The organism is Flavobacterium sp. UBA2787 (genome assembly GCA_002352205.1).
Taxonomy (GTDB): Bacteria; Bacteroidota; Bacteroidia; order Flavobacteriales; family Flavobacteriaceae; genus Flavobacterium.
In genome coordinates, this window is sequence record DEHZ01000017.1 from 1 (window position 1) to 57,671 (window position 57,671).

Annotated in this window: 58 protein-coding genes and 1 tRNA gene (1 of these 59 running past the window's edge); 38 read left to right on the plus strand and 21 right to left on the minus strand. The window is 31.4% G+C overall.

The features are described from left to right. Positions 1 to 305: 305 nt before the first annotated feature. The 25 genes from B4N66_RS15940 (at position 306) to B4N66_RS16060 (ending at position 27,203) form a co-directional block, all read left to right on the plus strand. Positions 306 to 1,172 (plus strand): ABC transporter permease, encoded by an 867-nt coding sequence (locus B4N66_RS15940; protein WP_291096184.1) that lies wholly within the window; start codon positions 306 to 308, stop codon positions 1,170 to 1,172. Between the two features lie 19 nt (positions 1,173 to 1,191). After that, entirely contained in the window at positions 1,192 to 2,493 is a 1,302-nt protein-coding gene (locus B4N66_RS15945; RefSeq protein WP_291096185.1) for an ABC transporter ATP-binding protein, read from the plus strand. Next, positions 2,483 to 3,241 carry a cytidylyltransferase domain-containing protein gene (locus B4N66_RS15950; protein ID WP_291096186.1) on the plus strand — a complete coding sequence of 253 codons (759 nt, stop codon included), beginning with the start codon at positions 2,483 to 2,485 and terminating at the stop codon, positions 3,239 to 3,241. The genes B4N66_RS15945 and B4N66_RS15950 overlap by 11 nt, the downstream gene beginning before the upstream one ends. After that, on the plus strand, positions 3,238 to 4,272 hold the full coding sequence (locus B4N66_RS15955) for an N-acetylneuraminate synthase family protein (RefSeq protein ID WP_291096188.1): 1,035 nt from the start codon (positions 3,238 to 3,240) through the stop codon (positions 4,270 to 4,272). Before B4N66_RS15950 ends, B4N66_RS15955 begins: the two co-directional genes overlap by 4 nt. Before the next feature lies 1 nt (position 4,273). Next, a complete protein-coding gene (locus tag B4N66_RS15960) occupies positions 4,274 to 5,023 on the plus strand; it encodes a crotonobetainyl-CoA--carnitine CoA-transferase (protein WP_291096190.1) in 750 nt (249 codons plus the stop codon). Beyond that, positions 5,020 to 5,517 carry a KdsC family phosphatase gene (locus tag B4N66_RS15965; RefSeq protein ID WP_291096192.1) on the plus strand — a complete coding sequence of 166 codons (498 nt, stop codon included), beginning with the start codon at positions 5,020 to 5,022 and terminating at the stop codon, positions 5,515 to 5,517. The genes B4N66_RS15960 and B4N66_RS15965 overlap by 4 nt, the downstream gene beginning before the upstream one ends. Continuing rightward, positions 5,514 to 6,962, plus strand: a complete 1,449-nt coding sequence (locus B4N66_RS15970; RefSeq protein WP_291096194.1) for a hypothetical protein — start codon at positions 5,514 to 5,516, stop codon at positions 6,960 to 6,962. Before B4N66_RS15965 ends, B4N66_RS15970 begins: the two co-directional genes overlap by 4 nt. Before the next feature lie 2 nt (positions 6,963 to 6,964). Continuing rightward, positions 6,965 to 7,750: a CatB-related O-acetyltransferase gene (locus B4N66_RS15975; protein WP_291096196.1), complete on the plus strand. Its 786-nt coding sequence runs from the start codon at positions 6,965 to 6,967 to the stop codon at positions 7,748 to 7,750. After that, the gene (locus tag B4N66_RS15980) at positions 7,743 to 8,717 is read left to right on the plus strand and encodes a glycosyltransferase family 2 protein (protein ID WP_291096198.1); all 975 of its coding nucleotides are present in this window, start codon (positions 7,743 to 7,745) and stop codon (positions 8,715 to 8,717) included. The genes B4N66_RS15975 and B4N66_RS15980 overlap by 8 nt, the downstream gene beginning before the upstream one ends. After that, positions 8,710 to 9,651 carry a glycosyltransferase family 2 protein gene (locus B4N66_RS15985; RefSeq protein WP_291096200.1) on the plus strand — a complete coding sequence of 314 codons (942 nt, stop codon included), beginning with the start codon at positions 8,710 to 8,712 and terminating at the stop codon, positions 9,649 to 9,651. The genes B4N66_RS15980 and B4N66_RS15985 overlap by 8 nt, the downstream gene beginning before the upstream one ends. 515 nt (positions 9,652 to 10,166) lie before the next feature. Next, positions 10,167 to 11,000, plus strand: a complete 834-nt coding sequence (locus B4N66_RS15990) for a glycosyltransferase family 4 protein (RefSeq protein WP_291096202.1) — start codon at positions 10,167 to 10,169, stop codon at positions 10,998 to 11,000. 134 nt (positions 11,001 to 11,134) lie between these two features. Continuing rightward, positions 11,135 to 11,719, plus strand: coding sequence for a serine acetyltransferase (locus B4N66_RS15995; protein WP_291096204.1), 585 nt, complete (start codon positions 11,135 to 11,137; stop codon positions 11,717 to 11,719). 24 nt (positions 11,720 to 11,743) lie between these two features. Beyond that, positions 11,744 to 12,694, plus strand: a complete 951-nt coding sequence (locus B4N66_RS16000; RefSeq protein ID WP_291096205.1) for a glycosyltransferase family 2 protein — start codon at positions 11,744 to 11,746, stop codon at positions 12,692 to 12,694. Further along, positions 12,676 to 13,776, plus strand: a complete 1,101-nt coding sequence (locus B4N66_RS16005; RefSeq protein WP_291096207.1) for a glycosyltransferase — start codon at positions 12,676 to 12,678, stop codon at positions 13,774 to 13,776. The genes B4N66_RS16000 and B4N66_RS16005 overlap by 19 nt, the downstream gene beginning before the upstream one ends. Before the next feature lie 3 nt (positions 13,777 to 13,779). Then, a complete protein-coding gene (locus tag B4N66_RS16010) occupies positions 13,780 to 15,156 on the plus strand; it encodes an asparagine synthase C-terminal domain-containing protein (protein ID WP_291096209.1) in 1,377 nt (458 codons plus the stop codon). A gap of 221 nt (positions 15,157 to 15,377) precedes the next feature. After that, positions 15,378 to 16,358: a glycosyltransferase gene (locus B4N66_RS16015; RefSeq protein ID WP_291096211.1), complete on the plus strand. Its 981-nt coding sequence runs from the start codon at positions 15,378 to 15,380 to the stop codon at positions 16,356 to 16,358. 34 nt (positions 16,359 to 16,392) lie between these two features. After that, the gene (locus B4N66_RS16020; RefSeq protein WP_291096213.1) at positions 16,393 to 17,712 is read left to right on the plus strand and encodes a glycosyltransferase family 2 protein; all 1,320 of its coding nucleotides are present in this window, start codon (positions 16,393 to 16,395) and stop codon (positions 17,710 to 17,712) included. 164 nt (positions 17,713 to 17,876) lie between these two features. Then, positions 17,877 to 18,671 (plus strand): FkbM family methyltransferase, encoded by a 795-nt coding sequence (locus B4N66_RS16025; protein ID WP_291096215.1) that lies wholly within the window; start codon positions 17,877 to 17,879, stop codon positions 18,669 to 18,671. An 11-nt stretch (positions 18,672 to 18,682) separates the two neighbouring features. Then, a complete protein-coding gene (locus B4N66_RS16030) occupies positions 18,683 to 19,720 on the plus strand; it encodes a glycosyltransferase family 4 protein (protein WP_291096217.1) in 1,038 nt (345 codons plus the stop codon). Then, a complete protein-coding gene (locus B4N66_RS16035) occupies positions 19,702 to 20,832 on the plus strand; it encodes a glycosyltransferase family 4 protein (protein ID WP_291096218.1) in 1,131 nt (376 codons plus the stop codon). Before B4N66_RS16030 ends, B4N66_RS16035 begins: the two co-directional genes overlap by 19 nt. A gap of 15 nt (positions 20,833 to 20,847) precedes the next feature. After that, positions 20,848 to 22,206, plus strand: a complete 1,359-nt coding sequence (locus B4N66_RS16040; RefSeq protein ID WP_291096219.1) for an O-antigen ligase family protein — start codon at positions 20,848 to 20,850, stop codon at positions 22,204 to 22,206. Between the two features lie 144 nt (positions 22,207 to 22,350). Further along, positions 22,351 to 23,310, plus strand: coding sequence for a glycosyltransferase family 2 protein (locus tag B4N66_RS16045; protein WP_291096221.1), 960 nt, complete (start codon positions 22,351 to 22,353; stop codon positions 23,308 to 23,310). Beyond that, entirely contained in the window at positions 23,303 to 24,712 is a 1,410-nt protein-coding gene (locus B4N66_RS16050; RefSeq protein WP_291096223.1) for a DUF6056 family protein, read from the plus strand. Before B4N66_RS16045 ends, B4N66_RS16050 begins: the two co-directional genes overlap by 8 nt. Further along, complete coding sequence (locus B4N66_RS16055) at positions 24,693 to 25,751, plus strand: glycosyltransferase family 4 protein (RefSeq protein ID WP_291096225.1); 1,059 nt, start codon at positions 24,693 to 24,695, stop codon at positions 25,749 to 25,751. Before B4N66_RS16050 ends, B4N66_RS16055 begins: the two co-directional genes overlap by 20 nt. 57 nt (positions 25,752 to 25,808) lie before the next feature. After that, entirely contained in the window at positions 25,809 to 27,203 is a 1,395-nt protein-coding gene (locus tag B4N66_RS16060) for an exopolysaccharide biosynthesis polyprenyl glycosylphosphotransferase (RefSeq protein WP_291096227.1), read from the plus strand. Here the strand turns inward: B4N66_RS16060 and B4N66_RS16065 are convergent, their stop codons facing one another. Together B4N66_RS16065 and B4N66_RS16070 are read right to left on the minus strand one after the other, a co-directional pair. Next, on the minus strand, positions 27,204 to 28,316 hold the full coding sequence (locus B4N66_RS16065) for a DUF4105 domain-containing protein (RefSeq protein WP_291096229.1): 1,113 nt from the start codon (positions 28,314 to 28,316) through the stop codon (positions 27,204 to 27,206). 5 nt (positions 28,317 to 28,321) lie between these two features. Then, positions 28,322 to 29,305, minus strand: a complete 984-nt coding sequence (locus B4N66_RS16070) for a PorV/PorQ family protein (RefSeq protein ID WP_291096326.1) — start codon at positions 29,303 to 29,305, stop codon at positions 28,322 to 28,324. Positions 29,306 to 29,570: 265 nt separating this feature from the next. Here B4N66_RS16070 and B4N66_RS16075 point away from each other — a divergent pair, with 265 nt between their 5' ends. After that, on the plus strand, positions 29,571 to 30,302 hold the full coding sequence (locus tag B4N66_RS16075) for a CDP-alcohol phosphatidyltransferase family protein (protein WP_291096231.1): 732 nt from the start codon (positions 29,571 to 29,573) through the stop codon (positions 30,300 to 30,302). 21 nt (positions 30,303 to 30,323) lie between these two features. Then, a complete protein-coding gene (locus B4N66_RS16080; RefSeq protein ID WP_291096233.1) occupies positions 30,324 to 31,181 on the plus strand; it encodes a glycoside hydrolase family 25 protein in 858 nt (285 codons plus the stop codon). Positions 31,182 to 31,184: 3 nt separating this feature from the next. On the opposite strand, the gene lptB is transcribed toward B4N66_RS16080, so the two are convergent. The 4 genes from lptB to B4N66_RS16100 all read right to left on the minus strand — a co-directional run bounded on the left by lptB (position 31,185) and on the right by B4N66_RS16100 (position 34,172). Further along, on the minus strand, positions 31,185 to 31,925 hold the full coding sequence (gene lptB, locus B4N66_RS16085; RefSeq protein ID WP_291096234.1) for an LPS export ABC transporter ATP-binding protein: 741 nt from the start codon (positions 31,923 to 31,925) through the stop codon (positions 31,185 to 31,187). Between the two features lie 103 nt (positions 31,926 to 32,028). Further along, positions 32,029 to 32,376: a carboxymuconolactone decarboxylase family protein gene (locus tag B4N66_RS16090; RefSeq protein ID WP_291096236.1), complete on the minus strand. Its 348-nt coding sequence runs from the start codon at positions 32,374 to 32,376 to the stop codon at positions 32,029 to 32,031. A gap of 6 nt (positions 32,377 to 32,382) precedes the next feature. Next, on the minus strand, positions 32,383 to 33,207 hold the full coding sequence (gene tatC / locus B4N66_RS16095) for a twin-arginine translocase subunit TatC (protein WP_291096238.1): 825 nt from the start codon (positions 33,205 to 33,207) through the stop codon (positions 32,383 to 32,385). Beyond that, complete coding sequence (locus tag B4N66_RS16100; RefSeq protein WP_291096240.1) at positions 33,207 to 34,172, minus strand: KpsF/GutQ family sugar-phosphate isomerase; 966 nt, start codon at positions 34,170 to 34,172, stop codon at positions 33,207 to 33,209. The genes tatC and B4N66_RS16100 overlap by 1 nt, the downstream gene beginning before the upstream one ends. A gap of 86 nt (positions 34,173 to 34,258) precedes the next feature. Here B4N66_RS16100 and recQ point away from each other — a divergent pair, with 86 nt between their 5' ends. Beyond that, on the plus strand, positions 34,259 to 36,454 hold the full coding sequence (gene recQ / locus B4N66_RS16105; protein ID WP_291096242.1) for a DNA helicase RecQ: 2,196 nt from the start codon (positions 34,259 to 34,261) through the stop codon (positions 36,452 to 36,454). Between the two features lie 47 nt (positions 36,455 to 36,501). After that, positions 36,502 to 37,839, plus strand: coding sequence for an amidohydrolase family protein (locus B4N66_RS16110; protein ID WP_291096244.1), 1,338 nt, complete (start codon positions 36,502 to 36,504; stop codon positions 37,837 to 37,839). Positions 37,840 to 37,865: 26 nt separating this feature from the next. Here B4N66_RS16110 and B4N66_RS16115 read toward each other — a convergent pair whose 3' ends face one another. Continuing rightward, positions 37,866 to 38,105: a hypothetical protein gene (locus tag B4N66_RS16115; protein WP_291096246.1), complete on the minus strand. Its 240-nt coding sequence runs from the start codon at positions 38,103 to 38,105 to the stop codon at positions 37,866 to 37,868. Positions 38,106 to 38,133: 28 nt separating this feature from the next. On the opposite strand from B4N66_RS16115, the gene B4N66_RS16120 reads away from it, so the two are divergent. The 8 genes from B4N66_RS16120 (at position 38,134) to B4N66_RS16155 (ending at position 43,957) form a co-directional block, all read left to right on the plus strand. Further along, positions 38,134 to 39,186: a DUF2891 domain-containing protein gene (locus tag B4N66_RS16120; protein WP_291096248.1), complete on the plus strand. Its 1,053-nt coding sequence runs from the start codon at positions 38,134 to 38,136 to the stop codon at positions 39,184 to 39,186. A gap of 34 nt (positions 39,187 to 39,220) precedes the next feature. Further along, positions 39,221 to 40,783: an NAD(P)/FAD-dependent oxidoreductase gene (locus B4N66_RS16125; protein ID WP_291096249.1), complete on the plus strand. Its 1,563-nt coding sequence runs from the start codon at positions 39,221 to 39,223 to the stop codon at positions 40,781 to 40,783. Positions 40,784 to 40,875: 92 nt separating this feature from the next. After that, complete coding sequence (idi, locus tag B4N66_RS16130; RefSeq protein ID WP_291096251.1) at positions 40,876 to 41,403, plus strand: isopentenyl-diphosphate Delta-isomerase; 528 nt, start codon at positions 40,876 to 40,878, stop codon at positions 41,401 to 41,403. Between the two features lie 30 nt (positions 41,404 to 41,433). Next, entirely contained in the window at positions 41,434 to 41,844 is a 411-nt protein-coding gene (locus tag B4N66_RS16135) for a 6-pyruvoyl trahydropterin synthase family protein (protein ID WP_291096252.1), read from the plus strand. A 1-nt stretch (position 41,845) separates the two neighbouring features. After that, positions 41,846 to 42,301, plus strand: a complete 456-nt coding sequence (locus B4N66_RS16140) for a peroxiredoxin (RefSeq protein WP_291096253.1) — start codon at positions 41,846 to 41,848, stop codon at positions 42,299 to 42,301. Positions 42,302 to 42,362: 61 nt separating this feature from the next. Further along, positions 42,363 to 43,325 carry a type I phosphomannose isomerase catalytic subunit gene (locus B4N66_RS16145; protein WP_291096254.1) on the plus strand — a complete coding sequence of 321 codons (963 nt, stop codon included), beginning with the start codon at positions 42,363 to 42,365 and terminating at the stop codon, positions 43,323 to 43,325. Positions 43,326 to 43,537: 212 nt separating this feature from the next. Continuing rightward, positions 43,538 to 43,804, plus strand: coding sequence for a hypothetical protein (locus B4N66_RS16150; RefSeq protein WP_291096256.1), 267 nt, complete (start codon positions 43,538 to 43,540; stop codon positions 43,802 to 43,804). 79 nt (positions 43,805 to 43,883) lie between these two features. Further along, positions 43,884 to 43,957, plus strand: a tRNA-Thr gene (locus B4N66_RS16155). A 186-nt stretch (positions 43,958 to 44,143) separates the two neighbouring features. Here B4N66_RS16155 and B4N66_RS16160 read toward each other — a convergent pair. The 13 genes from B4N66_RS16160 to B4N66_RS16220 form a co-directional block, all read right to left on the minus strand. Next, positions 44,144 to 44,788 carry a hypothetical protein gene (locus B4N66_RS16160; RefSeq protein WP_291096258.1) on the minus strand — a complete coding sequence of 215 codons (645 nt, stop codon included), beginning with the start codon at positions 44,786 to 44,788 and terminating at the stop codon, positions 44,144 to 44,146. Between the two features lie 178 nt (positions 44,789 to 44,966). Next, entirely contained in the window at positions 44,967 to 45,977 is a 1,011-nt protein-coding gene (locus tag B4N66_RS16165; RefSeq protein ID WP_291096259.1) for a hypothetical protein, read from the minus strand. 540 nt (positions 45,978 to 46,517) lie between these two features. Then, the gene (locus tag B4N66_RS16170) at positions 46,518 to 47,240 is read right to left on the minus strand and encodes a DUF4369 domain-containing protein (protein WP_291096261.1); all 723 of its coding nucleotides are present in this window, start codon (positions 47,238 to 47,240) and stop codon (positions 46,518 to 46,520) included. A 30-nt stretch (positions 47,241 to 47,270) separates the two neighbouring features. After that, entirely contained in the window at positions 47,271 to 48,575 is a 1,305-nt protein-coding gene (locus tag B4N66_RS16175; protein WP_291096263.1) for a DUF819 domain-containing protein, read from the minus strand. A gap of 256 nt (positions 48,576 to 48,831) precedes the next feature. Continuing rightward, a complete protein-coding gene (locus B4N66_RS16180) occupies positions 48,832 to 50,691 on the minus strand; it encodes a peptidase M61 (RefSeq protein ID WP_291096265.1) in 1,860 nt (619 codons plus the stop codon). A gap of 105 nt (positions 50,692 to 50,796) precedes the next feature. After that, entirely contained in the window at positions 50,797 to 52,191 is a 1,395-nt protein-coding gene (locus B4N66_RS16185) for an alpha/beta hydrolase family protein (RefSeq protein WP_291096267.1), read from the minus strand. Positions 52,192 to 52,263: 72 nt separating this feature from the next. Next, positions 52,264 to 52,548 (minus strand): TIGR03643 family protein, encoded by a 285-nt coding sequence (locus tag B4N66_RS16190; RefSeq protein WP_291096269.1) that lies wholly within the window; start codon positions 52,546 to 52,548, stop codon positions 52,264 to 52,266. A 71-nt stretch (positions 52,549 to 52,619) separates the two neighbouring features. Beyond that, on the minus strand, positions 52,620 to 52,895 hold the full coding sequence (locus B4N66_RS16195; protein ID WP_291096271.1) for a TIGR03643 family protein: 276 nt from the start codon (positions 52,893 to 52,895) through the stop codon (positions 52,620 to 52,622). Between the two features lie 104 nt (positions 52,896 to 52,999). Then, positions 53,000 to 53,824: a sterol desaturase family protein gene (locus B4N66_RS16200; protein WP_291096273.1), complete on the minus strand. Its 825-nt coding sequence runs from the start codon at positions 53,822 to 53,824 to the stop codon at positions 53,000 to 53,002. 37 nt (positions 53,825 to 53,861) lie between these two features. Beyond that, complete coding sequence (locus B4N66_RS16205; protein WP_291096275.1) at positions 53,862 to 54,464, minus strand: alpha-ketoglutarate-dependent dioxygenase AlkB family protein; 603 nt, start codon at positions 54,462 to 54,464, stop codon at positions 53,862 to 53,864. 66 nt (positions 54,465 to 54,530) lie between these two features. After that, complete coding sequence (aqpZ, locus tag B4N66_RS16210; protein WP_324523145.1) at positions 54,531 to 55,241, minus strand: aquaporin Z; 711 nt, start codon at positions 55,239 to 55,241, stop codon at positions 54,531 to 54,533. Positions 55,242 to 55,256: 15 nt separating this feature from the next. After that, on the minus strand, positions 55,257 to 55,613 hold the full coding sequence (locus B4N66_RS16215; protein ID WP_291096278.1) for a DoxX family protein: 357 nt from the start codon (positions 55,611 to 55,613) through the stop codon (positions 55,257 to 55,259). 88 nt (positions 55,614 to 55,701) lie between these two features. Then, on the minus strand, positions 55,702 to 56,592 hold the full coding sequence (locus B4N66_RS16220) for an EamA family transporter (RefSeq protein ID WP_291096280.1): 891 nt from the start codon (positions 56,590 to 56,592) through the stop codon (positions 55,702 to 55,704). Positions 56,593 to 56,870: 278 nt separating this feature from the next. Here B4N66_RS16220 and B4N66_RS16225 point away from each other — a divergent pair, with 278 nt between their 5' ends. After that, entirely contained in the window at positions 56,871 to 57,464 is a 594-nt protein-coding gene (locus B4N66_RS16225; RefSeq protein WP_291096282.1) for a murein L,D-transpeptidase catalytic domain-containing protein, read from the plus strand. A gap of 2 nt (positions 57,465 to 57,466) precedes the next feature. Here the strand turns inward: B4N66_RS16225 and B4N66_RS16230 are convergent, their stop codons facing one another. Further along, on the minus strand, positions 57,467 to 57,671 hold the final stretch of the coding sequence (locus B4N66_RS16230) for a LysR family transcriptional regulator (protein ID WP_291096283.1). The gene runs 710 nt beyond the window's last position; 205 of the gene's 915 nt are visible here — the last part of the coding sequence; its start codon lies beyond the right edge, outside the window — the gene reads right to left on this strand; the stop codon is at positions 57,467 to 57,469.

Here is a 57,671-nt window from a genome sequence, read left to right on the forward strand (position 1 = left end):
AAATGAAGTCAATGCAGCAGATGTAACTAACTATCAATTTGGTGATCGTTATCCATCAGGAGTTTACAACGTGATTGTAACACAAGGTGAAGAAACGAGAACTGTGAGAGTGGTTAAAAAGTAAAGCAAAGTTACTAAGGAACTGAGGTTCTAAGGTGCTGAGTTTATTAAATAGAGAAACCTCCGAGAAATCGGAGGTTTTTTTTTATTTTTCATACTATCTATGATAATTTATTCATAAACGAACTATTTTCAACAAATAAACTCGTAAAAAAACAATACATTTGAAAAAATTTTTTTTGAAGATGAATAATACAAAAAACGAAGAATGGTTATTTGAAATTTCTCCAAAAAAATCAGCTTTTAAAATAAATTTTAAAGAGTTGTGGCACTACAGAGACCTTTTAATGTTATTTGTAAAAAGAGATATTGTTACTTTCTATAAACAAACAGTTTTAGGTCCCATTTGGTTTATTATTCAACCTTTACTTACTTCTGTTATACAGTTTGTAATTTTTAGTAAAATTGCAGACATTCCTTCCGATGGAGTGCCTTATTTTTTATTCGTGCTTGCCGGTAATATTTTGTGGTTTTATTTTTCAGATTGCTTAAAGGCTGTTTCTGAAACGTTTACAGCTAATCAGAATATTTTTGGAAAAGTTTATTTTCCCAGAATTATAATGCCTTTAAAAGTTATTGTTTCAAATTTGGTAAAATTTAGTATTCAATTTATTTTCTTTATTATTGTTTTGATTTATTACATTTTTCAAGGTTATGACATAAATCCATCTTCTTTAATGCTAATTACACCAGTTTTACTCTTTATGACAGCTATTTTAGCTATGGGAATAGGTATGCTAATATCTTCTTTAACTGTTAAATACAGAGATTTAAATTTTGTAGTTACATTTGGAATTTCTCTTTTTATGTATATAACTCCAATCGTTTATCCAACCACTTTGGTTTTAGAAAAAATTAATCCAAAATACCATGTATTGGTTTATTTAAACCCTTTAACAGGTATTCTAGATTTTTTTAAATATGCTTTTCTGGGCTCAGGTTCAATTGATTTAACCTATCTTTTATACTCTTTAGTTTTTGGCTTGGTTGTTCTTCTTTTGGGGATTTTGGTCTTTAATAGAACAGAGAAGAGTTTTATTGATGTAATTTAATTTTTGAGAATAAATTTAAATGAGTGATATAATTTTAAAAGTTGAAAATCTTTCAAAACAGTACCGGTTAGGAAAAATAGGAACCGGAACGTTAAGCCATGATTTGAATAGATGGTGGCATACCGTTAGAGGAAAAGAGGATCCTTATTTAAAAGTAGGAGAAGTTAACGATAGAAGTTCCAAAGGAAATAATCAATATGTTTGGGCATTAAAAGATATTAATTTTGAAGTTCAAAAGGGTGAAGTTTTAGGAATTATCGGAAAGAACGGAGCCGGAAAATCAACGTTATTAAAAATTTTGTCACGCGTTACTTCTCCAACCGTGGGAAGTGTTAAAACAAAAGGTAGAATAGCCAGTTTGTTGGAAGTAGGAACAGGTTTTCATCCCGAAATGACCGGAAGAGAAAATATATTTCTCAATGGAGCTATTCTTGGAATGACAAAAAAAGAAATAGCTTCCAAATTAGATGAAATTATTGAGTTTTCAGGTTGTGAACGATACATAGATACCCCTGTTAAAAGATATAGTAGCGGAATGACTGTTCGTTTAGCTTTTGCTGTAGCTGCACACTTAGAGCCTGAAATATTAGTTGTTGATGAGGTTTTAGCAGTTGGTGATGCCGAATTTCAAAAAAAAGCCATCGGAAAAATGCAAGATATTTCTAAAACAGATGGTCGAACCGTTTTGTTTGTCAGTCATAACATGGCAGCCGTTAAAAGTTTATGTACAAAAGGAATCGTTCTCGAGCATGGCGGAATAACGTTTAATGGAACAAGTGATGATGCCATTAATTATTATTTGGAAAACTCGTATAAAAAAAGTGAAATTAGATTAAGCGATAGGATAGACAGAAAAGGAAATAGAAAATTAATAATTAAAGATATTTATGCAAAAAATAAAGATGGAGTAATTGTTGGTGAAATGCATAGCGGAGAGTATTACAAAATCATTTTTGAGTTTGAAAAGGAAAAAGAGATAGATCCAAAACAATTTACAATCGTTCTCCAATTTAAAAATGAAAATGATGAACTTGTTACCACAATTGCAACAGATGAATTAGGCACAAAGTTTTCAGAGGTTAAAGATAATGGTTTCATAGAAGTTGAAATACCACGTTTACAATTCAGGGAAGGAAGGTATTCTCTTCAGTATATGATTAGCGAAAAACTATCGTTTAACACTCCACATCAAACAATCGATTATTTACAAGATGCTTTCACCTTAAATGTTATTCGAGGTGATTATTGGAATTCAGGAGTTCTTAACAGACCTAAGGGATTTATTCAGGAAGCAACTATTTCAATAGCAAATGAAAAATAATAATTTAGCTTTTTTCATCCAAGCCAGAATGAAATCGTCCAGACTTCCCGGAAAAGTTTTATTAAATTTTGATGAACAAGATTCTATTTTATCAATAATTGTTTCAAAATTAAAATTAAATTTCCCCCAAATTCCAATTGTGCTATGCACATCAAATGTAGAAGAAGACGATTTGATTGAAGCGTTTTGTAGCCAAAATCAAATTCAGTGCTTTCGCGGAAGTGAAACAAATGTGTTAAATAGGTTCATAAAAGCGGCTCAAAATTATGAGTCAGAAACTATTGTTAGAATTTGTGCAGATAATCCTTTTCTTGATGTGATTTTTTTAAAAGAATTAATCCATTTTTATGAAAATAACCCAAACGCAGATTATTGGAGTTTTAAAAATAGTGAAGGAACGCCGGTTATTAAAACACACTTTGGACTATTTGCAGAAATAACAACAATTGAGGCTTTAAAAAATGTTGAAGCAACAACAAGTGATAATTTATATTTAGAACACGTTACAAATTTTATCTACACCAATTCTAACTTTAAATGCCTATTTAAAACCTTACCAAATTATTTAATAAATAGAGAAGATTTACGATTTACTATAGATGATAAAGAAGATTTTATAAATTTACAAAAAGTATATTCAATTTATAAACAAAACTCTTTTTCAATTGAAGAGACAATTCAGTTTTTAGATAGTAACAATGACTATCTGGAGAAAATGAAAATTAATATAAAAAAGTATTCCAAATGACCTATATTATTGGTGAAATAGGACAAAATCATAATGGCTCTGTTGATTTGGCAAAATTAATCATCGAACTAATTTCAAGAGAAATTAAAGACGATGTGTTTGGCAATATTCTAAAAGGTATGGACGCTGTGAAACTTACCAAAAGAGATTTAAAACAAGAATTGTCACAATCTCAAATGGATAAAATATATGATTCTCCTCATTCATTTGGAAAAACCTATGGTGAACATCGCCAAGTATTGGAACTTACGGACGAAGAACATTTTGAAGTGTATAAGTATGCAAAATCAAAAGGTTTAGATTTTGTAGAAACCCTCTGTGCAATTGGTTGTTTATCTATTTTAAATTATTTTAGTCCTGATAAATTAAAAGTTGCCAGTCGAGATTTAACAAATTTACCTTTGTTAGCAGCTTTAGCAGAAACAAAAATCCCAATAATTGTTTCAACCGGAATGGCAGGAAAAAAAGAGTTAGATGACGCCATTGAAACAATCACAAGGTATCATTCAAACATATCTATTCTACATTGTGTTTCTCAATATCCCACAGAGCCAAAAAACGTTAATCTTAATACAATAACTTATCTTTTAAAAAATTATAAAGACTTTGTGATAGGTTATTCAGATCATACAATCGGAATTTCAACACCGGTGGCAGCAGTTGCTATGGGTGCCAAAGTCATCGAAAAGCACATTACACTCGACAGAAGAATGAAAGGCACGGATCAAGCTGGTTCGTTAGGCCCTGATGGCGTGCATAGAATGGTACGTGATATTAGAATTTTAGATCAATCTATGGGAGTAGAAGATATTTTTATTGTGAAAGATACCGAAACAGCAAAAATAAAATTAGAACGTTCTATCGCAACTAAGCGAAACATGCAAGTTGGTGAAATTATCACAGAAAACGACATACATATGCTTTCTCCGGGTGATGGATTTAAATGGTCGGAAAAAAATGAAATTTTAGGAAGAAAATTGATTAGTTCAGTTTTGGAAAACGAAGTTATTTACAAACATTATTTAGATTAAAATGGGAATAGAAATCAAAACAATTGCCTCTACTAATGAATTAGATAAGCGAAACAATTTTCTTGAGTTATATAAAAATGCTCCTATTCCGGATAATGAAAAATTATCTAATACAGGCTTGTTTGTTAAGCGTCAAGATTTAACAAAGCAATTGTTTTTAAATGATTTGTACACCAAAATAGTAAACACGCACGGAGTGATTATGGAATTTGGAGTGAGATGGGGACAAAATCTCGTTACTTTAAATAATTTAAGAGGAATACACGAACCCTATAACTACAGTAGAAAAATTATAGGTTTTGACACTTTTCAAGGCTTTGCAGAGGTGGATAAAAAAGATGGTGATCACAGTATTATAAAAAAAGGAGCTTTTTCTGTCACAGAAAATTATGAAGAATACCTAGCTGCTGTTTTAGAATATCATGAAAGCGAATGCCCTTTAGCACATATTAAAAAAAACACGCTTGTTAAAGGAAATGCACCGGTTGTTCTACAGAAATACTTAGATGAACATCCGGAAACAATTATTGCTTTTGCTTATTTTGATTTTGATGTGTATGAACCAACTAAAAAATGCTTAGAAATTATTAAGCCTTATTTAACAAAAGGAGCAATTATTGGTTTTGATGAATTAAATGACCCACAATTTCCCGGTGAAACAGTTGCATTAAGAGAAGTTTTTGGAACAGAAAACATTTCGATTCAACGAAGTAAATATAGTGGAATTCAATCTTTTATGATTTATCAATGAAATTACCAAAACTAATACTAACAGATATTGATGGCGTTTGGACGGATGGTGGAATGTTCTACGACCAAACAGGAAATGAATGGAAAAAATTCAATACTTCTGATAGTGCAGGCGTTTTGTTTTGTAAAAAATTGAATATTCCTGTTGGAATTATAACCGGAGAAACAACAGAAATTGTTAAGCGAAGAGCAGAAAAACTTAAAATAGATTACCTTTTTCAAGGGATAACAAACAAACTTCCGGTGGCCCTATCGCTTTGTGAAAAATTGAATATTTCCTTAGATGAAGTTGCCTACATTGGTGATGATATAGGTGACATTGCATTATTAAAAGCTGTTGGAATAAGTGCTGCCCCAAACAATGCACCAACCTACATAAAAGAAAGCGTAAATTTTATTACTCAAAAAAATGGGGGAGACGGAGCTTTTAGAGAATTTGTAGAAACAATTATCGGACAAGAAAGACTAAAGAATATTTTGCAAGACTTTGAATGAAAAACAGAGAGGATATAAAAAACTACATACTGAGCATTGAACAACAATTTCCTGTTGATTCATGGAAAGTGAATCATCTTGCAATTTGGCCAATTCTCAGAATAAAGTTGTTTTTCTATTTAATTAATGTTGTTGAAGCAGGAAATAAAGTTCAAATTAAAAAAGATAAAAAGTTATCAATTCTTCAAAAACTTAAAGCAGAACTAAAAAAAATTGATTCGGTTGTTCACTATTTTTTTTGGTTGAGAAAACTACCTTCAAAAAAATATTTATTTGTTGGAGCAGACGCTCATCGTGTGAATTTTAGATCAAAGCGATTTAATCGTTATTTTGACATATTAATTGATAAATATCGAATTGAAAAAGATTCACTATATTTTGAATATGGTCCCGATACCAAAAATCAATTTAACTTAGACTTAATTTATACTTTCAATAAAGCTTTGAAAGGATATCTATTATTGAAAAAAAGCTCTCCAATTAAAACAAAATTTTCAGGAAATCAATTTGATGATTTTTTGAATTTTCTAGGTCAAGAGAAGTTTAATCAGAATTTTTTAAGAAAATACGATAATTTTTTTTTGGAAAAATGGGCGTCTGAAATTTTTTTACATAAGATAAATTTTTTCACAAAGGTTTTAAAAAAAATGAAACCTACTCAAATAATGATTTTATGCTATTACTTGGAAGACAATTTTGCATTAATTGTTGCTGCAAATCAATTAGGAATAAAGACGATAGAAATGCAACACGGTCCACAAACAGACATTCATCTAAGCTATGGAAGTTGGAGTAAAATCCCATCGGAGGGCTATTTAATGATGCCAAACACTTTTTGGAGTTGGGATGAAAATAGTGAAGGTGTATTGAATAAATGGATTAAAAATAATAACAACTATTCTGTAATAAATATTGGAAATCCTTGGGTTAATTATTGGAAAACAGTTAATTCTGCATATGAATTTAAGAACTATGTTTTCTACACCCTTCAACCCAATCCAATAACTATTGAACAATTATTTCCTCAGCCAATTTTAGATTTTATAAAAAGTGAGCCTTATCAATGGTTCATACGATTGCATCCAAGGCAAATGCATGATCTCGAAAATATTAAAAAATATTTAAAAAACAACAATGTACTACATTTAGTAAACATTGAGCAAGCAACCAATGATCCTTTGCCACAATTGCTAATCAATTCGGTAGTTCATATTACGCATTCTTCGGGGTCAGCGTTGGAAGCTTCTTTTTTAAATGTTTTTACTGTTTTAATTAACGAAATTGGTCTTTTGTCTTTTCCCGAATTAATTTCTAATCAAAAGGCTGTATATTTGAATGTTAATGATTCAAATTTTAAACAAGAATTTGAAAAAATTATACAAAACCATGAAATCTTACCAAAAGAGCAAAAAATAGTTTCATACCAAGAAAATTTATTTACATAAGAATGAGCTTCTTTAATCAAATTTTATTAAAAATTAAATCCCGTTTAGATAAATTAAACGCAATAAGTCTGGGTATTGAAATTCCAAATAAAGCAATCATTGTAAGTTCAACTTTAAAAGGAAATATTAGACTTTCAGATAATATATCGATAGGATCAAGTAGTTTAAAAGGTGAAATTTATGTGGGAAACTCAACTGAAATTTCAAATAGTATTCTAAAAGGTGAAATTGAAATTGGAGAAAATAATAAAATTCAGGGAGCCACACTTTTAGGGAAAATAAAAACCGGCAATTACACATCATTATGGGGACCCAATTTAGATATTCATTCTAATCAAGAAGCAGGTGTTGAAATTGGAAATTTTTGCTCCATTGCTCGCAACGTAAGTTTTCAATCGTTTAATCATAATTTCAAAAAACCTACCAGTTATTTTATTGGACAGAATTTATTTAAAGAAAAATGGGAAAATGAAAAGATTTACAAAGGAGATATTGTATTAAAAAATGATGTTTGGATAGGTGCTCATTCTGTTATTTTAGGAGGGGTTACAATTGAAAATGGAGCGGTGGTTGCAGCCAATAGTGTTGTTACAAAAGATGTTCCGGCCTTTGCAATTGTAGCAGGAAGTCCGGCAAAAATTATAGGTTACCGATTTGAACCTCATGTTATCAATCAATTTCAAGTAATAGCTTGGTGGAATTGGTCAACCGAGATGATTAAAAAAAATAAATCCTTTTTTGAAATGGAAGTAACTGAAACATCATTAAATCATATTATTTATGACTAATGGTTTGGTTTCCATCATAATACCAACTTATAACAGAGCTCATTTGATAGAAGCTACGCTTAAAAGTATATTGCTTCAAACATATCAAAATTGGGAGTGTATTGTGGTAGATGATGTCTCTATCGATGAAACAGAATCAATTGTACATTCCTATTCAAACAAAGATAATCGAATTAAATTTTTTAAAAGACCCCAAAGCCTACAAAAAGGAGCTAATTCTTGTAGAAATTATGGGTTTCAAATGAGTTCCGGCGAATACATCAATTGGTTTGATAGTGATGATGTAATTCTGGAAAATTTCATCGAAAATAAAGTAAATGCTCTCACTCCAGACATTCATTTTATAATTGGGAATGGGTATTTTTGGTACCCTGAAACAAATACAAAAAGAGTTTTAAACCTTGCAGATACAGATAATTTATATGTGGATTTTGTCATGTGGAAACTCCAGATTATCACTAATTCAGTGTTATTTAAAAGAAATTTTTTAAAGGATAAAGAATTATTTAATCCGAATATGAAAAGAGGTCAAGAGGCAGAATTCTTTAGCCGACTTTTTTTTGAATGTACTTCAAATCAATTTAAGATTATTCAGAGTGCTGATTTTTTATACAGACAACATGATGAATCAAAATCAACAAAAAACAAGGTATATAATAAAGGATATAAAGAATCATCATTCTACTATCTTTTTGAAAACTTTAAAAGAAGTGAGCAAATTCAATCGGCGGAATTACTTAATTTTCTTTACAATAAATTAATAAAATTATTTTTTTCAAGCAACGAACACTTTCATGATGAGGTATCGAAATCAATTTTAAATCAATTTTTACCTAGATTGTTAAAGTACAATAGGATAAAGGCTTCTGAAATAATTATCTTAGGAAGGGTAATGTTGATGATGAAAAAATCACCTTATTTTTTAAGAAACAGATGGTTGAAATTTAAATTCAATTGGAATGAATAATTTGGTTTCTATCATAATTCCAACATACAACCGAGCAGATTTAATTATTAAAACGCTCGAAAGTATACGAAATCAAACTTATCAACATTTTGAGTGTTTAATTATTGATGATGGTTCTAATGATAGCACAGAACAAATTGTTCAACTATTTATTGATTCAGATAATCGTTTTGAATTTTTTAAAAGACCTTCAGACACTAAGAAAGGACCAAATACCTGTCGAAATTATGGGTTTGTAAAAGCCAAAGGCAATTTTATTTATTTTTTTGATAGTGATGATTTTTTAAAACCACATGCTTTAGAAACTTACATCAAAGGATTTCAAACGGATACCGATGGAGTTCTTGCCCAAGTTGAACGAGTAGATCGCGAAACCGGAATTTTACAAGACATCAATACAATTGAGTCAAACAATTTAATTGAAGATTATTTTACCTATAAAATTTGCTACTTTGTGTGTGGAATTCTTTGGCGAAAATCTTTTTTAGATACTCAAAATGAACTTTTTGATGAATCAATCGGTAATCATGATGAGTGGGATTTTAATCTGCGAATGATTTATGCTCAACCCAAAATAATTAAAATTAAACAAGCATTAGTTATTTATTATCAACACAATCATTCATTTAAAAATGAAGTAAGAAAAGGTAATGATATAGAGATAAACTCTGCTTTTAAAGCAAGGTTGAAGCATTTATATTTACTAATAAAATTAAATCCAAACAATAAAATAAAATATACTAATCACCTTGCCGATTTTTACATAAAAACAGTTAGAAATAAAATACTTTTTGGACAGTCTAATTGGTTTTCTTATTACAAATCTTCGGTTTACTTTAAATTAAAGACTTTTTCATTTATTTCAATAATTAAATTATCTATCGGAATAGTTTTATTAAAATTTTTTGGTAAGGGATATTCTTTTTTTAAATAATTTGAAACCGTTTTTTATAAAACAGTTGCTTTAGTATTAGCCTATTAACATAAAAAAACTATTTTTACACTCTATCCAATATTGAATAGTTTGAATAAATGAGTTTAAATCGCAAGATTTTAGTTGTTGTAACTGTTTTTCCATCTGTTACGGAAACCTTTATATTAAATCAAATTACAGATTTGATTGATAGGGGAAATGATGTAACTGTTTTTACATACAATAAATCGAAGGATACTATTATTCATCAACTTTTTTTAGATTATAACTTAGAAAAAAAAACCATTACACACTTTAAAAATCAAAAAAGTAAATGGCTAATTTGTAAAGAAGGGTTTAAATTTTTTAGAAAGTTTAGAAAAGATTTTGATTTTAAAAAGATAGTCTTTTTGCTAAACCCAATTTATTTTAAGACTAACTTAAAAAAACTAAAAATATACTACGACCTACCGGTTTTATTATTCAAAGAAAGTTTTGACATTGTTCATTGTCATTTTGGTTTCAACGGAAAAAAAGTGGCTGATGCCTATGAAATGGGAATTTGTAACTATCCAAAAGCTATCTTATCTTTTCATGGATCTGATTTAACACCATCAAAAGTTCAAATTTATAAAGATGCTTACAAAACTATTTTTAAGCATTTTAATGGTTATACTGTAAATTCAATTTATCTTCAAGATATATTATTGAATGTGAATCCTAAATTAAAAAACTATTTTATAATTCCAGAGGGTCTAAAGAAGCAAAATTTAGAACCACATTTAGTTACAGAAAAAGATTCTTCAACTTTTAATATAGTGTTTTGCGGAAGATTAATTAATTGGAAAGGTCCGGATAGAGCAATAAAAATGGTAAAGCAAATTATCGATTTAGGATATTCAAATCTTCGCCTACACATAATTGGAAATGGTGAAATGATGGATGAGTTACTATTTTTAGTTAATCAACTTAACATTAGCAACCATGTTATTTTCCATGGTTCTTTGTCTCAGGATAACGTGTTCAAAATTATGGCGGCTTCATCAGTTTTTTTATTACCTGGAATTGCCGAAAAAGAAACAATGCGTTCTGAAGCACAAGGGTTAGTTTTGCAAGAAGCTCAATTTTTTAAAATGCCTGTTATTGCTTCAAATGTTGGCGGAATAAAGTATGGAATAATTAAGGATGAAACTAGTTTTTTGATTGAGAGTGAAAACGAAGATGAATTTATAGAGAAATTAATTTTGCTTTATAAAAATCCTGATTTAAGATTAAAAATGGGAGAAAATGGACATGCATTTGTTTTAAAGGAATTTGAAAGTAAAATAATTGGTGACAAATTAATTTTTGTATATCAGAATTGTAGCTAATATTATTTATAAGATTCAATATTCAAAATTTCTTAATTAAAAATTATGTCTTTTTGATTAAAATATGATGTTGATTTTTTTTGAAACAGTATCTTTGAATTTTATTTTGACAAATATTATATAAATCTTTAGAAATGTTTTTTACTAGATTAAAATTATTGAGTAGAGTTTTTATTTCTAAGGCATTTTTACCTTATTTGTATAGTAAGTATGTGAAAAATAATTTGGTTATAATTGAAGATATAAATCAAAATTTTAGCATTCGTTCTCAAAAAAGCAATTTGTCTCTGAAAAAAAAATTTTTTCACCTACTCATTTACTATCCTGAATTTGCTTTTGTTTTTTTTTGGAGAATTAAAAGTCATTTATTCATTTGGAAAATTTTATATTTAAAAAATTTCAGTAGTAAAATTTTTTCGAGTTCCGATATTCAAGGAGGGTTAGTTTGTTATCATCCCTATGCAAGCGTTATTAACGCCAAAAGAATTGGGAAAAATTTTATTTTCAGAAATGGATTAACCATTGGAAACAAGAATAATGATAATACACAACTGCCAACAATAGGAAACAACGTTGAAGTTGGAGCCAATGCCGTGATAATTGGTAATATTGAGATTGGAAATAATGTGATAATTGGGGCGGGTTCTGTTGTAGTAAAAAGTGTTCCGTCCAACTGTGTAGTTGCAGGAAATCCGGCAAGAATAATAAAAGAGTTATAGTAAATAGAATGAGTAAAAAATAAAATGAAAAAAGTAAGTATAATTTCTCCGGTTTACAATGGAGCCAATTTTTTGCCATCATTCATCAAAAATTTGTTAGAATATACTTTTCAAGATTTTGAAATTATTTTTGTTGACAATAATTCTTCGGATAATTCGGTACAAATTTTACAAACTGAATTACCCAAAACTAACTTAGATTACAAAATTTTATTCGAACCAACTCAAGGCTCTGGTTATACAAGAAATACAGGGCTTAAAAATGCGACGGGCAAATACGTACTTTTTATTGATTGTGACGATCATATACACCATCAAAAATTAGAGGAGGACGTAAGAATCATTGAACAATTTGATGTAGATTATGTGCTTTGTAGAACACAAAGAACTTATACAGATGGAAGAACGATGCTTCAACCCTTAGTTGGTTTAAAGGAGGGAATAATCGAACCTCCAAAAGCGGGTATTATTTGGATTTCAAATTTATTTTATTTACAAGGACCAGGTGCTATTTTGTCAAAACGTGAAGTCATTGACTTTTTAGGTGGTTTTCACACCTCAAAAACAGGACAGGATGCATTTTTATTTATCAAATTAGGACTTCATTCCAGAGGCTATTATTATAATAAAGTTTACAATTTTTATTTAAGACACGAAAACTCGACAATTTCTACTAGAAATAAAGAAAAAAATGGACCATTATTATCCTATTTTAATCTTAGAAAAAACCTTTACTCTGATGCTCTTGTAAAAAAGAATAATCAAGCAATGGCTATTTTAACAAGACAGTTGAATGTGGATATTTTAAAATTACATAATTCAGGACATAAACTTATAGAATTAACTAATGATGAACGAATAGAAGATTTAAAGATTGATTTTTTTATTCTTAATAAAGTAAGTTTGTATATTAATAGATTTATTCCTCATATAAAATATAACCCATTTTTTTATGTATGGAGAAGAGTAAAATAAAAATACTATTCACAATACCCAATTTTGATACTGCCGGAAGCGGAAAAGTACTCTATGATTTGGCAAAGCACTTAGATAAAAGTAAATTTGAAGTTCATATCGCTTGTTCACACACTAGAGGTGCTTTTTTTAATGAAATTGAAAAACTTAATTTACCAATTCATATTATTGAAACCACTTGTCAATTAAAACCTTATTTTAAAATTTTTGGAAGGATTAAACCTTATAAAAATTTTATTAAAGAGCATAATTTTGATTTGGTTCATTCCTGGCATTGGAGTAGTGACTGGACTGAAGTTATTGCATCTCGATTAGGAGGAGCTAAGTTTATTTACACAAAAAAAGCAATGAGTTGGGGAAATATTCATTGGAAAATAAGAAGTTATTTTTCCAATTTTATAATAACAATTAACCATGAAATGGTTCAGTTTTTTCCTTACAAAAAAAATCAAAAATTAATTCCTTTGGGACTTGATGTAGACTATTATAACCCGGATTTGTTTCCAACAAAAGCAGATGATAATGTTTTTAAGATTATTACTGTCGCAAATTTAGTCCCTGTAAAAGGGATTGAAATTATTATTAAAGCAGTAGATAATTTGAAAAACAAATCATTAACCTTAACTGTTTTGGGTGATGATCGAGATCCTTATGCAGACTATCTTCGTAAAATGGTTGTCGAAATGGGTTTAGAAAATCAAATTCAGTTTTTAGGAAAAAAAACAGATGTTAGACCCTTTTTAGCTGATTCGGATTTATACATCATTCCCACATTAAATGATTCACGTAAAGAAGGAATGCCAATGGCATTGGTAGAGGCTATGAGTATGGCAATTCCTGTTATCGGGTCAAATATCTCTGGAATAAACTATGTGTTAAAAGATTTTCCAGAGCTACTATTTGAAGCGGGGAATTATCATGATTTGAGTCTAAAAATAAATGATTTGTATAAAAAAAACAGTATCGAATTAGGTAAAGTGGGGAAAGAATTAAGAGAGTATACAATTAAAAATTTTACTATCGAGAAATGCATTCATGAACATGAAGTTTTGTACTTAAAATTAATTACAAAAAAAATATAACTTATGGAGGTAAGAACAGACATAATTCCATCTAAACCAATATTTATTGGTGAAAAGGAGACTATTGATTATAAAGCAATCTGTGTTTTTGCCGCTACTGGTTTTTTTTTAGATCAAGATACTTATTTTAGCAATCAGAAGGTTTTGAAACCGAGTTTCAACTACAAATTACAGGAAAATAAAATAGTGTCAGAACATCAGTATTTTAAATGGCATTATACTCCGGTAGATAGGCCATTTGAACAAATTGTCAATGAATTTGCTGCTTTATTCGAAAAGATTATTAATGAGCAAGTAGGTGACAGAAAAGTTATTTTACCTCTTTCCGGTGGATTAGACAGCAGAACACAAGCAGCAGCTTTACATTATTTAAAAAAAGATGTTCAAAGTTATAGTTATGAATTTCAAAATGGATTGAATGAAACTTATTTTGCTCAAAAAATAGCTAGAGCATGTGGTTTTCCATTTGAAAAGTGGATTATACCAAAAGGTTATTTGTGGAATAATATAGAAAAAATTGCAATTATTAATCAGTGCTATACTGAGTTTACTCATCCTCGTCAATTAGCTGTTTTTGATAAATTTTCAAAAATGGGTGATGTATTTTGTTTGGGGCATTGGGGTGATGTGCTTTTTGATGATATGAAAGTGGACGATAATCTTCCATTTGATTCACAAGTTGAGTTAATGTTTAAAAAAGTTCTGAAAAAAGGAGGTTTTATTCTTGGTAAAAAACTTTGGGAATCATGGAGTATAGAGGGTGATTTTGAAACTTATTTGAGATATAGAATTAAAAGCTTGTTACAAGAAATAAATATTCCCGAGAATGCAAATGCTCAAATCAGAGCCTTTAAAAGCTTGTATTGGGCACCAAGGTGGACAAGTGTAAATCTTTCTATTTTTGAATCTGCAAAACCTGTAACATTGCCTTATTTTGACAATAGAATGTGTGAATTTATTTGTTCTGTTCCTGAAAAGTATTTAGCAGGAAGACAAATTCAAATTGCTTATCTTAAAATGAGAAATCCATCTTTGGCAAAGATAGCTTGGCAAGATCATAGACCATTTAATTTATATAATTATCATTGGAATAAATCTCCTTGGAATTTACCTTATCGACTTTATAAAAAAATTGATAAAGAAATTATCACCAAAAATAAGATAGTAAATAATTATGAAAACCAATTTAAAGGAGATGAAAATGAAAAGAATTTGAAGTTTTGGCTTTTCAATAATCCTGAATTTCAAAGCTTTATCAATCCTGTTCTAGTTCAGGAAATATTTGAAAATTTTAAAGGTAAAGAGGAATTAAAGTTTTCTCATCCAATAAGTACATTGCTAACGCTCTCGTTATTTTCTAAAAAAATAATGTCAAAATAATTTTTTAAATTTGGGAAGTAATGGCTAAACATAATAAACCTAGTATTGGATTAGTTCTTCCAAACACACCCGCGTATTCTGAAACTTTTTTTAATTCAAAAATAAAAGGACTTCAGGAAAATGGGTTCGAAGTTATTTTGTTTACCGGAGTTAAATCTAAACAAAAACTATCTTCTTGTAGAGTAGTATTTGCTCCTGACTTTTCATTCAAATTTAGATTTTTGATTGAAGTTTTTATTGTATTTAAAAATTGTTTATTTAATTTTAATAAAGCTCTTAAACTATACCGATTAAATATAGTTGATGGTTTTTCTACTAAAAAAGCTTTTAGAAATGTTTTAATAAATAGTCATTTTTTAAACTATAAACTTTCATGGTTGCATTTTGGATTTGGAACCATGGCAGTTGAGAGCGAAAATGTAGCTGAGGCAATTGGAGCTAAGATGGCTGTGAGTTTTAGAGGATTTGATTTTTATGTTTACCCCGTAAAGTTTCCGGATTGTTATCATCTACTTTTTACAAAGAAAGTTAAATATCATGTTCTTTCTAATGATATGAAAGATAAATTAATTGAACAGGGTATCTTACCTGAATCGATTCATAAAATTACTCCGGCGATTGATGTTGACTTTTTTGATAGTGCTGTAAATTTTAATAATAATTCTAAAATTCAATTTTTAACAATTAGTCGTTTGCATTGGATTAAGGGACTTGAATATATAATAGAGGCTTTTTCCATTTTTAAAAGTCAGAATATACCATTTCATTTTACAATCATAGGGGATGGGGCTGAAAAAGAAAAACTAATGTTTGTAGTTAATCAATTAGGCCTATCAGAATGTGTGAATTTTAAAGGAAATATTCCACATAATGAGGTTAAAAACAATTTGAAAAAATACGATTACTACATTCAATATAGCTTGCAGGAAGGTTTTTGTAATGCTGTTTTGGAAGCACAAGCTATGGGACTTTTGTGTATCGTAAGTGATGCAGACGGATTGAAGGAAAATGTGTTGCACAATAAAACCGGATGGGTGGTTCCAAAAAGAAACCCTTTATTACTGAGCGAGAAAATTATGGAGGTAATTAATTTAACTGAAGATGCTAGATTAAAAATTAAACAAAATGCAGTGGAGAGAGCAAAAAAAGAGTTTAATTTAGCCAAACAAAAAGAATCATTTAAATCTTTTTATTTAAACTGAATCAATCATTTACTATTGTAAGAAAGATGAAAATATGATTTTTAATTTTTTAAAATATACTAGACCAATTTGGTACTTTAACCTAGGTTCTTCAAATGATTATGGCTATTTTCCAACGGAAGAACAACTAAGGATTGCTGGTTATTCTATAAAAAAAGATACTCGTTTTAAATCTGAGGATAGTATAAAAAGAGAACTGGCTTGGAATGCTCTCCATTCCGGATTTATAAACAAAAACTTTGAATCAGGACTGAACGTATGGGATAAAATAGATTTGCCAATTGAAGATGAATATTTATTTTTAAGAAAAAATTTTCACAAAGCTTGGGTGGTTTATGTTTTATTCATAAGAGTTTTAACCTTTCATAATCCAATTTCGGAAATTATAGCTTTTTTAAAACACAAAGGGGTTAAACAACAAGATTATTCAAAACAAATTTTTGAATATAATGACTATACTGATTTTAATAGTCAGCTTGTTAAATCTAATCCATTAGTATCAGTTGTTATTCCAACTTTAAATCGATATCAATATTTAAAAGATGTGTTTAAAGATTTAGAAAATCAAACATATAAAAATTTTGAAGTTATAGTTGTTGATCAAACTGATGATTTCAAAGAGGAATTTTATAAAGGTTGGAGTCTAGATTTAAAATATTGGTTTCAAGAAGAAAAAGCCTTATGGAAAGCAAGAAACGAAGCCATCAAATCAGCAAAAGGAGATTTAATTTTGCTTTATGATGATGATTCTTTAATTGATCCAAATTGGATAGAAGAGCATTTAAAATGTTTAGATTATTTTAAAGCAGATTTATCTTCTGGAGTTTCATTAAGCGTTGTTGGAGCAGAAGTTCCCAAGAATTACAGTTATTTTAAATGGAGTGAACAACTGGATACGGGAAATGTTTTGCTTAAGAAAGAAATATTTTATACAATAGGTTTTTTTGACTTAAAGTTTGAAAAACAACGAATGGGAGATGGTGAATATGGTTTACGATGTTATCTTAATGGTTATAAGAATATATCTAATTATAAAGCAAAACGTATTCATTTAAAAGTGAGTCAAGGAGGTCTCAGACAAATGGGAAGTTGGGACGGATGGAGGCCTAAGAAATTATTTGGACCACGACCGGTTCCTAGTGTGCTCTATCTGTCTAGAAAATATTTTGGAAATAAATTAACGTTCTTCTATATTTTCAAATCTATTCTACCTTCGTTAATTCCTTATAAATTCAAAGGAAATAGAATTTTGAAATTACTAGCTTTTCTATTTCTTCCTCTTTTTTTACCACTAGTGATTTTTCAAATCAAGTCCTCTTGGAACAAATCTACTACTATGTTGAATAAACAATAATTCTATTTTAATTTGACGCAACTTAATTCTGAAGGCGTAAATTAAATTTTGATACAATTCTATCTTAGATTCAAAAATCAAGGGAATCTTTATTATTCTTTTTTATTTGTGAAAGTGTTTTAAAATCAATTAATTTACAAAGTCAAAACTTAATTTTTAAATACATGAAACTTAAAAAAGTTGTAAGTGCAATAATAACGAAGTTAAAATACAAAAAGCAAAAATTCCTTTATTTTGAATTTAACGGTAAAATGCTCAAAGTCATTAAAGGAACTTTTAGTGAGAAAAAGGATAGTGATGAAGTTTGGTTTAATGCTTTGGCTCAAAATAGCAGTATTTTTTTTGATGTAGGTTGTAACATCGGAAAAACGGCATTGATTGCGTTGACTCATGACAAAATTGAGCAAGTTGTTATGATAGATACTAATTCCGAAGCTTTGAATTTTGCTAATTTGAATGTGATAAATAATAACTTTATTCACAAAACAAGATCTTTTTTAGGATTTGTTAGTGATAAAAATGATGAAGAACTTGATTTTTATACAGTTGGACATGGGTCTGCAGGATCAATGTTTAAAAGTCATGCGGAGACAGCATCTATATTAGGAATGTCTTATAAAGTACATACAATTACACTTGACTCTTTAGTTCAATATTTTAAATTGATACCTGATTTTATAAAAATTGATGTAGAAGGAGCAGAATTTTTTGTTTTAAATGGAGCGAAAGAAACTGTTAAAGCTAATAAGTTAAAAATTTTGGTTGAAATGCATTCCAACAAAGAAATGTCTATGAAACAAAATACTGAAAAGGTGTTGAATTGGTGTAATGAAGTAGGATATTCGGCATGGTATTTAACAAATAAGCAAAGGTTAATTGATTCAGAACCAGTTAAACATAGAGGTAGATGTCATTTTTTGTTAATTCCTGAAGGTGATGATTTTCCAACATATTTATAAATCCAAGTGAGTTGAAAATAATACATGTAATAGATATATTGAATGTTGGTGGTGCAGAAAGAGTTTTTGTTACTATTTGCAACCTACTTTCAAAAAATAAAATTTCTGTTAATGGATTGTTTCTAATAGAAAAAGGTATTTTGAAGAGTCAATTAAATGAAGATATTGATACATTTGAATTAAAGAGAACAAATAAATGGAGTTTAAAAAAAATGTATGAATGTAGTAAAATACTCAAATCATATGATTTAATACACTGTCATTTCAAACATGTTTATGTATATATCCGATTAGTATCTCTTATCTTTAACGTTGAAACTCCTATATTATTTCATAATCATAGTTCAAAAAAACTAAATATATCAAGTATATTTATTTTGAAGTATATATTCAAACCAAGATTTCTGATTTGTGTTGACAACGAATCTATGAAATTTTATAAAGAGCAATTTAATCTCCAGAATGAAAATTTATTTTTACTTGAAAACATCATAATTCCATCATCAAATCAATCAGTAAATTTACCCCAAAAGGATTTTGATATAGTGTTGGTTGGAAATATAAAACAAAATAAAAACAATATTTTTGCGGTTGATTTAGCTGAAAAGCTAAAAAAGAACATATTACTAATTGGCAAGAATCAAGAAGAAGAATATTTTAAAAATCTATTAAATAGAATTAATTCATCAAGTGTTGAAATTGTTTTAAAACAAGATGTTAGTGATGTTTCAAGTTATCTGAACTCATGTAAAATAGGTATTTCCGTATCTCTAAGAGAAACAGGTCCATTAGTTTTATTAGAATATCTAAGCAATGAAATTCCATTTTTAGCCTATGAAACAGGAGAAATATCAAAAATGTTGAAACCATTTTTCCCGGAATTTTTTATGGATAACCTTGATATTAATTTATGGGAAGAACGTTTGCTTTTTTTGTTGAATAAAAAACACGACCACAATAAGATGAAAGAAGTTTTTAATCAGCTTTTTGGAGAAGAAGAATATTTAAATAAGCTATTAACAATATATAAATGTGTGCAAAAAAATTAACTATAGTCTCTGATACTGCAATTTTTCATTCCAATAATTCATATTATGGTTTTGGACCTGTCGTAAGAGAGATAGAATTTGTTGAACATTTGTTTGATCAAATTACTTGGATTGGTTTCGATAGGCAAGATAGAATCGGGGATTTGTCAATGCAAAAAATTCAAAGCAATAAAATAAAATTTATTTTATTAAAAAATGTAGGAGGAAAAGGATTGTTTTCTTTTTTAAAAATTTTGACACAATATCCTTTTATGTTTTTTGTGATTTACAGACAAATTCAAAAGTCTGATATTATTCACACTCGTGCACCCTCACATCCTGCGTTAATAGCAATTTTGATTTCTTATTTTTTTAACAAAAATAAAATATGGTGGAATAAATATGCTGGTGATTGGGGTCAAATTGAAGCACCATCTTCCTATAGATTTCAACGTAATATACTAAAAAAAGCAACGTTTTCTAATGTAACAATAAACGGTTTTTGGTCTAATCAGCCTAAACACTGCTTTTCTTTCGAGAATCCATGTTTAACTAAAAATGATATTGAAAATGGAAAAGTAATTGCAAAAAACAAAACTTTTTCAAGTCCATACACATTTTGTTTTGTGGGTAGATTCGATAATGTAAAAGGTGTTTCGATACTTTTAGATGCCTTAAAAAGAATACCACCACAGATGATTGAAAAAATACATCTTATCGGAGATGGTCATAAATTAAATGTTTATAAAGAACAAGCTAAAGAATTAGTAGATAAAGCTGTTTTTCATGGTTTTTTACAAAAAAATGAACTTCATAAATTTATGGAAGAATCACATTTTTTATTACTTCCCAGTAAAGCTGAAGGATTTCCTAAAGTGGTAGCAGAGGCAGCTTGTTATGGAACTATCCCTATTGTATCCAACGTAGGAAGCATACCACATTACATAAATGTGAACAACGGCTTTTTATGGAAAATTAATGATAAAAATAGTAGCTACGAACAAGTTCTTGAAAATGCTCTTAAGTCTGATAAAACCGAATTGCAGAATAAATCAATGGAAGTATTAAAATTAGCAGAATTATTTACTTTTGAAAATTATTTAAGGAAATTGGAAACCTATATTCTTAAATAATTTATTTTAAATTTTATGAATCAAAACAAAGATAATCTTGTACATCAAAGAGTTTTAAAACCTAATTCTCATTATTCTTTTTTGGTAAGGGACAACATTAGTTTTATTTTAATTATTTTAATGATTTTCTCTTATTTCTATAATTTACCAGTTATTGGATATAGCTTGAAAGGAGACAATGAATTAAGGTTGTATGATGTTTTAGGTGTTTTTGTTTTTTTTGTTTTTTTTTCAAATATTAACTTTTACTATTATATAATAAAAAAAATTAAAGTTTTTAAGTGGTTTTTTAATTTTTGTATTTGGTGCAGTCTTACAATACTTGTTACTTTTATCTTTAGTGTATTTAAAGATAAGTTTAGTGCATTCCTACAGTCAGTATTATATCTATATCATCTTTGGGTATTTTTTATTACATCGATAATTTTTTTTGTGATTAGTTACAATAGAAATAAACTTAAAATATTTATTCATGTCATACTTTTTTTATCATTAATTTCCTGTACTGTAATAATTCTTCAAAATTTTGAAATCTTACCATTTTTATGGAGTAGTGCATATAGAATAGCATATCAAGGTTTTTTGTCAGGAACATTAGGGCCTAATAAAATTGTTACAGGAATGTTTTCTGTTATTATTTCTATTTTTGGAATTGGTTTGTTTTCAAGTAATAATTCAGGAATAAATAAATTGTTTTTATTACTAGTCATATCAATCAACATTTATATTATTATTCTTACTGGATCACGTACTAGTTATGTTGGGTTTTTAGTTTTCTTGGTTTTCTTCGCTTTTTTTAAAACATCTCGATTCGTGTTTTTAGGAGTTTTTATTGGCTCTATATTTGTATTTTTAATTTTATCAAATGATAATTTATACAACAAAATTGATGAAGTGATTAATAATAGAGTTGTTAGTAAAATTGAAAATGAAGAAGATTTAGAAAATGCAGATGTCGGTAAATTATATGAAGATTTAGGAGCAGGTAGAAGTCAAATTTCTGCTAAATATGTAAAATGGATATTAGAGAATCCTGAGATTATTCCTTTTGGTCTTGGCTTTAATAATAGATTAGTTAGACAAATTGCTGCTCATAATATGTATCTTACAGTTATTAAAGAATTAGGACTAGTCGGTTTTGTACTCTATTTTGGCTGGCTTATTCAATATCTTTTTATACCATTTAAAAAATATGGAGGAAATGAATTAGCTTTAAAGGGCCTTTCTTTGTCAATGTTAGTAACCCTTTTTTTTGGGGAACACCTTTACATATATCGCCCAATATTTGCTGTTTTAGGTATGTTTTTAATCGTAATGACAGCACTGTTATCTTATCTTCATGACAATGAACTTCAAAAAAATGATACAGGTTGATTATTGTTTTAACTTTGTTAATATAAAACAATTTCTTTTTTTAATTAATTGTTTATACATTTGACTCCATTGATTGTAAACAAAAGATGAATACTTTATTTGTTTAAAATTTTCGTTTTAATAAATTCCAAATTATTCTTTTTTATGAATAAAGTTAAATTACTAACCATCATGATTCCTGTTTATAACGAGGAAGAATGTGTGAACGAACTTTACAGTCAGTTGAAAAAGGTTAGTAAAAATCTTCCTTGTGCTTGTGAGTTTCTGTTTATTAATGATGGTAGTATTGATCAAACACTTGAATTAATAAAGCAAATACAACAAAATGATGCAAGAGTTTCAATTGTAGATTTATCTAGAAATTATGGCAAAGAAATAGCCATGACTGCTGGTTTGGATTATATGATTGGCGACACTTTGGTTATCATTGATGCTGATTTACAAGATAATCCTGATTTGTTACCTTTGATGGTAAGGGAGATCGAAAATGGCTATGATGATGTTTATGCTCAACGAACATCAAGAAATGGTGAGAGTTGGTTAAAAAAATCGACTTCATTTCTTTTTTACCGACTTTTAGCTATTATGTCGTCTGTTCCAATTCAAAAAGATACAGGTGATTTTAGGATGCTTAGCTCTAAAGCAATAAAAGCTTTACGACAACTTGGAGAAAATGAGCGAAATATGAAAGGCCTTTTTTCTTTTATTGGCTTCAAGAAAAAACCAATTTTTTATGTTCGAGACGAGAGAATTGCTGGAAAAACAAAATGGAATTATTTTAAATTAATAAATTTAGCGATAAGAGGAATTACAGCATTTTCAATTAAACCATTAAGGATTATTTCCATTACCGGATTGATTATTTCCCTGATTTCCTTTGCTTTCTTAATAAAAGTAGTTATTAAAGCAATATATTTTGGCGACCCAGTTGCAGGTTATCCATCCATGATGTCTGCCATTTTGCTCTTGGGTGGTCTTCAGCTTCTTTCAATAGGTGTATTGGGAGAATATTTAGGTATTGTTTTTTCAGAAACTAAAAAGAGACCAATATATTTTATAAATGATTACATAAATAAAAATTCTGACAATAGTTCAAATGATTAAACAATTCAAACAGTTAAATCCAATCCAATTATTATATATTTTTATATTTAGTTACACTATTCTTCCCTTTTTAGTGCTGTGTTTTTATAATGTTCCATTGGGTGATGATTTTTGGTATGCTGAAAGTTTTAGAACAAATGGATTTTGGCAAACTCAATTAAATTTTTATCATCAATGGTCAGGAAGATATATTGCAACAGCGGCCATCTCAACATTAAATCCAATTTCTTTTGGTTGTTTTAACCTATCTTTTATACACCCACTATTATTAATATTGGGTTTTGCAATTGCTTTATATCATTTTATAAAAAATGTCGTTGTTTTTTTTAGACTCACAATAAATCCAAGTTTATTATTTTGTCTTTTATTTTTTTTTTATTTTAATTATCTGCCTGATTTTGGAGAAACTTTCTATTGGATGGCTGGAGCATATACTTATCAACTACCAATTGTCTTTTTTCTAGTTTACCTCAATTCTATTTTAAACTTATTTAATTCTAATTCTAAAGTTGAAATAGTTAAAAACCAATTCATTGCATTATTTAGTTTGTTTATAGTGCTGGGATCTAATGAAGTAATTGTGGTTTATGCCAATTTTGTAAATGTATTATTAGTATTAATTTTGATACTCAATAAAAATTATTTCAATCGATTTTCGCCAATTTTTATTATCGCTTTCATTATTTCTTTCTTAATGATTACAGCTCCCGGAAATTTCGGAAGAGGAAGTTTATTTGTAAAGTCTGATTTTCATTTTTTGAAATCTTCACTTCATTCACTTTCAAGAAGTTTATTTGTTTTGTTTTTTTGGGTCTTTACATTGTTAACATTATTGCTCTGCTTGCCTAATAATTCAGCTTTTAAAATTGATTGGAATAATAAATTATTATTTCTATTAAAAACAAAACGAATGTTTTTAATGGTTAGTTTAGTGTTTTTAATAGGAGTCTTATTTGTTGGATTCTTTCCAAGTATTTTTACAACAAATTGGATACCACAACGTGCTTATACCCCTATTTTCTTTATTTTTACATTATTTGCAACTCTATTAATTTTGTTTTCAATACAAAAGATAAAAGTATTAGCTGATTTAAATAAAGTGCTTTCTACCCATAAGGTTTTATTAGTTTTGATTCCAATACTAATAATCACACTTTCTCATAATTCTAATGTGATGAATGCCTATGTTGATATAACCTCCGGCAAAGCAAGTTCATATCACAAACAAGTATTGGAAACATATGAAATGTTAAAAAATAGTAAAACAGATACCGTCTACGTAAAAACAATAAAAAAGAAACCATTAATTCTACCTTATCGATGGCCAGGTGAGAATCGCTTGGTAAATGGTGAGTGGGAGAAATATTATAAAATCAAAAGAATTGAACTTTCAAGAAAGTAATTCCATAAATAACAAAACAAAACCCAAGGTGATTAAATTACTTTACATCGGTAATAAACTTTTAAAACATGGGTTTTCAGCAACTTCAATAGAAACTCTTGGTGCTTTATTAGAAAACGAAAATTGTAAAGTAGTTTATGCTTCATCAATAAAAAACAAGTTATTTAGGCTTTTAGATATGTTTTTTAAAACTTTATTTAATGCACATAAAGTTAACTATGTTCTTATTGATACCTACAGCACTACTAATTTTTGGTATGCTTTTATAATTAGTCAGTTATGCAGAATTTTAAATAAACAATATATTCCTATTTTAAGAGGTGGAGATTTGCCCAAAAGATTAAAATCCTCTCCATTACTCTCAAGACTTATTTTTTCCAACTCACTTTACAATATTGCCCCATCACAGTATCTTTTTACAGTTTTTAAAGAACATAAGTTTAACAATTTAAAATTAATTCCTAATACAATTGAAATAAACAATTATAATTTTCAAAAAAAAATCAAATTAGAACCTAAAATTTTATGGGTGCGTTCTTTGTCTGAAATTTATAATCCCAAAATGGCTATTGATGTTTTGAGAATGTTAAAAAGTAATTTTCCCGATGCTGAATTATGCATGATAGGTCAAGAAAAAGATGTAAGAATAAATGACTTACTAAAATACGCTAACTCTTTTAGTTTAAATGTTACTTTCACAGGAAAATTATCAAAACAAGACTGGATTAAACTTTCAGAAAATTACGATATTTTTATTAATACAACTCATTTTGATAATACTCCTGTTAGTCTAATTGAAGCTTTGGCTCTCGGATTACCTGTGGTTTCTACAAATGTTGGCGGAATTCCTTATTTGGTAAAAGACCGAGAATCAGCTATATTAGTGAATGATTCAGACAGTCAGGCAATGGCTAATGCTATAAATGAGTTAATAGAAAATCCTGAACTAGCACAAAAATTAACAAGTAACGGACGTAAATTGGTAGAACAATTCGATTGGCAAATTGTTAAAAAACAATGGAAAGAAATTTTGAAATAGCTGATAAAATACTCTTAAAATTGTTAAATTGCACGCTCAATTCAACAGCCACGAAGAATGACCGGAAAGAAGAAAATTCATTTTGAAGTTTCAGAGAGAAAAATTCTTCTCAGAGTTTTTGACGTCTTGTTTGTTTTATTAATGCTCTATATTGTTGGAATAATTTTTAATTTCGATTATTTTTATATCACGCCAACAAATTTTTACTGGACTATTGTTTTAGGATTGTATGTCTTAATTGTAGGCTCTGTTTTTGAAATGTATAACCTTCAAGTTGCCAGTAATCAATTTCAAGTGATAAGAAGTATAGTTTTAACATCTTCCACAACCGTTTTGTTTTATCTGTTGACCCCAATTTTTACACCAGTTCTTCCTTCAAATCGTATTCAAATTTTATATTTTTTTCTCGCTATTTTTTTAGCATTATTACTATGGCGAATGTTTTATCAAAAATACTTAGCTTCACATCGTTTTGAGAAAAAAGTTATTTTAATTTCCGAAAAAGAATTAGCTGATGAATTGATTTCCGGCTTAAAAAGCATTGATCCACATTATACTATTATTGCTTTTGTAAATACAGATGAAAATTCTGATTTTAAAATTATAAATAAGTCTGTCACAATTTTGTCAGTAGACAATTTACAAAAGTTTGTTGCTAAAAATTCTATTTCAGAAATCGTTATTGCTACGCAAAGAACAGAAGAAATTACGGTGGAGTTGTATAACAAATTATTATTATTGTTAGAAAATGGTTTTACGATTAGAGAATACACACAAGTTTATGAAAATTTAACTCAACGAATTCCAGTTCAATTTGTTGCTAGAGATTTTTATAAATATTTTCCATTCAGCAGAAGCAATCAAAACCAACTGTATTTACTTTTTGTACGTTTTTTTGAAATTGTAATTGCATTAACGGGATTAACTTTCGGTTTGATTTTACTTCCTCTTATTTTGTTTGGTAATGCTATTGGAAATAAAGGAAAACTTTTCTATACACAAATCCGTGTAGGAAAAAACGGTGAAGAATTTAGAATTCTCAAGTTAAGAACGATGGTTAAGAATGCGGAATCCGCTGGAGCTGTATTTGCGACGACAAATGATGTAAGAATAACTCCTTTTGGTAAATTCCTTCGAAAAAGCAGAATCGATGAGTTCCCACAATTTGTCAACATTCTTTTGGGTCAAATGGCTGTTATTGGACCAAGACCTGAACGTCCGGTTTTTGTTAATAAAATTGCTGAGGTAATGCCTTTTTATCAAACACGACACGTCATAAAACCAGGTTTAACCGGTTGGGCTCAAGTGAATTATTCCTACGGCGATTCAATTGATGATAGTTTGATTAAACTTCAATATGATTTGTATTATATTAAACACAGAAGTATCTTTCTGGATATTAATATCATGATTAAAACTATTAGTACCATTCTGTTTTATCGCGGACAGTAATTAGGATTTCAGAAGCCGTATTCTTAATCGTAAAAGAATCAATACTACCAAAATCATCATCGGAAGCATTAAAAATAAATGAGCTTTGTTGAGGATGAATAGGAGGTAAGCCACAAAGCAAAACAATACAAAGTAGAAGAATCGATTAAACCAAACCACATTTTTCTTTACAAAAGAAATTACTATTCCAATCAAAAATGGATTAAATAATAACACATTATAATTCTGAGAAATTTCTCTGTGTAACGAAAAGAATCCTACCGTAGAAAGAAAAATTCCCAATAAGCCTACAATCACCAGAAAAGTTAGATAAACTTTATTTTTGTTCGAAATTAAAATCAGAACCAAAAATAAAATAAATGTATAAATCGAATTCCACCATGATTTTGAATGTAATGAATTGTCTTGTTCAAACAAAACTGTGGTTTTTTTAGCAATAAGTTCGTTATTGGTTTTTGTTACTTCTAAACTTTTTAATAATTCAATTGGTAAAAAAAGTTGCTCGGCTGATTTATCCGTTCTATACCCAAACATGATGTTGATTCCCAATTTTTGATAAAAAAGATTATCCATAAACGGATTTAACACGTGTCGATAACTTTCGGTTGTGTCACCAACTTTCTCAATAGCCGGTTTCTCTAATTGGTTATTGATTTGATCTACCACCATCGTAGTGCAATTTTTATCAATAAATTTATAGATGTAAAAACGTTCATCAGAATAAAGCATTTTTTCCAAATTGTCAACTAATTGCTGTTGTTGAATTGGTGAAAGATTCAATTCTTGTTCATAAACACTCCTGTTTTCCATTCGATAAGAATACATGAAACCTTCAAAAGAGCCTTTGCCAACATGATATTCTAAATCGCCTTTTACAAATTTTAGATAAAAATTAGGGGTATCAAAATCAAACATACCAAAATTATACACCGCATCAACACCTCTTGAATTATCTTGAATTCGAATGGCAGTATGACCAAAAATGGAATGTAATTCTTCGCCACTTCCGCAGGTTAAAATGCTAATTTTTGCTTCAGGAGACAATGGATAATTCTGCCCGAAACTCAAAAAACTGCAAAATAAAAGAAGGAGAAATTGTAATTTTATTTTCATGCAAATTATCTAAAAATTCCTAAATCAACCTTTACCGAAAAAATATTGGAATACAAGGCTGCACTTTGGTCACCAATGTCTGTTAGAGCATAATCAACCTGAATACCTTTGTATTTAAATCCTAATCCAATATTCGGTTGAAAACCAATTTTTTCAGTATTATCAATCTGCATTACATTCTGAAAATTTCCAACACCGGCTCTAAGGAAGACTAAATCGGTATAACCAAATTCAAATCCCAAAGCGGGATCAATACTCACAAAATCAGTAGAAATAATATCGTTAGTTTTGAAAAACTGCATGTTTAGGTTAAAGGCTGCTAAAATAGAATAATCATAGCGGTACTCAAATTTTCTGGAAATTCCCAACTGGGCTTTTGGTAAGGTAATTTCGGTACTTTCAGGCAAATCCTGATTTTCTCCCGGAATAGTATTAGAAATTTTCTCAAATTCTTCTTCGTCAATGTTCCAAATGTTATAAGTGGTAGTAATATCACGAACCATTAACCCAACTTTCCAATTGTCGCGTTCAAACTGTATTCCAACATCAATTCCAAAACCCCACGAATTAGCAAAATCGCCAATAATTCTTCGAATCACTTTAGCATTCACACCATATTGCCAGCCCGGAACCTGTAAACTTCTTGCATAAGAAAACGTAGCTCCATAATCGGCAGTCGAAAACTTACTGATTCGATTGTAATCTATATTTCCTTCGCTGTCAATTAATTGAGTTGTGTTTAAAATATCGTCAACACCAAATCGAATTAAGGAAACTCCCCAAGCACTACGGTCGTCAATCGGCATCGCAAAAGCAGCATAGTCATATTGAGCAATGTTTGCAAAATAACTGGCATGCATCAATGCTCCCTGACTGTCTTCTAAAAAAACCAATCCTGCCGGATTCCAATAACCGGAATTCACATCAGCTGTACTTGCCGTTACGGCATTAGACATTCCCAATGCAGCCGCATCAACACCAATACTCATAAATTCGTTTGAGTATTTTCGGACAGCCTGACTATTAGCCAATATCGGAATTAGAAGTAAAACAAAAAATAGATATTTTTTCAAAGCAAAATTTTATTTTCAAACTGAAATTTGCACAATTTTTTTCAAAAATAGGAATTTTTAGCTTGTTTCATTCCAACATTTTACTAAATAAAATACATTGAAATTATAAGACTAAAAATATCAATTAAAAAACGCACTTGTTTCTCACTTATTGTATTAAATTTGTTTTAAACCACGAAAGATGAATATAAAAGCAAAGATTCCTAATTTTATTACGTTACTTAATTTGTTATCAGGATGTATAGCAGTTGTTTTTGCTGCTCGAGATCAGTTCGAATTGGCTTTTTTCTTTGTGTGTTTAGGTATATTTTTAGACTTTTTTGATGGTTTTTTTGCTCGTCTTTTCAAAGTACAAAGTCCGTTAGGCGTTCAATTGGATTCGTTGGCAGACATGGTTACAAGTGGACTTGTTCCCGGTTATGTAATGTTTAAAATGATTTTTAATTACCAAAACCAAGGTGTTTCAGCATTGGATGATTTTTTTCCAACAAACCATATTTTGCCATTAGTTGGATTTTTTATCACGTTGGGCTCATGTTATCGATTGGCAAAATTCAACATAGACACCAGACAAACCGATTCTTTTATTGGATTGCCAACACCTGCGAATGCACTTTTTATATTAAGTATTCCATTAATTATTGCTTCTACTGAGATGACTTTTCTAAAAGAAGCTCTTACAAATTCATATATTTTAATGGCAATATCGATATTGAGTGTGTATATGATGAATGCTGAAATTCCGTTGTTTTCTCTTAAAATGAAAAATTTCTCATGGCAAAACAGTAAATTTCAAATTGTATTTTTGGTTTTAGCAGTTATTTTGTTGATAACACTAAAAATTGTAGCATTGCCATTAATTATTTTGCTTTATGTTTTGATGTCGGTTATTCAAAATAAAATGAATTCTTAATCATTTTGTTGTTCATAAAGTATGGTAAACCAAGTAAGACGAAAACCGGTAACAAGGCGAAAACCGAACAAGAAAAAGACTTTTTTCTCTGGAAAAGTTATAGGTTTTACCATTACATTTTTAATTTTATTATTTATAGGAATAACTTCTTATCATTATCGTGATGCGTTAGCCTATTATTTTAGTTTTAGATCAAAGCATCAAACCGAAAATAATAATGCGACGAAAGTGGAAGAAGCCCGAATTTTTCAGGTTTTAAAGAGACATGAAAAGAAAGTTTTTGGTTTTGATGTTTCCGAATACCAAGGAAAAATAGCTTGGGAAGAAATTAAAACTATTGAAGATACATTTCAATTGAAGTTTGTTTTTATCAGAGCTACCGCCGGAAAAGACAAAGTTGATAGCCGATTTAAACAAAATTGGAAGAATGCAAAAGAAAATGGTTTTGTTCGTGGAGCTTATCATTATTATCGTCCAAACGAGAATTCGATTCAACAAGCTAACAATTTCATCAAAACAGTAAAACTTCAAAAAGGAGATTTTCCTCCGGTTTTAGATATTGAAAATTTACCAAAAACGCAATCAATAGATAGTTTAAAAGTAGGGTTAAGGCGATGGTTAACAAAAGTGGAAAATCATTACAACGTAAAACCTATCATTTATTCAGGAGAAAGCTATTATAAAGATTTTTTAGCTGATGAATTCGAAGGCTACACTTTTTGGATAGCCAATTATAATTTTTTTGTAGAAGATATTAAAGATCATTGGGCAATTTGGCAATTTACAGAAAAAGGTACAGTTACAGGAATTCAAGGTCCTGTTGATGTTAATATTTATAACGGAACCCCAAAAATGATGAATTATATGGTTTTACAGTAGAAATTAAAACTCTAATTTCTTTTTTCGTAATTCGAAATTTTGTCCTAAATACACTTTTCTAACCATTTCGTCGGCAGCCAAATCTTCAGGAATTCCGGCTTTTAGGATTCCACCTTCAAACATTAAGTAGGTTTTGTCAGTAATGGCTAATGTTTCTTGCACATTGTGGTCGGTGATTAAAATTCCGATGTTTTTATTTTTCAATTGAGCCACGATGCGTTGAATGTCTTCTACTGCAACCGGGTCAACTCCGGCAAAAGGCTCATCTAATAGAATAAATTTCGGGTCAGTTGCCAATGCACGAGCAATTTCAGTACGACGACGTTCACCACCCGAAAGTAAGTCACCACGATTGGTTCGAATATGTTCCAAACTAAATTCAGCAATCAAACTTTCCATTTTAGCTTCTTGTTCTGCTTTAGAAAGTTTAGTTAGTTGTAAAACACTTAGAATATTATCTTCAATACTCAGTTTTCTAAAAACCGAAGCTTCTTGTGCCAAGTAGCCAATGCCATTTTGAGCTCGTTTATACATCGGAAAATCGGTAATTTCCATACTATCCAAGAATATTTTTCCACTGTTAGGTTTTACCAATCCTACAATCATATAAAAGGAAGTGGTTTTTCCGGCTCCATTCGGACCCAATAAACCCACAATTTCTCCTTGGTTTACTTCCACAGAAACGCCTTTTACAACACTTCTGCCTTTGTAGGTTTTAACGATATTTTCGGCTCTTAATTTCATTTTTAGATGCTGAGTAGCTAAGTTATTGGGGTTCTGAGTTTATAATTGAATGCAAATAAACAAATTTAGCCCATTTAAACTTTAATATTAACAATAGATTATCTTATTTCTGATTTTCAAGTGCTTCCCAAAATTCATACGCTCTTCGCAAATGCGGAATCACAATAGTACCACCAACCAAAGTAGCAATTCCCATAGCTTCCATCATTTCTTCTTTAGTAATGCCATGTTTGTAGCTTGTTTCTAAATGATATTTGATGCAATCATCACATCGCAAAACAGCTGAAGCAACTAAGCCTAATAGCTCTTTTGTTTTTACATCCAAAGCACCTTCAGCATAGGCATTGGTGTCTAAATTGAAAATTCGTTTGATGACTAAATTATTGTCTGCCAACAGTTTTTCATTCATTTTAGAACGATAATCATTAAATTCCTGAACTAAATCTGACATTTTTTTCTATTTTAAAGTGGATTGTTTTAATTCTTTCTTTACAACAAGGGCACTAATCAAAATGCTAATCTCATATAAAACCATTATAGGAATAGCAACGATTACTTGACTAATAACATCCGGAGGGGTAATAATAGCAGATAAAATCAATACAATAATCAATGCATATTTTCTGTATTTTCTCAAAAAAGAAGGTGTCACGAGTCCTAGTTTGGTTAGGAAATAAATTAAAATTGGCAATTCAAACAATAATCCACAGGCAATAGACGAGGTTTTTATCATGCTTGTGTAGGATTCCAAATTAAATTCGTTCACAATTTCAGCACTGGCACTGAATGATCCAAAAAAGTAAACAGATAAAGGTGTGATAATATAATAGCCAAACAAAACTCCAAGAAAAAATAACAAAGACGAAACTACAATAAAAGCTTTGGCATATTTTTTCTCTTTTTCATACAAAGCGGGACTGATAAATTTCCAAATTTCCCATAGTAAAAAAGGAAAACCAGCAATAAATCCAACTGTAATGCACGTCCAAATTAAAAATGAAACTTGTCCGCCCATGTTAGTATTTTGTATAATGAAAGGCATTTTTACATTGCAAATGTCTGCATTTTCAAAACCAAAAAATTGTGTGACTTTACAAAAAAAGCGATAAGTAATAAAGTTAGGATCTTTTGGGCCGAAGAGAATTTTTTCAAATATAAAATCACTTACAAAGAAAGCAGCAGTTCCTAAAATCAAAATAGCAACTGTGCTTCGAACAAGCAACCATCTCAACTCTTCCAGATGGTCTAAAAAAGACATTTCTTTCGGATTACTAGTTGCCATTATACAATACCTTCTTTTAAAATGTCATGCAAATGAATTACACCTTTATAGGAATTGTCTTCAGCTACAATTAATTGTGTAATCGAAAAATCTTCCATGATATTCAGTGCTTCAACCACCATGTCGTTAGGTTGAATCATTTTTGGATTTTTAGTCATAATATCTCGAGCGGTAATTCCGGTGATGGTTTCGGTTTTGCTCAACATTCTTCTAATATCGCCATCAGTAATTATTCCGATAATTTTATCATTTTCAACTACGGCAGTTACACCAAGTCTCTTTTCAGAAATTTCAAAAATAACTGTCTGAACATTAGACTCCGGTGAAACAGTAGGTTTTTTAGATTCATCAAGCATATCTTTCACACGAAGTAAAAGTTTCTTACCTAAAGCTCCTCCGGGATGATATTTTGCAAAATCTTCGCCTTTGAAATTTCTCATTTCCATCAAACAAACAGCTAAACAATCACCCATTACCAATTGTGCAGTGGTGCTGTTGGTTGGAGCCAGATTGTTCGGACAGGCTTCTTTTTCTACCGTAGTGTCTAAAACAAATTGCGAATTTTTGGCTAAGAAAGAAGTCAAATTTCCGGTCATCGCAATTAAAGTATTACCAAATCGGTTCAAAATCGGAACCAAAATTTTAATTTCAGGACTATTTCCACTTTTAGAAATACAAATCACAATATCATCCGGTTGAACCATTCCCAAATCTCCATGCACAGCTTCTGAAGCATGTAAAAACATTGATGGAGTTCCGGTTGAGTTTAAAGTGGCTACAATTTTTTGGGCTATAATGGCACTTTTTCCAATTCCGGTAACAATAAGACGACCTTTTGATTCATAAATTAACTGAACACTTTCTACAAAATCATTTGTAAGTAAATCAGCTAGTTTTGAAATGGCTTGACTTTCAGTTAAAATGGTTTCTTTGGCAGTTGCTAAAATTTTTTCTTTTGTAATCAAAACGGATTGTATATAAAATTTGTATGAATAAAAGAAAGTTGTATCTTTATGGATGCAAATTTAAAATAAAATACCCATACATAAGAATGAATCCCAACGAAATTGACATTCATAAGGAATTAAAAAAGTATTTTGGTTTTGATCAGTTCAAAGGTCTTCAAGAACAAGTTATCAAAAGTATCCTGAATAAAATAAATACTTTCGTGATTATGCCTACTGGTGGAGGTAAGTCATTGTGCTATCAACTACCGGCATTATTTCAAAACGGAACGGCAATTGTCGTCTCCCCTTTAATCGCTTTAATGAAAAATCAGGTGGATGCCATCCGAAGTGTTTCTTCCGAAGATGGAATTGCCCATGTTTTGAATTCATCATTAACTAAAACAGAAATTAATCAAGTAAAAAAAGATATAGTTTCCGGCATAACAAAGTTGTTGTATGTTGCACCCGAATCATTAGCAAAAGAAGAATATGTTGAGTTTTTAAAATCAGTTCCCATTTCATTTGTAGCTATTGATGAAGCTCACTGTATTTCAGAATGGGGCCATGATTTTCGTCCGGAATATAGAAATCTTAAAAATATAATTAAACATTTAGGCAATGTACCTGTTATTGGATTAACAGCTACGGCCACACCAAAAGTGCAGGAAGATATTCTCAAAAATTTGGATATGTCCGATGCCAAAACATTTAAAGCATCGTTTAATCGTCCGAATTTATTTTATGAAGTACGTCCAAAAACCAAAAATGTTGAGTCAGATATCATTAAATTTATAAAACATAATAAAGGTAAGTCTGGAATCATCTATTGTCTTAGTCGTAAAAAGGTAGAAGAAATTGCTCAGGTTTTACAAGTAAACGGAATTAGTGCCGTGCCCTATCATGCCGGTTTAGATGCTAAAACCCGTGCTAAGCATCAAGATATGTTTTTGATGGAAGATGTTGAAGTGGTTGTAGCCACCATCGCTTTCGGAATGGGAATTGACAAACCGGATGTGCGTTTTGTTATTCACCATGATATTCCAAAATCGCTCGAAAGTTATTACCAAGAAACCGGACGTGCCGGACGAGATGGAGGAGAAGGACATTGTATGGCCTATTACTCCTATAAAGATGTAGAAAAACTTGAAAAATTCATGTCTGGAAAACCTGTTGCTGAACAAGAAATTGGTTTTGCATTGCTTCAGGAAGTCGTGGCTTATGCCGAAACTTCTATGTCACGTAGAAAATTTTTACTCCATTATTTTGGTGAAGAATTTGATAACGAAACCGGAGAAGGTGGCGATATGGATGATAATGTGCGAAATCCAAAACCAAAAGCAGAAGCAAAAGACAATGTGGTTAAAGTGCTTCAAGTGGTACGTGACACCAAACATTTATATAAATCAAAGGAAATTGTTTTTACCTTAATGGGAAAAATAAATGCAGTAATCAAAGCTCATCGAACAGATGCTCAAGACTTTTTTGGTTGCGGAAGTGATAAAGATGAACGTTATTGGATGGCTTTAATTCGTCAGGCTTTAGTGGCCGGATTGTTGAAAAAAGATATTGAAACGTACGGAATTTTGAAATTGTCTCCGGAAGGTGCTGCTTACATAAAAAATCCAACTTCGTTTATGATGACAGAAGATCATGAGTACAGCGAAGAAGAAGATGAAGCCATTGTAACTGCTGCAAAATCAACAGGAACAGCCGATGAAGCATTGATGGCTATGTTGAAAGATTTGCGTAAAAAAGAAGCCAAAAAGTTAGGCGTTCCTCCGTTTGTGGTGTTCCAAGATCCTTCGTTAGAAGATATGGCTCTAAAATATCCAATTTCGATTGAAGAGTTAAGCAATGTTCACGGTGTTGGTGAAGGAAAAGCAAAAAAATACGGTAAGCCATTTGTCGATTTGATCGCTCGGTATGTTGAAGAAAACGACATTATTCGTCCGGATGATTTGGTTGTAAAATCAACAGGTGCAAACTCTGCCAATAAATTATACATCATTCAAAATATTGACAGAAAATTGTCTTTAGAAGATATTGCTAAAGCGAAAGGTTTTACGATGGATAATTTGTTAAAAGAAATGGAACAAATTGTTTATTCCGGAACAAAATTGAACATCAAATATTGGATTGATGAAATTTTAGATGAAGATCAACAAGAAGAAATCCATGACTATTTTATGGATTCTCAAACCGATAAAATTGAAGATGCTCTAAAAGAATTTGATGGCGATTACGATATTGAAGAACTGCGTTTGATGCGAATTAAATTTATTAGTGAAGTAGCGAATTAGACATGTGTCTAAACATAAGTCAATTTATTATTACAATTTTTTTTCAAATGAAAAAAAGTCTGTTTGCCTTGATAGTAATTTTTTTTGCCATTTTTACTACTCATGCACAACAAAGTCAAGATACTATTGCAATAGAAAATGTCAATGTTATTCCAATGACATCAGAAGTTGTTTTTTCTAATCAAAGGGTTTTAATTGCTGGAGGTAAAATTTTTAAAATTGAACCAATTTCTACTCCGATAAAAAATAAAGTTAACTTAACTATTGACGGTACAGGTAAATATTTAATACCCGGTTTATCCGAAATGCACTATCATTTTAGAAGTAATGATATCCAAAGCGATTTTAAACTTTTAATTGCAAACGGAATTACCACTGTTAGAAACATGGCAGAATTCGAAAATCAAAACCATGTAAGTATAAGAGAAAAAGTGAAGTCAGGTGATTTGAGGGGGCCAAATTATTTTACAGCGGGTCCATATCTTAAAGTTGATCAACTAAAAACAGCAAATGAAGTGGTTGAAGTTGTCAAGCAACACAAAGAAAAAGGATATGACTTTTTAAAAATAGCAGATAATTTGCCTCAATCAATTTATTTGAAATTATTGGAGGAATGTGAGATTAACAAAATTCCGATTATTGGTCATGCTCAGAGGAGTTTGCCATTGGAATTCTCTTTACGAATGAAATCCATCGAACACATAGAAGAGTTCTTATATTTATCGGATGGCGAGAACGATTCTTTTTTTAAACAAAATGAATCAAACCTTCATTTACTTGCAAAACAACTTCACGAAAGTGGTATTTCAATTGGAACAACTTTAGTGGTGTTTGATTTTATAAATAATTGTATGAGTGATGAAAAATTCGCAGCTTTTCAAAAGGATGAACATGTAAAATACCTTGCCAAAAGTCAAAGAGAAGACTTTCTTACCGAGAAAAATGATTATCGAAAATTAAAAAATCGAACATTTTCAGGTTTTAAGGCACCAATTTTATTCAATGATTATTTTTTATGGATGCAAAAATTTTCTAAAATACTTTCAGACAATAATGTAAATCTATTAACAGGGAGTGATACATATGGAATGGTAATTGTTGGCTTTTCTTTACACAAAGAATTCAAGCTATTACAAGAAGCAGGGGTTAGTCCTTACAAAATTTTATTAGCCAGTACTGTAAACCCTGCACGGTATTTAAATCAATATGCATCAGAAGGAACTATCGCAGAAGGAAAAAATGCCAATATGGTTTTACTAAATAAAAATCCTTTAGAAAATATCGAAAATACAAAACACATTGAGGGTGTGTTTTTAAGAGGTGAATGGCTGGATTGGAAGAAGTTAAATCAAATGTTAGTAGAAGTTGAAGATGCTTTCAAATAACAGGAAGGTGAGTAGTATTTATATATCTACTCCTCAAAAATCTCTCCTCGATGAGGTTTCAAAGCATCCCGAACTGCAATCATGTTTTCATCGGTCACAACCATAAAAGCAATGGCTTGCATTTCATTATAGATTTCAAATCCGGTAATATTTAATTGCAATTTTTCGGCTTCAATGAATTCTTTTAAATGAATTTCATGATGTTCCGCCGTTTTTGCCGAAGCCGGACCTCTAAAGTCCCAAATTAATTTTATCTTTCTAGACATTTTTTTATTGCAAAAATAAATTCATTTTATGAAAAACTACTTCTTTGGTTTACTTTTATTTTCTTTTGGGATGAATGCTCAAAAGCTTTCATTGGAACAAGCCAATCATTTGGCCTCATTACCCATCAAATGTTTACAACAGGAATATCCCAATAAATTAAATCAGCTCTTGTTGGATTCAACTGAAATTCTTTCGCCTAAACAATTACATCCGGCTTTTTACGGTTGTTTCGATTGGCATTCGTCTGTGCATGGTCATTGGAGTTTAGTCTATTTGTTGAATAATTTCCCTGATTTAAATAATAAAGTGGAAGTAATTCAAAAATTACAAACCAATCTTTCCAAAGAAAATATTCAAGTTGAAATTAATTATTTTTCAAAGAATCACGAAAAATCATTTGAAAGAACCTATGGCTGGAATTGGTTGCTAAAGTTGCAATTAGAATTAGAAATCAGTAATGAACCTTTTGCTAAAGAACTAGCTCAAAATTTAAAGCCGTTATCCGATTTAATTATTACTCGCTATGCTGAATTTTTACCAAAACTTTTGTACCCAGTTCGAGCCGGAACACACAATAACACAGCATTCGGACTAACATTTGCGTGGGATTATGCGGTTTATTCAAACAATAAAGATTTTCAAAATTTAATAACTGAAAACGCAAAACGATTATTTTTATCCGATGAAAATTGTCCGATTAATTGGGAACCCAGTGGCACTGATTTCCTTTCGCCTTGCATGGAAGAAATCGGAATTATGAGTAGAATTTTACCGGAAAAAGAGTTTTTATCTTGGTTAAAAAAGTTCAATAAATCAATTTTTAAAAAAGATTTTAATTGGGAAGTTGCCCGGGTTTCCGACAGAACAGATGGTCATTTAGTTCATTTAGATGGATTAAATTTCAGTCGTGCTTGGAATTTTTATCATTTGATAAAGTTATATCCAAAACAATTCAATCATCTAGAACCATTAGCAGAAAAACATCTCACTTTTTCACTTCCGTCTGTTGTTGATGGGAATTATGAAGGCGAGCATTGGTTAGCTTCGTTTGCATTGAGAGCATTTGAGGAAATAAAATAGATTTCTTTTAATTACTTTTGCAAAAAAGAATAGTATGCCCAAAGAACTTCTCATTCAAGTTGCACCCGAAGTTGCCGCCAATGATTTTTTATTGAAAGATCACGTGGCAAAAATGATTCGGACTTCAGTGTCAGAAGTTCAGCATATTTCCATTCTTAAACGTTCGATTGATGCTCGTCAAAAAGCCATCAAAATCAATTTAAAGTTGATGATTTTTTTTCAAGGCGAACCTTTTACTGAACAAAAAATCGAATTACCCAACTACCCGAATGTTGCCAATCAAAAAGAAGTTATCGTCATTGGTGCAGGTCCTGCCGGACTTTTTGCCGCTCTTCAACTCATCGAAGTAGGTTTAAAACCAATTGTTATCGAACGTGGAAAAGATGTTCGTGGCCGTCGTCGTGATTTAAAAGCCATCAACGTTGACCATATTGTAAACGAAGATTCTAATTATTGTTTTGGCGAAGGCGGTGCCGGAACTTATTCGGACGGAAAATTGTACACTCGTTCCAAAAAACGTGGTGATGTTGACAGAATTTTAGAATTATTAGTTGGTTTTGGAGCTTCAGCGGATATTTTAGTCGAAGCACATCCGCACATAGGAACCAATAAATTACCTCAAATTATTCAAGACATTCGCGAAAAAATCATTGAATGTGGTGGTCAGGTTTTGTTTGAAACCCGTGTAACCGATTTTGTGATTAAAAACAACGAAATACAAGGAATTGTTACCCAAAAAGGCGAAACAATTTCAGCTAACAAAGTTATTTTGGCCACCGGACATTCGGCTCGTGATATTTTTGAATTATTAGATAGAAAAAAAATCCTCATTGAAGCCAAACCTTTTGCGTTAGGCGTTCGTGCGGAACATCCTCAAGAATTAATTGACAGCATTCAATACAGTTGTGATTTTCGTGGAGATTATTTGCCACCGGCTCCGTATTCCATTGTTAAACAAGTCAATGGTCGCGGAATGTATTCGTTTTGTATGTGTCCCGGCGGCGTGATTGCTCCGTGTGCAACAAGTCCCGGGGAAGTGGTTACAAATGGTTGGTCGCCATCCAAAAGAGATCAAGCCACCGCCAATTCAGGAATTGTGGTTGAATTAAAATTAGAAGATTTTAAACCATTTGCCAAATTCGGACCTCTTGCCGGAATGGAATTTCAAAAATCCATCGAACAAAAAGCGTGGCATTTAGCGGGACAAACTCAAAAAGTTCCGGCACAACGAATGATCGATTTTACACAAAATAAAATTTCGTCTTCAATTCCAAAAACGTCGTATGTTCCCGGAACAACTTCTGTGGAAATGGGACAAGTTTTTCCTGGATTCTTGACCCAAATTATGCGAGAAGGATTTTTGCAATTCGGAAAATCTATGAAAGGATATTTAACAAACGAAGCCATTTTGCACGCACCGGAAAGCAGAACATCATCACCGGTGCGAATTCCAAGAGATGCTCAAACGTTGGAACATCTTCAAATCAAAGGTTTGTATCCGTGTGGAGAAGGAGCAGGGTTTGCAGGTGGAATTGTTTCTGCAGCCATTGATGGTGAAAAATGTGCTTTGAAAATTAAGGAGAGTTTGAATTCATAACCTTCTTCAACACCCGTTAAACTTTTCACAATTCCATATAAATCCAAATAAAAAAGAACTTTTTCATACCTTTGAAGAGCTATAAAAAAGCTATGACAGAAGAAAAAGTAATTTTAGTAAACGAACGAGACGAACCCATTGGTTTGATGGAAAAACTCGAAGCTCACGAAAAAGCGGTTTTGCACCGTGCCTTTTCCGTGTTTATTTTGAATGATAAAAATGAAGTGATGTTGCAACAACGAGCTCATCACAAATACCATTCACCTCTACTGTGGACCAACACGTGTTGCAGTCATCAACGTGAAGGTGAAACAAATATTCAAGCCGGAACCCGTAGATTATATGAAGAAATGGGTTTTTCAACTGAATTGAAAGAACTGTTTCATTTTATCTACAAAGCTCCGTTTGACAATGGTTTAACCGAACACGAACTCGATCATGTGATGATTGGTTATTATAACGACGAACCAAAAATCAATCACGATGAGGTGGAAAGTTGGAAATGGATGAGCATCGAAGCAATTAGAGACGATATTCAAACACAATCAGAAAATTATACCGTTTGGTTCAAAATTATTTTTGACGAGTTTTATCATTATTTAGAAGAGCACAAACTTTAACCTTTTACCAATTACCCATAACCATTTAACATGAAAGTAACCGTTTCCAGAAAAGCTCACTTTAACGCCGCTCACCGATTGTACCGAAAAGATTGGTCGATGGAAAAAAACGACTTGGTTTTTGGTAAATGCAACAATCCGAATTTTCACGGACACAATTATGAATTGATTGTGAGTGTAACCGGCGAAATTGATCAGGAAACCGGATTTGTAATGGATGTAAAGATTTTATCCGACTTAATCAAAGAACACATAGAAAATGCATTCGATCATAAAAATCTGAATTTAGATGTTCCTGATTTTGCCGATTTGAATCCAACTGCCGAAAATATAGCAGTTGTGATTTGGAATAAATTACGAATTCATATCAAAAGTTCACTTGATTTAGAAGTCGTTTTATATGAAACACCTCGAAATTTTGTAACCTATAAAGGAAATTAAAATGGCTCTAAAAGTTGGTGATAGTGTTCCTAATTTTACTGCAAAAGATTCCAAGGGAATTGTTTTTGACAGTTCAACAGTAATTGGAAAAAAGCCTACTGTCATTTATTTTTATCCAAAAGATGATACACGAGTTTGCACCGAGCAAGCGTGCAGTTTTAGAGATAGCTATCAAGATTTTACCGATTTAGGAGCTGAAGTTATCGGTGTAAGCGGTGATTCAACTACTTCGCATCAAAAATTTTCTGAAAAATACCAACTCCCTTTTACCCTTTTATCGGATAATGATAAAAAATTACGCAATTTGTTTGGCGTTCCTACCGCTTTATTCGGACTCATTCCGGGGCGTGTGACGTATGTGATTGACGAAAAAGGAATCATTCGATTGATTTTTGATAACTTATCTGGCAAAATTCACATTGAAAAAGCACTTCAAATGCTGAAAAAGATAGTATAAGTATTTTTCAAGTTAATTAATTTCAGTTCAATTGCTTATTTTTGACGTTTCAACTAAACCAATGAAACCATTTTATCCACTCACATTTGAACCCATTTTCAAAGAACGCATTTGGGGCGGAACTAAGTTAAAAGATTATTTAAATAAGCCGATTAGCTCTGAAATTACCGGAGAAAGTTGGGAATTGTCAACGGTTCCCGAATCAATAAGTGTGGTCAATAATGGTGAATTGAAAGGGAAAAACCTCAATGAATTAATCGATTTATATCCGAAAGAAATTTTAGGGAAGGAAGTTTTTAATCAATTTGGAAAACAATTTCCGTTACTTTTTAAATATTTGGATGCTAAAACAGATTTGTCTATCCAATTGCATCCGAATGATGAATTGGCAAAAGCACGTCATAATTCGTTTGGGAAAACCGAAATGTGGTATGTCATGCAAGCTGATGAAAATGCTCGTTTGATTGTGGGTTTCAAAGAAAATTCATCAAAAGAGGCTTATTTACAAAAGTTAGAATCCAACGATATTCTTTCGTTATTAAATGAAATTCCGGTTAAGAAAGGCGATGTTTTCTTATTGGAAACCGGAACGATTCACGCGATTGGTGCCGGAATCGTGATTGCCGAAATTCAACAAACAAGCGATATTACGTACCGAATTTATGATTGGGATAGGGTAGATGCTAACGGAAATAAACGTGAACTGCATACTGAATTGGCGATAGATGCTATTAATTATAAGACAACTGCTGCCAAGAAAGAATATACTGCAACAGAAAATAAAAGTACATCCATAGTAGATTGCCCTTATTTTAAAACTAATATTATTCCGCTTAACGGAGAGATTTCGATTAATAAAAACGATGATTCTTTTATGGTTTTGATGTGTACCGAAGGTAGTTTTGAGATGCATTTGAATGATGAAAAATATATGTATCAAACTGGAGATACTGTTTTAATTCCGGCTGTACTTACTTCGTTTATGTTGAGAGGAAAGACCACTTTATTAGAAATTACAGTTTAAGCCACGAATGCACGAATAATAACTTAGTTTTCTATTAATTTATCTTTGATGAAAATTCGAGTAAAATTGAATGAACTTTTAGATTAAATTAGTGAATTCGTGGTTGTGAAAAAATGCACAAATTGAACTTTTGTATTCTAGGTTTTTCAAACTAATTCATTTAATTCTAAATTTTTGCGTACTTTTGCACCGCAATTAAAATTTAAAGAAAAATGGCAAGTATTAAAAATTTGAAGAAAGACATCAATTTTGTGATGGGCGATATTATCGAGGCGGTTTATTACCATGAAATGACTACAGCGGGAAAACCAACTGAGAAATCTAATGCGTTGATTGATGAGGCGATTGCTACGTTTGATAGTTTAATTACGAAAGTAAACGATAAAAAAGTAGAAAGCCGTAAAGCTCATTTAAAGCAAGTAGAAAAAGATTTGGAAGCTGCTGCGATTCAATTAGTTGAAAAAGTAAACGCACTTTAATCTATTTTTTTGATAAAAAAAGTGCTTTTTTGTTTTGGAATATTCATTTTCAAAATTATATTTGCACCATAATTGAGATGCCGGTGTAGCTCAGCTGGCTAGAGCAGCTGATTTGTAATCAGCAGGTCGTGGGTTCGAGTCCCTCTATCGGCTCAATTTTTTTGAAAGGATAACTTCGGTTATCCTTTTTTTTATGGAATAAATTATGATAAGGCTCGCTTTGTAAGAATTTCTAATTACCTTTTTTACAATTAGTGATTTGTATAATAGGTTTCATAGATTTTTTTTGGTCATACGAAGGGATTCGTGCGATAGCGGGGGTCATCATAGTTGTCTGCCTTAACGTGTACTTTCTTTAAAGTCAAACCCCTGCAAGTAAGAGATTTTCCAATTGTCATTTTCTTTTACAACTCTAAATTTATATTCAAAGTCTTTCCAACTAGGTTCTGTAATTAATTCAGGTTTTCCCCATTTCCAAAATAGTTCCCCTTTGTCAATATTTAGTAATTTAATTTCTACAAAATCAAATGGGTTTGGATTATCGTAAGGAACGTCTTGACTTAATGTCCAAGGGTTAACATCACTTCCAAAACTAAATGTCGGTAAGTCTCCTACAAACCACTTGTCGTAATTACCATTTTTAAGTCCCTTGTCTAATGTCATAATTATTTGGTTGTAGTTTTCAATAAATTCAGAGGCAAACAAGTTTGTCTGTCGAAGTTTGTTAAGGTTTTGCTTATGTAAATCTATATTGAAACCTATATATATGCTGTCTTTACTGTCTGCAATTACAGGAAGTAAATCAATAGAATTTTTTAAATCTGCCCAATTAAGAACTTGTCGGATAAGATTTTGAATTTGCTCTTTTTCGTCTGTTGAAGTTGTTGCTTTTTCTTCTGTAACTAAAGTCGTTTTATTGTCGGTTTGCTTGCAACCGAAAAGTAGAAGTCCAAAAATTAATATCGTTAGTTTAATGTGTTTCATTTCTTGTCTGTTTGTTGTCCGTGTTTGGCGTTTTACAATGAGGCATAACGTTTCGCGGCTTTGCGAAGGCGGGGATTTTTAGCACTTTCTTTCTTGATATACCCGAACTAAAAATATAGCACAAAACTTTCTAAAAAGCATTAAACCCCCGCTTTTGCAAAACCGCTGTTAGTAGAGGTTATTCTTTCGACATTAGTTCTGTGTTTGTTGTCCATAGTCCGAAATATGGGTTTTTTGAGTCTATTCGTTTGAGTAAAATTAAAAATGGCTTGTCAAAAATCATTTTTTTAGGTTTTGGTTTTTCATCCTCTTCTACCATCTCCTCAACCACGGCTTCAATTTCTGCTTCGCTTTCAATTTCAGCACCACTTTCGTCTAAAATAAAAGCAGTTCTTTGCCAAGCAGTTTCTATTTGAAAATTTTGTTTGTTTGAGCTAAATCTATTACCTTCTAAATTAGTATAATTTGTCTCAATGTTAAAATTGAACTTTGGAATAATTACAATGTCTTCTTCGCTGTAATAATATTTCCAATTTATCTTTTCGTTCTTCTTTTCACTCTTCCCGATTTCTGTCAGTTTTTCAATTTCAGTTGTCATTTCGGCTATTGATTTGAAAGTTTGTTCTGTCTTGAATAAAATGATTTCGTGTTCCTTGTCTTTTGGAAGAAGTTTTACTATAAAATTGTTGTCGTTTTTATAGTAAATGATTTTTACAATTTTCAGTTGTTCGTAACTGTCATAACCATTAACTCCAAATGAAGAAACCTTATGTCCGTCAAAAGTCAATTTTTTGTTGAAACTTTGAAGTTTTAGTTCAAAGGGTAATGACTTATTAAATTCAGCTCTCGCAGATATTAAGTCTCTGTCAACTTCTCCACTAACATTGTATTCATTACTTTTCAAAACAGTCTCAAAAGAAGTCGAATTATTTAGTAGTTTCAAGTCAAAATACTCGTTAGAAATTGTTAAAGGTGAATTAATTTGTTTTCTTATTTCGTCCCAAGCAAATAGTAAAGTTGCACAATAAACCGAATTCTTATCATTTGAAATTTTATGTTCCAAAGTCGGAATAAAATCAGTTTTTTCAAATTCATTAAGATTTTTAACTTCTTTGAATTTTCGTTCTTCTTTACAATTAAATAAAGAAAATGATAATATTAAGACTAAAATTATGTTGTTAACTTTCATTTTACGGTATGTTGATTTATAATCTCTGCTAACTTGTTTATATGTATGATAAAATCATACTATTTACACCCAAATTCGGATAGATTTGTATGATAATTATCGTACTTTATTATAATGCAATATATTAAATAAATTAAACATTCTCATTTAAAAATCAAATCTCTACCTAGCACTATTTTGCGTGAGGGATAGTAGCGGAAAGCCCACAGAGAGGAGGCACGACGAACGAGGACTTGTAGTGAATAGCCCGACCCGTAGTTTACGGAGGGGCACGCCCAAGAAATTAGTTTAAAAGGTTTCAAGTTTCAGGTTTCAGGTTTTGGATTGCTCAGAAGAAGATGTTAGCCAAATGAATCCTCTTCAATCCATTATAGCGAAGCTATCAAAATCCGTCAAAATCTGCGTTTTGCGAAGCAAACCTGCCTACCGTCAGGCAGGTCTGTTCAATCCGTGTTCCATTTTCAAGTTTCAGGTTTCAAGTTTCAGGTTTTCGAAAAAAAAGGAGAAAACATTTCTGCTTTCTCCTTTGCTATTTTTGATTTAATGTTGTTCGTCTTTTTTTCTTTTTTGGATGAAATCGGTGAGCATTTTGCCGTATTTGGATTGGGCGACTTTGGGTGACATCGCGTTGTGGATGGTGTCGAGGTATTTGAGTTGGGCATCATAGACTTCGGACAGGGCGATGTAGGGACTCACTTCGAACTCCTTTTGGTTAAGAGCAAAGTTAATGGTGTATAAATATTTGCGTTTAATAAGTTTTTCGTTTGCCACTTGAATGCTGTCTAAACTGGCTTGGTTGTTTTCTTGCTTGGCTTTGATTTCTTTTTCTAACAACAACAATTGTTCATTTGTGAATCGGGAATTGATTTTTAGAAAATCCTGAAAAAGTTCATGGTTTTTAGAACCTTTTATTTGTGCATTGGCATAGAATGTTTCCAGCGAAGTTTCGATAGAAAGGTTACCGGGTTCGGCAAAAACCACTAAATTATTGTCTAACGAGTTCGATTGTCCGCGGTCTAAAAACAAATACAACATTTCGGGCGAATCAATTTTTAAATGGCTTTCAAATTCTGATTTTCCGTCAAATATGATGGAATCCATAATCACCAAAGTGGAATCTTGAAGCATTTGGATGTATAATTTTCCTTGTTTAATTCCTTTTACATTTCCTGTAATGTGGAGGTTGGCATCGCTTTTGGTTTCTTCTTTTTTACAAGCGATAAACAGACTGAATGCTATGAAAAGCAATACGGTTTTTTTCATTTTTTTATTGAATCGATTTTTGTTAATTTATTAAATTGGTGCTGAAATTTCCATTAGATAAGCACAAAGCAAAGCACCGTAGGTTCCAACTACGTAGCCAAAAACAGCCAGCAAAACGCCCACGCTTGCCAACGATGGATGAAATGCCGAGGCTATAATGGGTGCCGATGCTGCTCCGCCGATATTGGCTTTGCTTCCTACAGCGAGGAAGAAAAACGGAGCTTTGATTATTTTTGCTACGATGACGAGTAAGAGTACGTGGACTGCCATCCAAATCAATCCCACAACCAAAAGTCCGGGATTGCTGAGAACGGAACCTAAATCCATTTTCATTCCGATGGATGCGACTAGAATGTAGATGAAGACACTACCAATTTTGCTGGCTCCTGCACCTTCGTATTCTTTTAATTTTGTAAATGAAAAGATGATACCGAGTGCGGTGGCAAACGTAACCATCCAAAAGAAGCGGTCGCCGAATGTGGAAACAAAGCTAGTTGGATCGTTAACGGCTTCAAAATTAGCTTTCAGTACATCTGAAATGGAGTTACTTCCCCAATGCGAAAGTCCCACTGCCGTGAAAGCGATTCCTAATATAATCATCAAATCGGTTAGACTTGGGTTTCTGGTTACGCTTGCGGCATAATTTGAAACTTTATTTTTTAGTTCTTCAATTGAACTGTTATCGGCTTTTAACCAATTGTCAATTTTTTCTTTTCTGCCAATTCCGAAAAGGAGAACAGCCATCCAAATATTAGCTACAACAATGTCTACCAACACCATTGCTCCATATTTTTCTTGATTGTATTTAAAGACTTCGAGCATAGCCGCTTGGTTTGCACCTCCGCCAATCCAGCTTCCGGCTAAGGTGGAAAGTCCACGCCAAACGGCATCAAATCCTGCACCTCCAACGGTTTCCGGAGAAAAAATAGAAACGATTAATATAGCAATTGGTCCGCCTAAGATAACGCCAATAGTTCCGGTAAAAAACATGATTAATGCTTTTGGTCCTAATTTGAACATCGCTTTTAAGTCGATACTCAACGTCATTAAAACTAAGGCAGCGGGTAATAAATAACGACTGGCTACAAAATAGATGGATGATTTTTTGGCAACGACTTCGCCATTTTCACCAATTTCACTCCATTCGGGTGAAATGATATTTAGCGAACTAAATATGGAAGGGAGCAAATAGCACATTAACAAGGACGGGAAAATGACATAGAATTTTTTCCAAAAACCTTCTTTAATGGAAGAGGTGTAAAAGACAAATGCTAACAAAAGCATTAATAATCCAAAAACGATGGTGTCGTCTGTAATGTACGGTGCGTTTTTCATTCGTTGTAATTTGGGTGCAAAATAGGGATTTTTTGAAAATTCTTAGGTGTTTTTTTGAGTTAGTTGTAAAAGTTGGCCACGAATTCACGAATTAAATTTGCATGCATTAAATGTGATTTGTTCCTATTCGATAAAAATTAATTGAAATCAAATGTGAAATATAATAATTCGTGAATTCGTGGTAAATGTGATTAGCTAAAAAAAAATCCCTGAAACTTTCGATTCAGGGATTCCTATAAACTCATTTTTTTAATTTTTAACCTCTCAACCACGCTTCACGAAGTGCTTTTTTAGCTTCGTCGGTGGCTTGATAACCGTCAATTTCATCCATCGGAATTTTTACGGTTCCTTTTAAAGTCAATTCTTTGTCTTCTCTTTTGATTACAAAAGTCACCGGATCGTTTTCTTGCCACGACATACTTCCGATAATCATATCGTAGATATTGTCAAGGTTGTATTTGGTTTCGTTTATCGACACAATGATGTCACCACCTTGTAATCCCATTGATTTCATAAAGTCGTTTAACTCGATTCCTGGAAGGATAATGATTTCTTTTGTGGTTGGATTTACTGTGATATACGGCGATTGACCTTTTAAGAAAATGTTACCCGGGATTTGTACTTTGGTTTTCGTTACACCTACTTTTCCAAAGAATTCTTCGTAATTCAATGGTGTGCTTCCGGAAACATAGGTTTCTAAAAATGTTCTGATTTCAGGATAGGTTACAGAAACAATTTTATCAAATAATTCGTTGTCTTCAAATGGTTTTTCGTTGCCATATTCTTTTGAAAGTTTTTGCATTAGATCTAAAATTCCGCGTTCGCCGTTGCTTAATTCACGTATTTTAATATCTAAACACATAGCAATTAAAGCTCCTTTTTCATATACATTCAAATAAGCATCTTTGTATTCTTTTTTCAATACTTCGGCACTCATTTTTGTGAATGGCATAGTGTCGCTGAATCGTTGCGAATTAGTGATTTTTCCTGCCATTCTTTGATAGAATTCATTATCATCAATCAAGCCTTGATTTACTTGAAATAAGTTTGCAAAATATTCGGTAATTCCCTCGTACATCCACAAATGTTGCGACATTTTTGGTGTGTTGAAATCGAAAAAATGAATTTCTTTAGAATGAACGCTTAATGGCGTTACGATGTGAAAAAACTCGTGCGAAACCACATCTACCATACTTTGGTTTAATTGATCAGCCGGCATCGCTTCCGGAAAAACAACAACGGTTGACGTATTGTGTTCTAAAGCTCCAAAACCTTTGGCATCTTCTTTTTCATAGTCGGATAAATAAAGTAGAATGGCATATTTTTTTGTGTTGTCAATTGGACCTAAAAACTTCTTTTGAGCTTTCATCATTGTTTCCATTGCCGGTTTGAAATCTTCTGCTGTGTACATTCCGTTTGGTGAATGAACACTGATGATGATTTCCATATCGTCTACCATAAAAGAAGCACTTTTGTTTTTGGTGTACATAATTGGATTGTCTGCCAATTCTGCATATCTGGAAGCTTTAAAAACATCAACTGCATCACTTTTATCTAAATCTACCATAGCAGAAGCACCGTGCAAATGAGTTGGTTTAGTGATGGTTAATTGATAAGGGAGTTCGTTTAAATCTTTAAAATAACCAATAAAAGCGTGTGTGTTAATCACGAAATTTTCTCCTTCTAAAATGTTGGTTCCGGCAGGGGAAAAAATATCGCCTTGGCCAAATTCGGTACCACTTTCAGAATCGTAAGTGTCATTTATTAAATAACTAACGTAGGCTAACTTTTTGGCATTTTTAATTACCCATGAATTTTCATCCATTTTGGCAACAGAAAGTTCTTTTCCTTTGGCGTCATAGGCTTTAAAATTTTCAGCATATCGTCCATAATCATCTTCAGAATAGGTTCCGGGAACAATTTTGGGAAGAAAAAAAGTGGTTTCGTCCGATTTAATTTTTGGTGGAGTAATTTTTACAGAAACCCTGTCATTGTTGATTTTTACTAAATCAAGTTCAACATGAATTTCGTTTTTTTTGTTTTGTGCAAAATTCGCACTAACATTTAATAGTAAAAACAAACTTGAAAGTACAAGCGATAAAAATGATTTTCTCATGAAAGTTAAATTTAATCCATAAGTAGCGTTAATGCTAAATATGTTACAAATAACAACAAAAAACGCCTTATTAAAAAGCGTTTTGATGTTAAGGGTTTGATAAAATTACTTGGTTTGTACTAAAATCCAATCTTTTATGTCGGTTAAAACGGTTGGTGAGAAAGTTTGTTCGATTGCACCATATTCTTCAGTTGAACCGGTTACACTTTCTTGAAAAAGATGATTTAATTTTGGATATTCTTTTAGTGTTACTTTTTTGTTACCACCTTTATCCAAAGCATTTTTTATTCCGAGCATATTTGATTTTGGTGGAACTTGTAGGTCATTTTCGCCATTGAGAACTAAAACCGGACATTTAACTTTTTTCAAGTATTCTTCAGGTTTGAATCTTATAAAGTAACGGTACCATGGTGAAAGTAACGGAGCAATTTGTTGATTCAACGCTTGCTTTTTATCAGCTTCGTTGAGATTAGAGAATTCAGGATTCTGTGAAAACATTGTATTGAAAACAATTTCTAATTCATTACTAGCTTCCGTCTCAGACTTTTCACTTTTTACTATAGTATAAATTGATTTATTGATTTTTCTAGCCTCAGTTAATTCTGTTTCACTCATTCCAGTGGCTTTTCCAAGAAGATAGGTTTGTTCTAAAAGTAATTCATCACAGGGTATTCCCGGTCCTGCCAATAAGATGATAAAACTAATCGATTTATCCTTTGAAGCCACGATGGGTGCAATCATTCCACCTTCACTATGACCAATTAGACCAATTTTTTTAGGATTAACGCCTTTTTTTGTTTTGACAAATGTCACAGCTGCTTCGATATCCGTAGCAAAATCATACGAAGTGGAGGTGGCAGGATCTCCACCGGATTGTCCAATACCCCGATCATCAATTCGTAAAACACCGATTCCATTTTTAGTCAAATAATCAGCGATTACCCAAAACGGTTTGTGTCCTAAAATTTCTGAATTTCTATCTTGTTGACCGCTTCCGGAAATTAAAATTACAACGGGAAAATTATCTGATTTGGGAGAAGTCAATGTTCCTCCCAACGTTATTTTATCTTTTTCATTGATAAAAGTTACCTCTTCAATTTCATAATCAAAAGGAGGTTTTGGTTCTTGAGGTCGTTTTACTTTTTTTACTTCGGTTTGCGTTCGGCTTAAATTAAGAGGTAAGTTTTGACCATTTTGAGAAAAAATACCTTCAAATTCATTAGAATCATTCAGTTTCCCTGAATAGGAGAAATTAGCTTGATCGAATTTAAAAACTAATGTTTTATCTTCAAAAATAACGGATGAAAGCGGAATTCCTTTTGCATTTTGTTGCGGAATATCCATAGTTCCGTTATAAGTTGAATTATTAGATAAGAAATCAAAAGCCATGTGGAGTTCGGTTCCCATGACGCTTAATTTGCCATACCATTTTCCTGTAATGTCTTGAGAAAAAAGTGTTGAAGAAAGTAAAATACTAAGAAGAAGAAAGGATTTTTTCATTTTTATAATCGTAAAAAATTGAGATTATAAATTTATAAAAATGATTAGGTTTAAGCTCCTTTTTTTGTAAAATTATCTTTTGGAAATTTTATTGTGGGTAATTTGTCTTTGCAACTTGCATTTGAATCGATCAATCCCGCTTTCACGCAATTTGGCGTGTTTAGTTGTTCTGCCTTGCACACGTTCACGCCACATTTTAAAGCTGGACGATTTCATTTCTTTTCGCATTATTTCAATGGTTTCCTGTTCAGAAATTCCGAATTGAAAAGTGATGGCTTCAAACGGAGTTCTGTCTTCCCAAGCCATTTCGATGATTCGGTCGATTTGAATATCATTAAATATTTTCGTAGTTGGCATGACTTTATTTTATTACAACAAAGAAACATTTTAAATAAAAAAACTCTTGCTGAACAAGAGTTAAATTTTTATTAATCAAATTTATTTTTGATGTAATATTTGCCTTCTAAATCATCATCAAAGTCGTCGATGACAGGTTTTGGCTTGGGTTTGCTGGCCGTTACCTTTTTTTTCCACAGCTCAAAATTATCTTTCGAAAGTTTTTTCCGCATAATTTCGGTCACTTCATTTTCTGAAATTCCAAACTCAACTTTAAGTACTTCAAAAGGTTTTTTTTCCTCTTGAGCCATACTGACTACTCGTTCGATTTCCTCGTAAGTCAGCTCTACTCTTTTACTTTTTTTCATTAGTCCAAAAGCACATTAATATTTAATACTACAACTGTTTTAAAATCTAAATCAATATTAAGAAAAAAATAAATTACTTTTTCAAAAGACTTCACTTTTTTTAGTTAAAGTTCAGGAGATCGGGATTTTTGAAACGGAATTTTTAGTAAATTCATTAACTCATTGTTTTCTTCCGGTTTCATGTGCGTGTCAACTCCGTAAACAATTTTATCTCTTTCGAGGTAAGAATAAGTGCCAAAAATTCGATCCCAAACAGAAAAAATATTACCATAATTACTATCTGTATAAGGCAATTTGTAGTGATGATGTACTTTATGCATATCAGGAGAAATGATAAAATAACTCAATAATTTATCTAACTTTTTTGGAAGAGGAATGTTGGCGTGATTGAACTGCGAAAAAACAACCGAAAGCGATTGATACAGAAAAACCATCCACATAGGGCTACCAACAATCAAAACGCCAAGAACGGTAAATACAAATCGAATTACACTTTCACCGGGATGATGTCGATTGGCGGAAGTGGTATCAATCCAAGTATCGGTGTGATGAATCAGATGAAATCGCCATAAAAATTTGACTTTATGTTCAATTAAATGCACTAAATAGGCTCCGATAAAATCTAATAATAGCAATCCGACTAGTGTATACACCCAAATATTCATCTCAGGCAACCATTGTAAAATTCCGAAATTTTGTTGAATAGCAAGGTCAGCAGCTAATAATAAAATGAAAGCCATCACAAAATTAACGATGATGGTAGTTATGGTGAAAAAGATATTAATTCCGGCGTGATTTATTTTGTTGTATTGAAATTTGAAAAGCGGAAAAGCATTTTCAATCAACCAAAAAACGGCGATTCCACCAACCAAAATTAATCCTCGGTGAAGCGACGGAATCGTTTCAAAATAATCGATCAGCGTATTCATTGCGATTTTTTTTACTAAAGTAATAAAAATATCAAAATCATTTAATGATTCGGAAAGTCAAATTAATGCGTTCACCAATTGGCTTAGCAGTTTTCGGAATTTGATGTTTCCAGAAATGTTGCGTAGTTCCTTTCATTAGTAATAAACTGCCGTGTTCAAGTGTGATTTTTAATTTGGCTTCTTTGTTTGAGTTGTGTTGTAGGTGAAAACTTCTTTCAGCACCAAAACTGACGGAGGCAATGACAGGATTTCGACCTAATTCCTTTTCATTATCGGCGTGCCAACCATTGCTATCTTTTCCGTTTCGATATAAATTCAATAAAACAGTTGTGAAATTTTCATTACAAATTTCTTCAATTTCATTTTTAATATGCATCAATAAAGGATTCCATTTATGCGGATGCATTACAATATTGGAATAGGAGTAAGTTTTTCCATCATTACCAAACAAAGCTGTAAGTCGAGGTTGAGGATGCGTTTTTCCAAAAACACTAATGGTATCTTGTTGCCAAGGAATTTCAGTTTTTAATTTTTCAAATAATTCATTTGCTTTTTCATAACTAAAAAAGTCTGGGTAATATTCGATTTCAGCATCGGGTATATCAAATACTGTTTTTTCTTTTGGAAAGAGTGAATTCATTTTGTAAAATTAAAAAAAGCGACGGAAATAACCATCGCTTTTGAGAAAACTTAAGATTGAAATTTGTTAGTTTTCGTGGTTTTGTAATACGTTTTTATATATCAATCCGGCTACTATAGCACCTAAAATAGGAGCTAGCCAAAATAGCCAAAGTTGCATCAAAGGTTCACCTCCTGTGAAAATTGCCTGCGAAGTAGATCTTGCAGGATTAACAGATGTATTTGTAATTGGAATACTGATTAGGTGAATTAAGGTTAAGGCCAAACCAATCGCAATTCCTGCAAATTTTCCGTTTGCAAATTTATCAGTGGCACCAAGAATAACTAAAAGAAAAAACAAAGTCAGTACAAACTCTGCAACAAAAGCAGCGGCCATCGAATAGCCAGATGGAGAAAAAGCACCATAACCATTGGAAGCAAATGCACCTGCTTTGGTATTGTCAATTCCGAGGAAACTGTCTTGTCCGTTCATAATAAAATAGAGTGTTCCGGCGGCAGCTAATGCTCCAACACATTGAGAAACGATGTAAGGAACTAATTCTTTAGAATCAAAACGACCACCAGCCCAGAGACCAAAAGAAACAGCCGGATTGAAATGCCCGCCTGAAATATGACCAACGGCATAAGCCATGGTTAAAACGGTTAAACCGAAAGCTAATGCTACACCGGCAAAACCAATTCCTAAATCTGGGATTCCGGCTGCAAAAAGAGCACTTCCACAACCGCCAAAAACCAACCAATAGGTTCCGAAAAATTCTGCAAATAGTTTTTTCATAATTGTTTGTTTAGTTAATTAATTAGTATAGAGATATGCCCAAAAAATCAAAACAAGTTGAAGCGGTAATCGGATAAATCGAACCCATTTTGGTAAACCTAAACCTGCTTTATCATTTTGGAACATATATAAATTGGCGGGAAAAACCGCAATTAGCAATAGGATAATTCCCCACGCAGCTATTATAGATGTTTGAGGAATACAAAGAAGAAAACCCAATATAATTTCTGCAATGCCGGAAATTGTATTGAGTAATTTTGGTTTGGAGAAAAAGGGAGGGATGATTTTTAAATACAATCTTGGATTGCGAAAATGATTAATTCCTGCAACAACATATAGTGCTGCCATAACATACAAATGCCAAGATAAATTCATAACTCAATCTTAAGATTAAAGCGAAATTATGAAAATAAATGTTAATATTTTAAATTAGTAGAACTAATTCTACCAAAATACATCAATTTTATTTTTTGAAATTGATATTCATGATTACAATTGCAAGAATAATCATTACAATACCAATCCATTGAGATAGAATTACTGTTTCGCTTAATAAGAAATATGCCATTAAAACAGAAACCGGTAATTCAATGGAAGCAACAATACTACCTAATCCAATTCCTGTATGAGGAAATCCGGCATTTAAAAGCATCGGTGGGATGATTGTTCCGAAAAGAGCCAAAATAATTCCCCATTTCAAAAAGATTTCAAAATTAAATGGTGTGTTTTGGGTTATCAAAGCAAAAATAAAAACAATGACTGCTCCACCTAAAAGCATATACAAACTTCGTTGTGCCGATGAAATGCCTAATGAAACTCGATTAGCGGTAAACATCGTGGTTGTAAAAGAAGCGGCGGCTAAAATTCCCCAAAATAAACCTCTCCAGTCTAATTCAATTTCATTTTTTAATAAGTTGGTTGCTAAGACAGTTCCGAATAAAACGATTATGACAGCTACTATTTTTTGAAGAGAAGGAAGTTTTTTATCTAAAATCATTTCTAATAAAACGCCCATCCAAACGGTTTGCATTAATAAAACAATTGCGATTGAAACATCAATGTAACGAACACATAAATAGTAAAAAACGCTTGTCATTCCCAAGGAAGTTCCGGCAAGCATTAATTGAAATATATTCTTTTTTGTTGCTTTTACAGCGGTGTTATCATTTTTAATCCGTTGAAAAGAGTTGATAATCAAAACACCAATGATACCCAAAACAAATTGAGCGGTGGTTACTTCTGCAATGGTGAAATTTTCTTTATAAGCAAGTTTAACAAAAGTGGCCAACATACCATAACTCGTGGCACCCAATCCAACTAAAAAAACTCCTTTTAAAACACTGTTTGTCGACATAATTTAATTTTTGAAAAGCCGGCAAAGATAAGGAAAAGTTATGAGTTGCGGATGGAAAGTTTCAGGTTTCAAGTTTCAGGTTTAGAATTGTTAGAGATGAAAATGATTGCAGAATGAATCCATTTTTAATCCCTTGTAGCGAAGCTATTAAATCAGTGAAAATCTGTTTCATCCGTTAAATCCGTGTTCCATTAAAAAAATAGCGAAGCGTCATTTCTCAAATTTTAATGTACTAATACTAATTTGATGTTTTTTTAGTTTGAATTAAAAAAAGTCCAGTGAGAAAATTCTTTTTACTTTTCGTTTTAAGTTTTGTGTGCTGCAATCATACGCCAGCTGTTGACGTTGCAAAAGATTATAATTCGATTCACAACGAAGCATTGACTTTTTGTAGAGAAAATCAATTTAATCAAGATTTTTACTTTTTGATTGATATGAGTATTCATTCAGGTAAGAATCGTTTTTTTGTGTATGATTTTAAAACGAAGAAAGTCAGCCATCAAAATGTAGTAACACACGGAACTTGTGATGTTTTTGAGGCTAATCCCGAGAAATATAAAAAAGCTAAATTCAGCAATAAAGTAGATAGTCATTGCTCGATGAAAGGCAAATTCAAAATTGGTAAACGCGATTATAGTTCGTGGGGAATTAACATCAAATATTGGATGCACGGTTTGGAATCAACTAACAATAATGCTGTCAAAAGAGTTGTTGTTTTGCACTCGTGGCCAGCGGTTGCTAACGAAGAAATTTTTCCAAGATATTCTCCGCTAAGTTGGGGTTGTCCCGCTGTTTCCGATGAATTTATGCAGGTTTTAGATGATAAATTAAAGACAGTTGACCAACCGGTTTTGATGTGGATTGTGGAGTGATTCTAAATCCATGAGAATTTTTCTGTCATTATTTTCGCTTTATTGTTCAACAAATAATTAGTAAAAGCGGTTGCGACCGGCGACAGATTTTTCTGTTTTAGCCAAATCAAACTCCAAGTCGATTTTAAAGGCAATCCTTTGATCGGGATAATATGTAAATCTCCATTGTTTAACTCATTTTTAATTCCAATTATTGGCATGATTGAA

Excerpts from the sequence above, each read along its gene's own strand:
- B4N66_RS16190 (WP_291096269.1), bottom strand. The coding sequence starts at position 52,548 with ATGCCAACTACGAAAATATTTAATGATATTCAAATCGACCGAATCATC.
- B4N66_RS15965 (WP_291096192.1), top strand. The coding sequence starts at position 5,020 with ATGAAATTACCAAAACTAATACTAACAGATATTGATGGCGTTTGGACG.
- B4N66_RS16140 (WP_291096253.1), top strand. The coding sequence starts at position 41,846 with ATGGCTCTAAAAGTTGGTGATAGTGTTCCTAATTTTACTGCAAAAGAT.
- B4N66_RS16200 (WP_291096273.1), bottom strand. The coding sequence starts at position 53,824 with ATGAATACGCTGATCGATTATTTTGAAACGATTCCGTCGCTTCACCGA.
- B4N66_RS16045 (WP_291096221.1), top strand. The coding sequence starts at position 22,351 with ATGAATAAAGTTAAATTACTAACCATCATGATTCCTGTTTATAACGAG.
- B4N66_RS16010 (WP_291096209.1), top strand. The coding sequence starts at position 13,780 with ATGGAGGTAAGAACAGACATAATTCCATCTAAACCAATATTTATTGGT.
- B4N66_RS16060 (WP_291096227.1), top strand. The coding sequence starts at position 25,809 with ATGACCGGAAAGAAGAAAATTCATTTTGAAGTTTCAGAGAGAAAAATT.
- B4N66_RS16170 (WP_291096261.1), bottom strand. The coding sequence starts at position 47,240 with ATGAAAAAAACCGTATTGCTTTTCATAGCATTCAGTCTGTTTATCGCT.
- B4N66_RS16145 (WP_291096254.1), top strand. The coding sequence starts at position 42,363 with ATGAAACCATTTTATCCACTCACATTTGAACCCATTTTCAAAGAACGC.
- B4N66_RS16160 (WP_291096258.1), bottom strand. The coding sequence starts at position 44,788 with ATGAAACACATTAAACTAACGATATTAATTTTTGGACTTCTACTTTTC.
- B4N66_RS16040 (WP_291096219.1), top strand. The coding sequence starts at position 20,848 with ATGAATCAAAACAAAGATAATCTTGTACATCAAAGAGTTTTAAAACCT.
- B4N66_RS16050 (WP_291096223.1), top strand. The coding sequence starts at position 23,303 with ATGATTAAACAATTCAAACAGTTAAATCCAATCCAATTATTATATATT.
- B4N66_RS15945 (WP_291096185.1), top strand. The coding sequence starts at position 1,192 with ATGAGTGATATAATTTTAAAAGTTGAAAATCTTTCAAAACAGTACCGG.
- B4N66_RS16065 (WP_291096229.1), bottom strand. The coding sequence starts at position 28,316 with ATGAAAATAAAATTACAATTTCTCCTTCTTTTATTTTGCAGTTTTTTG.
- B4N66_RS15985 (WP_291096200.1), top strand. The coding sequence starts at position 8,710 with ATGAATAATTTGGTTTCTATCATAATTCCAACATACAACCGAGCAGAT.
- B4N66_RS16020 (WP_291096213.1), top strand. The coding sequence starts at position 16,393 with ATGATTTTTAATTTTTTAAAATATACTAGACCAATTTGGTACTTTAAC.
- B4N66_RS16080 (WP_291096233.1), top strand. The coding sequence starts at position 30,324 with ATGGTAAACCAAGTAAGACGAAAACCGGTAACAAGGCGAAAACCGAAC.
- B4N66_RS15980 (WP_291096198.1), top strand. The coding sequence starts at position 7,743 with ATGACTAATGGTTTGGTTTCCATCATAATACCAACTTATAACAGAGCT.
- B4N66_RS16220 (WP_291096280.1), bottom strand. The coding sequence starts at position 56,592 with ATGTCGACAAACAGTGTTTTAAAAGGAGTTTTTTTAGTTGGATTGGGT.
- B4N66_RS15940 (WP_291096184.1), top strand. The coding sequence starts at position 306 with ATGAATAATACAAAAAACGAAGAATGGTTATTTGAAATTTCTCCAAAA.
- B4N66_RS16195 (WP_291096271.1), bottom strand. The coding sequence starts at position 52,895 with ATGAAAAAAAGTAAAAGAGTAGAGCTGACTTACGAGGAAATCGAACGA.
- B4N66_RS15950 (WP_291096186.1), top strand. The coding sequence starts at position 2,483 with ATGAAAAATAATAATTTAGCTTTTTTCATCCAAGCCAGAATGAAATCG.
- B4N66_RS16070 (WP_291096326.1), bottom strand. The coding sequence starts at position 29,305 with ATGAGTATTGGTGTTGATGCGGCTGCATTGGGAATGTCTAATGCCGTA.
- B4N66_RS16035 (WP_291096218.1), top strand. The coding sequence starts at position 19,702 with ATGTGTGCAAAAAAATTAACTATAGTCTCTGATACTGCAATTTTTCAT.
- B4N66_RS16175 (WP_291096263.1), bottom strand. The coding sequence starts at position 48,575 with ATGAAAAACGCACCGTACATTACAGACGACACCATCGTTTTTGGATTA.
- idi (WP_291096251.1), top strand. The coding sequence starts at position 40,876 with ATGACAGAAGAAAAAGTAATTTTAGTAAACGAACGAGACGAACCCATT.
- lptB (WP_291096234.1), bottom strand. The coding sequence starts at position 31,925 with ATGAAATTAAGAGCCGAAAATATCGTTAAAACCTACAAAGGCAGAAGT.
- B4N66_RS16135 (WP_291096252.1), top strand. The coding sequence starts at position 41,434 with ATGAAAGTAACCGTTTCCAGAAAAGCTCACTTTAACGCCGCTCACCGA.
- B4N66_RS16185 (WP_291096267.1), bottom strand. The coding sequence starts at position 52,191 with ATGAAAAAATCCTTTCTTCTTCTTAGTATTTTACTTTCTTCAACACTT.
- B4N66_RS16125 (WP_291096249.1), top strand. The coding sequence starts at position 39,221 with ATGCCCAAAGAACTTCTCATTCAAGTTGCACCCGAAGTTGCCGCCAAT.
- B4N66_RS16075 (WP_291096231.1), top strand. The coding sequence starts at position 29,571 with ATGAATATAAAAGCAAAGATTCCTAATTTTATTACGTTACTTAATTTG.
- B4N66_RS15960 (WP_291096190.1), top strand. The coding sequence starts at position 4,274 with ATGGGAATAGAAATCAAAACAATTGCCTCTACTAATGAATTAGATAAG.
- B4N66_RS16110 (WP_291096244.1), top strand. The coding sequence starts at position 36,502 with ATGAAAAAAAGTCTGTTTGCCTTGATAGTAATTTTTTTTGCCATTTTT.
- B4N66_RS16205 (WP_291096275.1), bottom strand. The coding sequence starts at position 54,464 with ATGAATTCACTCTTTCCAAAAGAAAAAACAGTATTTGATATACCCGAT.
- B4N66_RS16005 (WP_291096207.1), top strand. The coding sequence starts at position 12,676 with ATGGAGAAGAGTAAAATAAAAATACTATTCACAATACCCAATTTTGAT.
- B4N66_RS16025 (WP_291096215.1), top strand. The coding sequence starts at position 17,877 with ATGAAACTTAAAAAAGTTGTAAGTGCAATAATAACGAAGTTAAAATAC.
- B4N66_RS16000 (WP_291096205.1), top strand. The coding sequence starts at position 11,744 with ATGAAAAAAGTAAGTATAATTTCTCCGGTTTACAATGGAGCCAATTTT.
- recQ (WP_291096242.1), top strand. The coding sequence starts at position 34,259 with ATGAATCCCAACGAAATTGACATTCATAAGGAATTAAAAAAGTATTTT.
- B4N66_RS16165 (WP_291096259.1), bottom strand. The coding sequence starts at position 45,977 with ATGAAAGTTAACAACATAATTTTAGTCTTAATATTATCATTTTCTTTA.
- B4N66_RS16150 (WP_291096256.1), top strand. The coding sequence starts at position 43,538 with ATGGCAAGTATTAAAAATTTGAAGAAAGACATCAATTTTGTGATGGGC.
- B4N66_RS16180 (WP_291096265.1), bottom strand. The coding sequence starts at position 50,691 with ATGAGAAAATCATTTTTATCGCTTGTACTTTCAAGTTTGTTTTTACTA.
- B4N66_RS16120 (WP_291096248.1), top strand. The coding sequence starts at position 38,134 with ATGAAAAACTACTTCTTTGGTTTACTTTTATTTTCTTTTGGGATGAAT.
- B4N66_RS16090 (WP_291096236.1), bottom strand. The coding sequence starts at position 32,376 with ATGTCAGATTTAGTTCAGGAATTTAATGATTATCGTTCTAAAATGAAT.
- B4N66_RS15955 (WP_291096188.1), top strand. The coding sequence starts at position 3,238 with ATGACCTATATTATTGGTGAAATAGGACAAAATCATAATGGCTCTGTT.
- B4N66_RS15970 (WP_291096194.1), top strand. The coding sequence starts at position 5,514 with ATGAAAAACAGAGAGGATATAAAAAACTACATACTGAGCATTGAACAA.
- B4N66_RS16115 (WP_291096246.1), bottom strand. The coding sequence starts at position 38,105 with ATGTCTAGAAAGATAAAATTAATTTGGGACTTTAGAGGTCCGGCTTCG.
- tatC (WP_291096238.1), bottom strand. The coding sequence starts at position 33,207 with ATGGCAACTAGTAATCCGAAAGAAATGTCTTTTTTAGACCATCTGGAA.
- B4N66_RS15995 (WP_291096204.1), top strand. The coding sequence starts at position 11,135 with ATGTTTTTTACTAGATTAAAATTATTGAGTAGAGTTTTTATTTCTAAG.
- B4N66_RS16215 (WP_291096278.1), bottom strand. The coding sequence starts at position 55,613 with ATGAATTTATCTTGGCATTTGTATGTTATGGCAGCACTATATGTTGTT.
- B4N66_RS15975 (WP_291096196.1), top strand. The coding sequence starts at position 6,965 with ATGAGCTTCTTTAATCAAATTTTATTAAAAATTAAATCCCGTTTAGAT.